The sequence below is a fragment of the Agromyces aurantiacus genome, assembly GCF_016907355.1.
In the GTDB taxonomy this organism is placed as follows: domain Bacteria; phylum Actinomycetota; class Actinomycetes; order Actinomycetales; family Microbacteriaceae; genus Agromyces; species Agromyces aurantiacus.
On the sequence record NZ_JAFBBW010000001.1, the window covers coordinates 1,130,738 to 1,185,352 of the forward strand.

General features: G+C 72.8%; 55 protein-coding genes (2 of these 55 only partly in view). 31 read left to right on the forward strand and 24 right to left on the reverse strand.

From position 1 onward, the window contains the following. The 3 genes from JOD46_RS05305 to JOD46_RS05315 form a co-directional block, all read left to right on the forward strand. Positions 1–604, forward strand: the 3' portion of a protein-coding gene (locus tag JOD46_RS05305) for an RNA polymerase subunit sigma-70 (RefSeq protein ID WP_307834919.1). The gene continues 332 nt to the left of window position 1, outside the view; only the last 604 of its 936 coding nucleotides appear in the window; its start codon lies off the left edge, out of view; the stop codon is at positions 602–604. Between the two features lie 94 nt (positions 605–698). Beyond that, on the forward strand, positions 699–1,265 hold the full coding sequence (locus JOD46_RS05310; RefSeq protein WP_204392201.1) for a dihydrofolate reductase family protein: 567 nt from the start codon (positions 699–701) through the stop codon (positions 1,263–1,265). 106 nt (positions 1,266–1,371) lie between these two features. Further along, positions 1,372–2,904 carry an MFS transporter gene (locus JOD46_RS05315; RefSeq protein WP_204392203.1) on the forward strand — a complete coding sequence of 511 codons (1,533 nt, stop codon included), beginning with the start codon at positions 1,372–1,374 and terminating at the stop codon, positions 2,902–2,904. A 64-nt stretch (positions 2,905–2,968) separates the two neighbouring features. On the opposite strand, the gene JOD46_RS18770 is transcribed toward JOD46_RS05315, so the two are convergent. Further along, on the reverse strand, positions 2,969–5,434 hold the full coding sequence (locus tag JOD46_RS18770; RefSeq protein WP_204392205.1) for a glycoside hydrolase family 10-like protein: 2,466 nt from the start codon (positions 5,432–5,434) through the stop codon (positions 2,969–2,971). Positions 5,435–5,697: 263 nt separating this feature from the next. On the opposite strand from JOD46_RS18770, the gene JOD46_RS05325 reads away from it, so the two are divergent. From JOD46_RS05325 to JOD46_RS05365, 9 genes are read left to right on the forward strand one after another with little or no spacing between them, the layout of a single operon-like run. Next, positions 5,698–7,026: an ABC transporter substrate-binding protein gene (locus tag JOD46_RS05325; RefSeq protein WP_204392207.1), complete on the forward strand. Its 1,329-nt coding sequence runs from the start codon at positions 5,698–5,700 to the stop codon at positions 7,024–7,026. Positions 7,027–7,031: 5 nt separating this feature from the next. After that, positions 7,032–7,910: a carbohydrate ABC transporter permease gene (locus JOD46_RS05330; protein ID WP_204392209.1), complete on the forward strand. Its 879-nt coding sequence runs from the start codon at positions 7,032–7,034 to the stop codon at positions 7,908–7,910. After that, positions 7,907–8,836, forward strand: coding sequence for a carbohydrate ABC transporter permease (locus JOD46_RS05335; RefSeq protein ID WP_204392212.1), 930 nt, complete (start codon positions 7,907–7,909; stop codon positions 8,834–8,836). The genes JOD46_RS05330 and JOD46_RS05335 overlap by 4 nt, the downstream gene beginning before the upstream one ends. Next, entirely contained in the window at positions 8,833–9,651 is an 819-nt protein-coding gene (locus tag JOD46_RS05340) for a GntR family transcriptional regulator (protein ID WP_204392215.1), read from the forward strand. The genes JOD46_RS05335 and JOD46_RS05340 overlap by 4 nt, the downstream gene beginning before the upstream one ends. A 46-nt stretch (positions 9,652–9,697) precedes the next feature. Beyond that, positions 9,698–11,191: a DUF4127 family protein gene (locus JOD46_RS05345; protein WP_204392217.1), complete on the forward strand. Its 1,494-nt coding sequence runs from the start codon at positions 9,698–9,700 to the stop codon at positions 11,189–11,191. Next, complete coding sequence (locus JOD46_RS05350) at positions 11,188–13,008, forward strand: FAD-dependent oxidoreductase (RefSeq protein WP_204392219.1); 1,821 nt, start codon at positions 11,188–11,190, stop codon at positions 13,006–13,008. The genes JOD46_RS05345 and JOD46_RS05350 overlap by 4 nt, the downstream gene beginning before the upstream one ends. Before the next feature lie 5 nt (positions 13,009–13,013). Then, a complete protein-coding gene (locus tag JOD46_RS05355; RefSeq protein ID WP_204392221.1) occupies positions 13,014–13,736 on the forward strand; it encodes an N-acetylmannosamine-6-phosphate 2-epimerase in 723 nt (240 codons plus the stop codon). Continuing rightward, positions 13,729–16,434, forward strand: a complete 2,706-nt coding sequence (locus JOD46_RS05360; RefSeq protein ID WP_204392223.1) for a glycoside hydrolase family 38 N-terminal domain-containing protein — start codon at positions 13,729–13,731, stop codon at positions 16,432–16,434. Before JOD46_RS05355 ends, JOD46_RS05360 begins: the two co-directional genes overlap by 8 nt. Further along, positions 16,431–17,357: a BadF/BadG/BcrA/BcrD ATPase family protein gene (locus JOD46_RS05365; protein WP_204392225.1), complete on the forward strand. Its 927-nt coding sequence runs from the start codon at positions 16,431–16,433 to the stop codon at positions 17,355–17,357. Before JOD46_RS05360 ends, JOD46_RS05365 begins: the two co-directional genes overlap by 4 nt. 16 nt (positions 17,358–17,373) lie before the next feature. Here the strand turns inward: JOD46_RS05365 and JOD46_RS05370 are convergent, their stop codons facing one another. Beyond that, on the reverse strand, positions 17,374–18,045 hold the full coding sequence (locus JOD46_RS05370; RefSeq protein ID WP_204392227.1) for a YdeI/OmpD-associated family protein: 672 nt from the start codon (positions 18,043–18,045) through the stop codon (positions 17,374–17,376). A gap of 105 nt (positions 18,046–18,150) precedes the next feature. Between JOD46_RS05370 and JOD46_RS05375 the strand changes: the two genes are divergently transcribed. Then, on the forward strand, positions 18,151–18,651 hold the full coding sequence (locus JOD46_RS05375; RefSeq protein ID WP_204392229.1) for a bifunctional nuclease family protein: 501 nt from the start codon (positions 18,151–18,153) through the stop codon (positions 18,649–18,651). Between the two features lie 61 nt (positions 18,652–18,712). Beyond that, complete coding sequence (locus tag JOD46_RS18480) at positions 18,713–19,618, forward strand: potassium channel family protein (RefSeq protein WP_204392231.1); 906 nt, start codon at positions 18,713–18,715, stop codon at positions 19,616–19,618. On the opposite strand, the gene JOD46_RS05385 is transcribed toward JOD46_RS18480, so the two are convergent. Next, complete coding sequence (locus tag JOD46_RS05385; RefSeq protein ID WP_204392233.1) at positions 19,615–19,785, reverse strand: hypothetical protein; 171 nt, start codon at positions 19,783–19,785, stop codon at positions 19,615–19,617. The two genes, JOD46_RS18480 and JOD46_RS05385, sit on opposite strands and share 4 nt — an antisense overlap. A 103-nt stretch (positions 19,786–19,888) precedes the next feature. Between JOD46_RS05385 and JOD46_RS05390 the strand changes: the two genes are divergently transcribed. Next, positions 19,889–20,686, forward strand: coding sequence for an alpha/beta fold hydrolase (locus tag JOD46_RS05390; protein WP_204392235.1), 798 nt, complete (start codon positions 19,889–19,891; stop codon positions 20,684–20,686). A gap of 118 nt (positions 20,687–20,804) precedes the next feature. Next, a complete protein-coding gene (locus tag JOD46_RS05395; RefSeq protein ID WP_204392237.1) occupies positions 20,805–21,158 on the forward strand; it encodes a DUF7882 family protein in 354 nt (117 codons plus the stop codon). A gap of 20 nt (positions 21,159–21,178) precedes the next feature. Here the strand turns inward: JOD46_RS05395 and JOD46_RS05400 are convergent, their stop codons facing one another. Both JOD46_RS05400 and JOD46_RS05405 read right to left on the reverse strand, forming a co-directional pair. Further along, positions 21,179–21,895 carry an IclR family transcriptional regulator gene (locus JOD46_RS05400; RefSeq protein ID WP_204392239.1) on the reverse strand — a complete coding sequence of 239 codons (717 nt, stop codon included), beginning with the start codon at positions 21,893–21,895 and terminating at the stop codon, positions 21,179–21,181. A gap of 8 nt (positions 21,896–21,903) precedes the next feature. Continuing rightward, entirely contained in the window at positions 21,904–23,088 is a 1,185-nt protein-coding gene (locus tag JOD46_RS05405; protein WP_204392241.1) for an adenosylhomocysteinase, read from the reverse strand. 84 nt (positions 23,089–23,172) lie between these two features. Between JOD46_RS05405 and JOD46_RS05410 the strand changes: the two genes are divergently transcribed. Further along, a complete protein-coding gene (locus tag JOD46_RS05410) occupies positions 23,173–23,502 on the forward strand; it encodes a nuclear transport factor 2 family protein (RefSeq protein WP_204392243.1) in 330 nt (109 codons plus the stop codon). A gap of 57 nt (positions 23,503–23,559) precedes the next feature. Here JOD46_RS05410 and JOD46_RS05415 read toward each other — a convergent pair whose 3' ends face one another. Continuing rightward, entirely contained in the window at positions 23,560–23,703 is a 144-nt protein-coding gene (locus JOD46_RS05415; RefSeq protein WP_204392245.1) for a hypothetical protein, read from the reverse strand. A 309-nt stretch (positions 23,704–24,012) separates the two neighbouring features. Between JOD46_RS05415 and nhaA the strand changes: the two genes are divergently transcribed. Both nhaA and JOD46_RS05425 read left to right on the forward strand, forming a co-directional pair. Then, a complete protein-coding gene (nhaA, locus tag JOD46_RS05420; RefSeq protein WP_204392247.1) occupies positions 24,013–25,878 on the forward strand; it encodes a Na+/H+ antiporter NhaA in 1,866 nt (621 codons plus the stop codon). A gap of 96 nt (positions 25,879–25,974) precedes the next feature. Next, on the forward strand, positions 25,975–26,175 hold the full coding sequence (locus JOD46_RS05425; protein WP_204392249.1) for a hypothetical protein: 201 nt from the start codon (positions 25,975–25,977) through the stop codon (positions 26,173–26,175). Positions 26,176–26,233: 58 nt separating this feature from the next. Here JOD46_RS05425 and JOD46_RS05430 read toward each other — a convergent pair whose 3' ends face one another. After that, complete coding sequence (locus JOD46_RS05430) at positions 26,234–27,556, reverse strand: MFS transporter (RefSeq protein WP_204392251.1); 1,323 nt, start codon at positions 27,554–27,556, stop codon at positions 26,234–26,236. Positions 27,557–27,737: 181 nt separating this feature from the next. Continuing rightward, positions 27,738–28,685 carry a prenyltransferase/squalene oxidase repeat-containing protein gene (locus JOD46_RS05435; protein WP_204392253.1) on the reverse strand — a complete coding sequence of 316 codons (948 nt, stop codon included), beginning with the start codon at positions 28,683–28,685 and terminating at the stop codon, positions 27,738–27,740. A 69-nt stretch (positions 28,686–28,754) separates the two neighbouring features. Here JOD46_RS05435 and JOD46_RS05440 point away from each other — a divergent pair, with 69 nt between their 5' ends. After that, entirely contained in the window at positions 28,755–29,225 is a 471-nt protein-coding gene (locus tag JOD46_RS05440; protein ID WP_204392255.1) for an NUDIX hydrolase, read from the forward strand. An 18-nt stretch (positions 29,226–29,243) separates the two neighbouring features. Here JOD46_RS05440 and JOD46_RS05445 read toward each other — a convergent pair whose 3' ends face one another. Beyond that, a complete protein-coding gene (locus JOD46_RS05445; RefSeq protein WP_204392258.1) occupies positions 29,244–29,819 on the reverse strand; it encodes a GNAT family N-acetyltransferase in 576 nt (191 codons plus the stop codon). Between the two features lie 75 nt (positions 29,820–29,894). Here JOD46_RS05445 and JOD46_RS05450 point away from each other — a divergent pair, with 75 nt between their 5' ends. Further along, entirely contained in the window at positions 29,895–30,923 is a 1,029-nt protein-coding gene (locus JOD46_RS05450) for an NADPH:quinone reductase (protein WP_204392260.1), read from the forward strand. A gap of 40 nt (positions 30,924–30,963) precedes the next feature. Here the strand turns inward: JOD46_RS05450 and JOD46_RS05455 are convergent, their stop codons facing one another. Both JOD46_RS05455 and JOD46_RS05460 read right to left on the reverse strand, forming a co-directional pair. Next, positions 30,964–32,490 (reverse strand): multicopper oxidase family protein, encoded by a 1,527-nt coding sequence (locus JOD46_RS05455; RefSeq protein WP_204392262.1) that lies wholly within the window; start codon positions 32,488–32,490, stop codon positions 30,964–30,966. Beyond that, positions 32,474–32,962 (reverse strand): hypothetical protein, encoded by a 489-nt coding sequence (locus JOD46_RS05460; protein WP_204392264.1) that lies wholly within the window; start codon positions 32,960–32,962, stop codon positions 32,474–32,476. Before JOD46_RS05460 ends, JOD46_RS05455 begins: the two co-directional genes overlap by 17 nt. Before the next feature lie 195 nt (positions 32,963–33,157). Here JOD46_RS05460 and JOD46_RS18885 point away from each other — a divergent pair, with 195 nt between their 5' ends. From JOD46_RS18885 to JOD46_RS05475, 3 genes are read left to right on the forward strand one after another with little or no spacing between them, the layout of a single operon-like run. After that, positions 33,158–35,200, forward strand: coding sequence for a sensor histidine kinase (locus JOD46_RS18885; RefSeq protein WP_204392266.1), 2,043 nt, complete (start codon positions 33,158–33,160; stop codon positions 35,198–35,200). Further along, entirely contained in the window at positions 35,193–37,295 is a 2,103-nt protein-coding gene (locus JOD46_RS05470) for a sensor histidine kinase (protein ID WP_204392268.1), read from the forward strand. Before JOD46_RS18885 ends, JOD46_RS05470 begins: the two co-directional genes overlap by 8 nt. After that, positions 37,288–37,977 carry a response regulator transcription factor gene (locus tag JOD46_RS05475; protein ID WP_204392270.1) on the forward strand — a complete coding sequence of 230 codons (690 nt, stop codon included), beginning with the start codon at positions 37,288–37,290 and terminating at the stop codon, positions 37,975–37,977. The genes JOD46_RS05470 and JOD46_RS05475 overlap by 8 nt, the downstream gene beginning before the upstream one ends. Before the next feature lie 2 nt (positions 37,978–37,979). On the opposite strand, the gene JOD46_RS05480 is transcribed toward JOD46_RS05475, so the two are convergent. Together JOD46_RS05480 and ectB are read right to left on the reverse strand one after the other, a co-directional pair. Next, a complete protein-coding gene (locus tag JOD46_RS05480) occupies positions 37,980–38,984 on the reverse strand; it encodes an ROK family protein (protein WP_204392272.1) in 1,005 nt (334 codons plus the stop codon). Between the two features lie 261 nt (positions 38,985–39,245). Continuing rightward, the gene (ectB, locus tag JOD46_RS05485) at positions 39,246–40,538 is read right to left on the reverse strand and encodes a diaminobutyrate--2-oxoglutarate transaminase (protein WP_204392274.1); all 1,293 of its coding nucleotides are present in this window, start codon (positions 40,536–40,538) and stop codon (positions 39,246–39,248) included. A gap of 158 nt (positions 40,539–40,696) precedes the next feature. On the opposite strand from ectB, the gene JOD46_RS05490 reads away from it, so the two are divergent. Beyond that, positions 40,697–41,173 (forward strand): cupin domain-containing protein, encoded by a 477-nt coding sequence (locus tag JOD46_RS05490; protein WP_204392276.1) that lies wholly within the window; start codon positions 40,697–40,699, stop codon positions 41,171–41,173. Positions 41,174–41,219: 46 nt separating this feature from the next. Here JOD46_RS05490 and JOD46_RS05495 read toward each other — a convergent pair whose 3' ends face one another. After that, positions 41,220–41,915: a TetR/AcrR family transcriptional regulator gene (locus JOD46_RS05495; protein ID WP_204392279.1), complete on the reverse strand. Its 696-nt coding sequence runs from the start codon at positions 41,913–41,915 to the stop codon at positions 41,220–41,222. Between the two features lie 102 nt (positions 41,916–42,017). Here JOD46_RS05495 and JOD46_RS05500 point away from each other — a divergent pair, with 102 nt between their 5' ends. Together JOD46_RS05500 and JOD46_RS05505 are read left to right on the forward strand one after the other, a co-directional pair. Then, a complete protein-coding gene (locus JOD46_RS05500) occupies positions 42,018–43,046 on the forward strand; it encodes an NAD(P)-dependent alcohol dehydrogenase (RefSeq protein ID WP_204392281.1) in 1,029 nt (342 codons plus the stop codon). A gap of 27 nt (positions 43,047–43,073) precedes the next feature. Then, positions 43,074–43,580 carry a GNAT family N-acetyltransferase gene (locus JOD46_RS05505; RefSeq protein ID WP_204392283.1) on the forward strand — a complete coding sequence of 169 codons (507 nt, stop codon included), beginning with the start codon at positions 43,074–43,076 and terminating at the stop codon, positions 43,578–43,580. On the opposite strand, the gene JOD46_RS05510 is transcribed toward JOD46_RS05505, so the two are convergent. From JOD46_RS05510 to JOD46_RS05540, 7 genes are all read right to left on the reverse strand, one after another. After that, positions 43,571–45,046 (reverse strand): sodium/solute symporter, encoded by a 1,476-nt coding sequence (locus JOD46_RS05510; protein WP_204392285.1) that lies wholly within the window; start codon positions 45,044–45,046, stop codon positions 43,571–43,573. The two genes, JOD46_RS05505 and JOD46_RS05510, sit on opposite strands and share 10 nt — an antisense overlap. Next, on the reverse strand, positions 45,043–45,420 hold the full coding sequence (locus JOD46_RS05515; RefSeq protein WP_204392287.1) for a heavy metal transporter: 378 nt from the start codon (positions 45,418–45,420) through the stop codon (positions 45,043–45,045). Before JOD46_RS05515 ends, JOD46_RS05510 begins: the two co-directional genes overlap by 4 nt. Next, on the reverse strand, positions 45,417–46,160 hold the full coding sequence (locus tag JOD46_RS05520) for a LytR/AlgR family response regulator transcription factor (RefSeq protein ID WP_204392289.1): 744 nt from the start codon (positions 46,158–46,160) through the stop codon (positions 45,417–45,419). Before JOD46_RS05520 ends, JOD46_RS05515 begins: the two co-directional genes overlap by 4 nt. Further along, positions 46,157–47,332 (reverse strand): sensor histidine kinase, encoded by a 1,176-nt coding sequence (locus JOD46_RS05525; protein WP_204392291.1) that lies wholly within the window; start codon positions 47,330–47,332, stop codon positions 46,157–46,159. Before JOD46_RS05525 ends, JOD46_RS05520 begins: the two co-directional genes overlap by 4 nt. A 22-nt stretch (positions 47,333–47,354) precedes the next feature. Beyond that, complete coding sequence (locus JOD46_RS05530; protein WP_204392293.1) at positions 47,355–47,606, reverse strand: YbdD/YjiX family protein; 252 nt, start codon at positions 47,604–47,606, stop codon at positions 47,355–47,357. Next, entirely contained in the window at positions 47,606–49,900 is a 2,295-nt protein-coding gene (locus JOD46_RS05535; protein WP_204392295.1) for a carbon starvation CstA family protein, read from the reverse strand. The genes JOD46_RS05530 and JOD46_RS05535 overlap by 1 nt, the downstream gene beginning before the upstream one ends. Positions 49,901–50,088: 188 nt before the next feature. After that, positions 50,089–50,742 (reverse strand): FMN-dependent NADH-azoreductase, encoded by a 654-nt coding sequence (locus JOD46_RS05540; RefSeq protein WP_204392297.1) that lies wholly within the window; start codon positions 50,740–50,742, stop codon positions 50,089–50,091. A 106-nt stretch (positions 50,743–50,848) separates the two neighbouring features. On the opposite strand from JOD46_RS05540, the gene JOD46_RS05545 reads away from it, so the two are divergent. Continuing rightward, entirely contained in the window at positions 50,849–51,316 is a 468-nt protein-coding gene (locus JOD46_RS05545; protein WP_204392300.1) for a MarR family winged helix-turn-helix transcriptional regulator, read from the forward strand. Here the strand turns inward: JOD46_RS05545 and JOD46_RS05550 are convergent. Then, positions 51,306–51,710 (reverse strand): hypothetical protein, encoded by a 405-nt coding sequence (locus JOD46_RS05550; protein WP_204392302.1) that lies wholly within the window; start codon positions 51,708–51,710, stop codon positions 51,306–51,308. The two genes, JOD46_RS05545 and JOD46_RS05550, sit on opposite strands and share 11 nt — an antisense overlap. Before the next feature lie 148 nt (positions 51,711–51,858). Between JOD46_RS05550 and JOD46_RS05555 the strand changes: the two genes are divergently transcribed. Genes JOD46_RS05555 through JOD46_RS05565 form a run of 3 tightly spaced genes read left to right on the forward strand, consistent with a single transcriptional unit; the run spans position 51,859 to position 53,604 of the window. Further along, a complete protein-coding gene (locus tag JOD46_RS05555) occupies positions 51,859–52,362 on the forward strand; it encodes an SRPBCC family protein (protein WP_204392304.1) in 504 nt (167 codons plus the stop codon). Next, the gene (locus tag JOD46_RS05560; RefSeq protein WP_307834920.1) at positions 52,359–52,676 is read left to right on the forward strand and encodes an ArsR/SmtB family transcription factor; all 318 of its coding nucleotides are present in this window, start codon (positions 52,359–52,361) and stop codon (positions 52,674–52,676) included. The genes JOD46_RS05555 and JOD46_RS05560 overlap by 4 nt, the downstream gene beginning before the upstream one ends. A 16-nt stretch (positions 52,677–52,692) precedes the next feature. After that, positions 52,693–53,604 carry a hypothetical protein gene (locus JOD46_RS05565; protein WP_204392306.1) on the forward strand — a complete coding sequence of 304 codons (912 nt, stop codon included), beginning with the start codon at positions 52,693–52,695 and terminating at the stop codon, positions 53,602–53,604. Between the two features lie 30 nt (positions 53,605–53,634). Here JOD46_RS05565 and JOD46_RS05570 read toward each other — a convergent pair whose 3' ends face one another. Together JOD46_RS05570 and JOD46_RS05575 are read right to left on the reverse strand one after the other, a co-directional pair. Beyond that, a complete protein-coding gene (locus JOD46_RS05570) occupies positions 53,635–54,399 on the reverse strand; it encodes an SDR family oxidoreductase (RefSeq protein ID WP_204392309.1) in 765 nt (254 codons plus the stop codon). Positions 54,400–54,512: 113 nt separating this feature from the next. Further along, positions 54,513–54,615 carry the 3' portion of a cupin domain-containing protein gene (locus tag JOD46_RS05575; RefSeq protein WP_239562594.1) on the reverse strand. Its footprint extends 293 nt past the window's final position, so the window shows 103 of its 396 coding nt (coding positions 294–396); the start codon falls outside the window, past its right edge; it ends in the stop codon at positions 54,513–54,515.

Consider the following 54,615-nt stretch of genomic DNA (forward strand, 5'->3'; position numbering starts at 1 on the left):
CCCCACCGATCCCGACGCGCAGGCGATCGAGCGGAGCCGGCTTCGCATCGCGCTCGTCGCCGCCCTGCAGCTCCTGCCGGCCCGCCAGCGGGCCGCTCTCATCCTGTGCGAGGTCCTCGACGTGCCCGCCGCCGACGTGGCCGAATCGCTCGGGACGACCACGGCAGCGGTCAACAGCGCTCTCCAGCGCGCACGTTCGCGGCTCGCCCGGGCCGGCGTCGACCCCGAGGCCGCGGCCGAGCCGCCCGCCGAGCAGCGCGCGGTCGTCGACCGGTACGTCACCGCGTTCCAGCGAGCGGATGTCGCGGCGATCACCGCCCTGCTCGCCGCCGACGTCGTGCTCGAGATGCCGCCCATGCGGAACTGGTACCGCGGGCGCGAGGACTATGCCGGGTTCATGCGCCGCGTGTATCGCGAGCGCGGCGCTCGCTGGCGAACCGAGCCGATCTGGGCGAACGGCGAGGCGGGCTTCGTGGCGTACCTCGACGGGATGATCCACACGGTGCAGGTCCTGACCGTCGAACGGGGCCTCGTGACGAGGACGACCGTCTTCGCCTCCGCGGAGGTGTTCGCGCTCTTCGGCGCCCCGGCTGAGCTGGGATGAAACCTTGTCCGCGCTGCGATGAATCCGTGTCCGCCCGGCGGTACGTACGGGTGAGACCGGCAGGGTGTCGGTCCCTCGAGAACGGGAGCCCCGCATGGCCAAGGTCATCGTCATCCAATTCATCACCCTCGACGGCGTGGTCGAGGATCCCGACGGCCGGGGTGGAACCGCCTTCGGCGGCTGGGCGTTCCGATTCGGACCCGAGGCGATCGCCGGCGACAAGTTCCGTCTCGGACCGACCCTCGACGACGGCGTACTGCTGTTCGGTCGCCGCACGTGGGAGCACTTCGCCCGCCTGTGGCCGTCGCGCACGGATCCCTTCGCCGCGGCGATGAACCGAGCCCGGAAGCAGGTCGTGTCGAGCAGTTCGCTCGACCTCGAGGCGTGGTCGAACTCGGGCCGGTTGGACGAACCGCTCCTCGACGGCGTGGCCGGGATGGCCGCCGATCGCGACGTGGTCGTGATCGGCAGCACGAGCGTGGTCCGGGAACTGCAGGCGGCCGGCGCCGTCGACGAGTACCGTCTGCTGACCTTCCCGATCGTGATCGCGCAACCGCGAGCCAGACGGCTCTTCGATGCACCCGAGCGACTGCAGCTGGTCTCGGTCGACATGGCGGGACCCGCGGTCCTGTCGGTGCTGGCGCGTGCGACCGGCACGTGATCGCACGGTCGACCGCCACGATCCACCGCCACGATCCACCGCCACAGGACCTTCGTCCTGCCAAGGACCCTGTCGCGGCGTCGGACCGGGTGCTAAGAACGTGCCCATGGGGGACACGACTGCGACTACGACGACGGCGTCGCGCTCTGCGCGCGGTGCACTCATCGCCACCTCGGTCTCGGCGCTGGTGGTGAATGCGAACACCTCGGCGGTGTCGATCCTGATCCCCGCCATCTCCGAGGACACGGGCACGCCGACCGACACCCTCCAGTGGGCGGTGACCGGCTACTCCCTCGTGGGGGCGGCCGTCATCGTCACCTCGGGCGCGCTCGGCGACGTGTTCGGCCGCCGGAGGATCTTCCTCGGCGGTCTCTTCCTGTTCATCGCCTCGTGCGTGCTGATCGCGCTCTCGCAGGAGGGTCTCGGCGTGATCGCCGGCCGGTGCATCCAAGGTGCGGCGGGCGCCACGATCCTCGCATGCGGCATGAGCCTGCTGTCGGCGTCGAACACGGGCAAGGCGCAGCTGCGCGCCGTCACGCTCTGGGGTGCGGCCTCGGCGATCGGCGCCGCCGCCGGACCGCTGGTCGGCGGCCTGCTCGCCTCGACGCTCGGCTGGCAGGGCCTGTTCTGGATCGACGCCGCGATCGCGGCGGCCTGCGTGCCCATCACGCTCCTCTCGGTGCAGGAATCGAGCGACCCGAACCGACCGCGTTCGATCGACTGGACCGGCACCGTGCTCATCGCCGCGATCCTCGCCCCGCTCATCTTCGGGCTGACGAACGGCAGCGCGTGGGGCTGGGTCTCGCTGCCCACGCTCTCGTGCTTCGCGATCTCGATCCTCGCGGCCGTGGGGTTCATCCTGGTCGAGCGTCGCGTGAAGGCCCCGCTGCTCGATCTGGCCCTACTGCGCAACAAGATCCTCGTCGGCGCCACGCTGTCGATCCTGCTCGGCTCGGGCACCGTGAACGCGATCATGTACGTCGTCAGCCTGTACTTCCAGGATCCCGCGACGCTCGACATGAACGCCTTCCAGGCCGGTCTCGCGACGCTGCCCGTCGCGGCCGCCGCGGTGGTGATCGCGCCGCTCATCACGCCGATCGTCGGCAAGATCGGGGCCCGCACGACCATCGCGGTCGGATTCATCATCATGACCGTCTCGTTCGCGGCCCTCGCGTTCGTGACGGAGAACTGGACCTACGCGCTGTTCGTCCTGCCGCTCATCGGCGTCGCGGCCGGGATGAGCCTGCAGAACGGCCCGTGCTCATCGATCTCGACGGCATGCGTCGATCCCGCCGAGGTCGGTGCCGCATCCGGCATCTCGAACATGGCGCGCTACGTCGGCGCCGCCGTGATGACCGCGATCGTCGCGTCCGTCTACAGCGGGGTCGGCTCGCGTCAGGTGGCAGCGGGCGAGTCGGATGCCGTCGCCCTCGCCCATGCCTTCTCGTGGTCGTCGATCGCGATGGGCATCTGGTGCGCGCTCGGCATCGCGCTCGCGCTGCTCGTCGCTCGCAAGGTCACTCGCCGGCCCGCCGAGTTCGAGGCGGCCGCCGCCGCGGCGTCGACGTCGCACACGCTCACACCGCCCGACGACGTGCGTCGGGCCGACGCACTCGCCGGCAGCGCCACGACGGATTGAGCCGCGCCGGATCCGCGACGGCGAGCGGATGCCGGAGCACCCGCCCGCCGTCGAGGCATGCGGCTCAGTCGGACGACGCGGCGGTTCCGATCCAGCGGGCGTACATCGCGAGATCACGATGGGCACGGTCCGCCCAGGCCGCGGCGCCCGTCGCCTCGGGCGAGCCGATCCGCTCCTCCGCACGGGCGAGTTCGCGCGAGGCCTTGTCGAGGTCGCCGTCTGCGAGCGCCTCGAGTGCCTTGTCGAGGCGATGCCCGACCTTGTCGGCGCCGTCGTCCGACAGGCAGTCGCCGTCGACCGCCGCCCCGAGCGACTCGCGCATCACCGCGATGCCCGTCGAGGCGGCTCCCGCCGGATCGCGGTGCGGCGCGACGGCGTCCACGCGATGTGCGCCCTCGGACAGCGCGGCCGCCTGCTCGTCCGAGAGCTGGTTGTAGGCGAAGAGTCCCGTGCCGTCCGACCCCGCCGCGTTCACGGAACGGATCTGCTCCAGCACGGTGCCGGGGGTCGAGCCGCGGAACGGCCCGTAGGTGGCGGTGTAGAGGTACTCGGACTCGCCGACGCGCTCGCGCATCACGGCCGTGTCGCGCGCCACCGAGGTGCCCGAGGTGCCGAACGACATGCCGGTGAGGACGTCGACGTACCCGCGGTCCACCCAGTCGCCCCAGTTCTGGAACTTCTTGTCGAGCCCGTCGACCGGGTCGGCGAAGACGGCGGCCGAGAGCGCCAGATCGGGAGCGATGCGCTGCTGCAGCTCGCGGACCTCGCCCACGAACGAGGTGACGTTGGCGATGCGCCAGTCGGTCCACAGCTTCCACTCGGGCGACGAGGGCGTGAGCGTGTACGGATCGACGCCGTGCTCCTGCGCGAACGCCGCTCTCGAGAAGTCGCTGTACGAATAGCCGGCGGTCTCCCATGGGAGCGACACGGGGTAGCGGATGTAGTCGAGGTGCACGCCCTCGATGTCGTACTCCGTCATCAGCTCCGTGAGGAGCGACTGGACGTACGCCCGGGCCTCGGGAACGGCCGCATCGAGGAAGTAGTAGCCGGGTTCGGCGATCGAGGGATGCAGGCCCGCCTTCCCCACGTCCCTGCGCTGGATCGCCGCCCACTCCGGGTGCACCGAGAGGATGGGGCCGACGCCGCCGGTCTGGTCCGAGCCGACGAAGAAGGTGTGGATCCAGGGGTGCACCTCGATGCCCCGCTCGTGTGCGCCCTCGATCCAGACCTCGAGCGGATCGAAGCCGACCATGCTCGGACGCTGGGGGGCTATGCCCGCGGCGGCCGCGGCGTCCGACGGGAAGATCGTGTAGCCCTGGTAGATCGTCTCGAGGAAGATCATGTTGAACCCGGCCGCGTCGATGCGGTCCAGGGACGCCTCGATGGCCTGCGGGGTCGTCTCCTCGGGTCGGACCCACGTCGCCCGGCCCTCGGCGACGCGCGATTCCGCGGTGCGGTACGCGGCCAGTTCGGCGGCAGCGCGCGCCGACCCCGCGAGTTCGACGGCGGATGCCGCGTCGCCGGCCTCCGCCGCGGCGCGGGCCTCGGCCAGCAGCGCGGCCGACTCGTCGGCGGCCTCGCCGGCCGCGTCGACCGGGAAGGCGAGGCAGGAGTCGACGGCGGCGCCGATGCGGCCGGCCGCGTCGGCGAGGGCGCGGTCGGCGCCGAAGATGGCGGTGCGTTCGTCGACGGTCGCGCTCAGCGTCGAGCCTTCGATGCCGATCGTCGCGCCGACGACCGCGTTCGCCTGCAGCCAGGTGCCGCGGCTGCCGTGACCGGAGAGCACGAAGCCATCGGCCGGGATCTCGCGGTCGTTGCCGCCCGCGCCGGTGACGACGCCGCCCTGCACCGTGACCTCGAAGCCGAAGTCGTTGGTGCCGGTCGTGGCCCGGCCGGATGCCGGGGTGTATTGCACGAGCTGCTCTGCCCCGCGGCATCCGGGGTAGCAGACGCCCGTGCCGTCGACGCCGGGGGGATTGGTCTCAGCGGTGGGGTCGACCGCATCGAGGGTCGTGGTCGCGGTGCGCGAGATGACCGGGCCGATGCTGAGGGCGTCTCCCGGCCGAACGTGGTCGCGGAGCCACGCGCGCACGTCGGGGGTGCCGCCGGGGGAGACCGACAGCACGATCCCGTCGGCGGGGATCGCGTTGTCGCCCGGCTTCCAGGACGGGTCGGCGCACGTGGCGAGCACGGTGCACACGCGCTCGACGAGCCACGTGCCGTCGGTGCCCGGGCGGAGCACGGCTTCGCCGCCGTACTGGTTCGTCTTGGTGGTCGCGCCGAAGGCGGGTGTGTAGACCGCGACCATGCCGGCCAGCCGGCTCGGGGGGTTCACCGCCGCGACCGGTAGGCGGGCGCCGTCCGGGGCGGTGACCTCGTCACCTGCGACCGGCGTGGCGGGGGCGGCGACGGCCGCGGCGGCGGGTGCCGCGCCCAGGGCCGGCGCGGCAATCACGCCGCCGACGGCCAGGGCGGCGGCGGCGCAGGCGGCGAGCATCGCCAGGCGCCTCGTACGTCTCGAATGATTCACGATCGATCCTTCGTTCGGGTCGTCTGCCGGCCCGGCGTCGGCGTCGGTGCCGGATCGGTCCGATTGGTTCGGACCAATGGTTGGTCAGGCTAACCATGCGCGTGGCGCGCCGCAAGAGCCGATCAGTCGGATTCATCGAGAATTCCGGATGCTGCGCCGGGGGTGTGTGGAGTCGATGGTCTTCCCGTGTTGCAGTGGTACGAACCATTTGCTACCGTGCCCGTCGGACGCACCCTTCCGCTCCCGAATCGAAAGGTCCCACAATGACGTTGAACCGAACGCGACGCGCGCTCGGCGCCGCCGCGGCCGCCTCAGGACTCGCGCTCGCGCTCGCCGGCTGCAGCCTCGAGGGAGTCGACACCGGCTCCGAGGCATCCGCCGACGAGCTGTCGACCGTCGAAGGCGAGATCAGCTTCGCCACGCTCGAGCTGAGCTCGAACCCCGACCTCGCGAAGTACATCGAGGACACCATCGCCGCCTTCGAGGACGAGTACCCCGGCACCGAGGTCGAGTGGATCGACGTGCCCTTCGCGGGCGCCCAGGAGAAGTTCGCCGCCGACGCCGCGGCCGGGAACCTCCCCGACGTCGTCAACATGAACCCGAACTTCGCGCAGCCGCTCGAACGGGAGGGCGTCTTCATGGACATCGACCAGGCCGACCCCGAGCTGGCGTCCGAGTACGTCGAGGGCGCGTGGAAGGGCTTCCAGGTGCCGGGCACCGAGGGGACCTTCGGGGTGCCGTGGTACCTGACCAGTGAGGTCACCATGTACAACGCCGACCTGTACGAAAAGGCCGGTCTCGACCCCGACGACGCCCCCGAGACCTTCGAGGAGCTCTACGAGGACGCCGCCGCGATCTCGAAGGCGGGCGCGGGAGCGTACTACGGGCTGCACCCCGCCTTGGAGAACCGATTCCTCACCGACCTCGCCAAGATCGGCGTGCCGCTGATCGACGAGGACCTCGTGTGGACGTTCAACACGCCCGAGGCCGTCGAGCACGTCGAGATGCTCGCCGAGATGTACCAGTCGGGCGTCTTCCCGGCCGACTCGGTCACCCAGACGCTCAACGACGCCAAGGAGGGCTACCAGGCAGGCACCGTCGCGGTCTTCCCGTCCGGCCCGAACTTCCTCAACGGCATCGAGCAGAACGCGCCGCAGGTCTTCGAGAACACCCGCGTCGCCCCGCAGATCGCCGCCGAGGGCGAGCCGATCAACATGTCGGTCATGGGCCTGCTGATCCCGAAGACGAGCGAGAACAAGGGCACCGCGCTCGCGTTCACGAAGTTCATCACCAACGCCGAGAACCAGCTCGCCTTCTCGAAGGTCGCCCCCGTGCTGCCCTCGGTCACCGAGGCGCTGGAGGACCCGTTCTTCCAGGACGACTCCGACGGCACGGAGCTGTCGAAGGCGATCAAGCTTTCGGCCAACGGCCTTGAGCGCGCGGAGAACCTCACGCCCGTGCAGTACGACGACCAGGTCAAGAACGCGGTGCTCGCGAAGATCCAGCTCGCGCTCACCGGTGAGCTCTCCGCGACGGACGCGCTCGACCAGGCGGTCGAGGCGGCCAACGAGATCACCGGCGGCGGGGAGTAGTCGCGATGCGGCCCCGAAGGATCCTCACCCCGTGGGTGCTCATGGCTCCGGCGCTCGCCGTTGCGCTGATCTTCCACGTCGTGCCGTTCTTCCGAACCGTCCAGCTGTCGTTCACCGACTTCCGGCTGGCGTCCGGCGGGCAGTACGTGGGTCTGGAGAACTTCGGGGCCCTCGCCACCTCCGACGTGTTCTGGCTCTCCGCCGGCAACACGTTGCTCTACGTGGTCGTCGTGGTGCCGCTCCTCGTCGTCCTGCCGCTGCTGCTGGCGATGCTGGTCCAGCCGAAGATCCCCGGCATGTCCTTCTTCCGGGCGTCGTTCTACACGCCGGTCATCGCCTCGATGGTCGTCGTCGGCCTGATCTGGGTCTTCCTGCTCAAGGAGCGCGGCCCGGTCAACTGGCTGTTCCAGACGCTCAGCATCGTGCAGGAGCCGCTGCCGTTCCTCACCGATGGCACGCTGCTGCTCTTCAGCTGCATGCTCGTCACCGTCTGGAAAGGTCTCGGCTTCTACATGGTGATCTACCTCACCGCGCTCGCGAACGTGCCGGGCGAGCTGCACGAGGCGGCGCAGGTCGACGGCGCCGGCGGCATCCGCCGCTTCTGGTCGGTGACCGTGCCCTCGGTGCGGCCGACCATGCTGCTCGTGGGCGTGCTGTCGGCGATCGCCGCCATGAAGGTGTACGCCGAGATCTTCGTCATCGCCGGTCCGACGGCCGGCCCCGGTGGCACCGTCCGGTCACTGGTCTTCACGATCCGCGAGGTCGGATCCGGGTTCGACGGGCAGGTCGGCTACGCGGCGGCGATGAGCCTGGTGCTGTTCGTCTTCACGATCGGCCTGACCGTCGCGCTGCAGAAGCTCAGCAGGGAGAACGTGGAAGCATGAGCGTCATCGAATCCACGGACGCCGCGCGCGACGCGGCACCCGCCATGCCCTCCGCCGGCGCCGAGACCGAGCCCCGGTTCCGGCGGCGCCGCCGGCTTGGCGCGGCCGGGGTCGCCACGCGCGCGCTCCACTACGTCGTGCTGCTCCTCGTGCTCGCGCTGCTCGTCGGTCCGTTCCTCTACACGCTCGGCACCGCCCTCAAGGGCGACGCCGACAGCGTGTTCTCGTACCCGCCGTACCTGATCCCGCGCGACCCGACGCTCGAGAACTTCGCGAAGGTCGCCGACGTGATCCCGGTGTGGACCTTCATCGGCAACTCGTTCATCGTCGCGAGCGCCTCGACCGTGACGAACATCCTGTTCGGCTCGATGGCCGGCTTCGCCCTCGCTCGGCTGCGCTTCCGCGGCAACACCGCCGCCTACCTCACGTTCCTCGCGACGCTCGTGATCCCGTTCGAGGTGATCTTCATCTCCGTCTTCCTCACCGCCCGGCAACTCGGCCTCGTCGACACGCTGCTCGGCGTCATCCTGCCGTCGGCGGTCACGGGGTTCTCGATCCTGCTGTTCCGCTCGGCGTTCCTGTCGCTGCCCAGGGCCATCGACGAGGCGGCCGTGCTCGACGGGGCCACCGAGTTCCAGCGCTACTGGCGCGTGTCGATGCCCTCGGTCACGGGCACGATGGCCGTCGTCGGCATCTTCAGCTTCATGTTCGCGTGGGACGACTTCCTGTGGCCGCAGATCGTGCTCACGAGCCAGGAGAACTACACGCTCACGGTGGGCCTGCAGTTCCTCGCGGGCGCGTTCGCCGATGATCAGAAGGTCGTCGCCGCCGGCACGATGATCGCGGTGATCCCGCTCATCATCGCGTTCTTCCTCGCACAGAAGTGGTTCTTCCGCGGCGCCGGAGAAGGGGCGGTGAAGGGATGAGCATCGAATTCGACCAGACTGCGGCGGGGGCGCCCGCAGGGGAGGCCGGCGTGCCCGCCACGGTGACCTCGGCCGCTCCGGCCGCCCCCGCTGCCGCCGTGCGCTCCGACCCCGGCTCGAAGGCCGACGCGATCCGTGCTCGGCTGCGCGACGAGGTCATCGCGAACCTCTCGCCGCACGACCCGCTGCCGCCCGAGCGCGAACTCGTCAACCGCTTCGGCGTGAGCCGGGCGACCATCCGGCAGGCGCTGGCCCGCCTCGCCGACCACGGCTGGGTGTACCGAGTGCAGGGATCGGGCACATTCGTTGCCGACAAGGACCTCGTGACGAAGTCCCCATACCTGACCTCGTTCTCGGAGGACATCTCCGAGCGCGGCATGACGCCGGGATCGCGGGTGCTGCGGCTCGAGCACGGCCGCGCCGACGAGCGCGTCGCCCGGGAGCTGCTCATCCCCACGGGCGCTCGTGCCGTGCACATCGAGCGGCTCCGTACAGCCGACGGCGCCCCGATGTGCATCGAGAGCCTCTGGCTTCCCGAGTGGCTGACGGGCGACAACCTCGGCCCCGAGCTCCTCGGGTCGCTGTACGAGTACTTCGACCACGCCGGCGCGACGCCCGCACGTGCACACCAGACGATCCGGGCCGTCGGCCTCGACGCCCAGCAGGCCGAACTGCTCGAATCCGAGCCGGGCGCTCCGGCGCTGCTCGTCGCCCGCATCGTGTTCGACACCCACGGCCGTCGCATCGAGTCGTCCACGGGCGTGTACCGCGGCGACTCGTACGACTTCCAGATCAACGTGAAGCGTCGAAGCTGATGCGCCGCCCCGCTCCACCCTCCACGCGAACGCCGCAGGGCCGCGCATGAGGATCGTGTTGGTGCCGCTCGACGAGCGGCCGGTCTCCGCGCGCCTCCCCGGCCTCGTCGCGGCCATCGCCGGCGCCGCGGTCGACGGGCCGCCGGCGGAGGCGCTGCCCTCGGTCCGGCGCCCCGGCGACGTCGACCTGCTCTCGTCGTGGTTCGCGGAGGCCGCGGCGAACGCCGACGGTGCGGTGGTCTCGCTCGACGCGCTCGGATTCGGGGGCCTCATCCCCTCGCGCATCGGCGACGAGCCGCTCGAGCAGGTGCTCACGCGGTGGTCGGTGCTGCGCGGGCTCGACGTGCCCGTCCACGCCGCGGTGGTGGTGCCGCGGTCGCCCGACGCTCTCGACGCCTTCGAGGAGCCGGAGTACTGGGCCCAGTGGGGACCGTCGCTGCATGCCCTCTCGGCGCGCCTGGCCGACGGCGATCGCGCGGGCCGCGCGGACCGCGCGGAGGGCGCGGAGCCGGTGCCGGGCGAGGTCCGCGCCGACTGGCTGCGCCGACGGCTCCGGCAGCATGCCCTCGGTCTGGCGGCGGTCGGGCTCGCGGCCGACGGCACGATCTCGCGGCTCTTCGTGGGCGTGGACGACGCGGCGACCCGGTCGCTCTCGGCCGTGGCGCAGGCGGAGCTCGATGCGTGGACGGCCCGACTCGAGCTGCGCGATCGGGTCGTGGTCGGGCCGGGCGCCGACGAGACGGGCGCCGTGCTCACCGCACGCCTGCTCGTCGACCGGCTCGCCGGCGACACCCGCCCCCGTGTCGCCCTCGCGTGCGCCGAACCCGACGGCCTCCGCCGGGTCGCGCCGTACGAGACCGGACCGGTCGGCACGACCGCCCGCGCGCAGGTCGAGGCCGCAGGCGGCGTGCTCGTCGACGAGCCGGCCGCCGCCGACGCCGTGCTCGTCGTGCACGCCCCCGACGGCTCCCGTGGCGACTGGGCGGTCGCCGCGCCCGCGACCACCGACGACGTGGCCGCGTGTCGCACGGCCGAGCTCGTCGCCCGCCTGCTCGACGGCGGCGCGGCGGTCGCCGTGGGCGACGTCGCCCAGCCGAACGGCGCCGACCCCAAGCTGGTGCGCGAACTGGCCGCCACCGGTGCCGTCGCACGGCTCGACGGGTACGCGGCGTGGAACACCGCCGGCAACACCCTCGGCACCGCGGCGGCGCACCTCGTCACGGCCGTCGTCGCCCGCCGCGCCGGCGTGTTCGACGAGGCGGCGGCGTCGCGGCTGGTCCGCCTCCGGCTCATCGAGGACTTCGGCTACATGAGCGTCGCCCGCGCGGCCCTGCGGCGCGAGCTCGGCTCGCCTGTCGACCGTCACGATCGCATCGACGACCCGGATGCCGCATCCGCCTTCGTCGCCGGTCGACTCGGCGATGCACTCGTCTCGATCCCGGGCCTCGGGATCGGACCCGTCCGCCCGGAGCACGTCCGCTTCCCGTGGGGGCGGAGCTTCGAGATCGCGCTCGCGGATGACTCGGGGGGGCTCCCGTGACCGCGCGCGCCGTCGAGCTGCGGGCGGACGTCGCGATCGCGGGCCTCGGCCTGGGCGCGATCGCGGCCGCGATGGCGGTGGTGCGCGCGGGGCGCACCGCCGTCATGGCGGGCCCGGAGTCCCGGCTCGGCGGACAGGTGACGGCGCAGCTCACCGCTCCGCTGGACGAGCATCCCCACATCGAGACCGCCGGGTGCTCGACGTCCTATCGTGCCTTCCGTGATGGGCTGCGAGCCGAGTACGGCGGGGTGGTGAATCCCGGCGGCGGCTGGGTGAGCCGGATCTGCTTCGAGCCGCTGGTGGGCGAGCGCGTGCTCGCCGCGATGCTCGCTCCGGCCGTCGAGGCGGGTCGCCTCACCGTCGTGACGGGGGCGACGCCGATCGTGGTCGAGCAGTTGGGCGCACGCATCGCGGCCGTCAGGTTCCGTACCCCGGAGGGCGAGCTCCGCCTTGCGGGCGACGTCGTGATCGACGCGACCGAGACCGGCGACCTGCTGCCGCTGGCCGGGGTCGACTGGATCGTCGGCTCCGAGGGACGGGACGCGTTCGGCGAGCCGCACGCGCTGCCGGGCGGGCCCGACTCGCGCGCCGAGCAGTCGTGCACGATCGTCGCGGCCCTCGTACGCGACGATGGACCGCACGAGGTCGGCGCGCCGCCGGAGGGCTACGCCGAGTTGCGCGATGCACAGCCCTTCAGCCTCACACTCGCGAACGACGCCGATCACGAGCACACCTTCCCGTTCTTCGACGACGGGGTCCCGCCGGGTTCCTTCTGGTCGTACCGTCGGGTCCGCGATCCGCGGCAGGTGGGTGGGCCGGATGCCGCGATCATCAACTGGCACGGCAACGACTGGTACGGCAGCCCGCTCACCGCAGAGCCGGAGCGCACCCGTGCCGACGCCCGGCGGCTCGCCGTCGCGTTCGTGCACTGGTTGCGGACCGAGGCGCCCCGCGACGACGAGGCCGGCACGGGGTATCCGGAGCTGCGGCTCGCACCGGAGGTCTCGGGCACGCCCGACGGGCTCGCCGAGACGCCCTACGTGCGGGAGTCGCGTCGGCTCGCGTCGGCCCGGCCCGTCACCGAGCTCGACCTGGCCCCCAGGGCGGGCCTCGCGAGGGCCGCGGCATTCGACGACGCCGTGGGCATCGCGTGGTACCACGCCGACCTGCACCCGCGCGTCGGCGGGCACTCGAGCGTGTACGCGCCGACGGCACCCTTCCAGGTGCCGCTCCGGGCGCTCGTCTCCGAACGGGACGGTGCGCCGGTGAACCTCGTGGCGGGCGCGAAGAACCTCGCCGCCACCCAGGTGGCGGCGGCGGCCTACCGGGTGCACCACGGCGAGTGGGCCGTGGGGGAGGCGGCGGGAGCGCTCGGCGCCGTCGCCGTCGACCGCCGCACGAGTCCGGCGGACATCGCCGGCGACCCGAGCGCGCAGGTCGCACTGCAGGTCGCGCTGCTGCGCGCGGGCGTTCCCATCGTGTGGGCGACCGACCTCGGTCCGCGCCACGCGGCGTTCGTCGCGGGCTCGCTGCTCGCCGCGCACGGCGGCCTCGACGACGACCGACTCCGCCGGCTCGAGGTCCGGCCCGACGAACCGGCCGACACCGAGGCCCTCGCCGCCCTGTCCCGCGCCGCCGCCACGCTGGCGGCGCGCTTCGACCTCGAGGCGCCGGCGCCGCCCGAACGCGCCGGCGCCTCCTGGGCTGATCTCGCCCGCACCCTGGCCGACCCGATCCTGACGGCTGCGGATGCCCTCGGGCACCCGGAAGCACGCCACGGCGTGACGGCGCGGCCGTCCCGCCACGACCCCGAATGAGGACCATGCACCACATCCCGTCCCTCCTCGACCGGCTCCGCGGCCGCCTCGTCGTCTCCTGCCAGGCGCGCGTCGGCGAGCCCCTGCACGGTTCCGCGCACATGACCGCGATGGCGCTGTCGGCCATCGCCGGCGGCGCGGGCGGCATCCGCTGCGAAGGACCCGAGGACGTGCGCGCCATCCGGAACGCCACCGACCTGCCCCTCATCGGGCTGTGGAAGGTCGGGCACGAGGGCGTGTACATCACGCCGACGCTCGAGCACGCGGTGCAGGTCGCCGAGGCCGGAGCCGACCTCGTCGCGATCGACGCGACCGCCCGGCAACGGCCCGACGGGCGCACGCTCGACGAGACCATCGCCGCACTCACCGAGCGCGGCATCGGCGTCATGGCCGACGTGTCGACGCTCGACGAGGGCATCGCCGCGGCCCGCGCGGGCGCGACCGTCGTGGGCACCACCCTGTCGGGATACACGCCGGACACGACCGGCGCCAGCGGACCCGACGTGGCGCTCGTGGCGGCGCTCGCCGCCGCCGTCGACGTGCCGGTCATCGCCGAGGGCCGCATCCAGAGGCCCGGCCAGCTCGCCGCGGCCTTCGACGCCGGCGCGTGGGCCGTGGTCGTCGGCGGCGCCATCACCCGCCCCGCCTCGATCACCGCGGGGTTCGTGGAGGCCATCCCCGCCGATGCCGGGCGCCGCGCCGCCGAACGGGGGCGACTCCATGTCTGAGCTCCGCGAACGCACGGCGACGCCCGTGTGCCACGTGGTCACGCACGTGCACTGGGACCGCGAGTGGTACCGGCCGTTCGAGTCGTACCGCGCTCGGCTCGTGGAACTCGTCGAGCAGGTCTGCCGCCAGCTCGACTCCGGGTCGCTCGAGGCCTTCCACCTCGACGGCCAGACGATCACGGTGCGGGATGTCGGCGACCTCCGCCCCGACCTCGTCGACGAGGTGCGACGGCACGTCCGCGCCGGTCGGTTGACCATCGGTCCCTGGCACGTGCTCGCCGACAACCAGCTCGTGTCGGGCGAGAACCTCGTGCGCAACCTCCTCGCGGCACGTCGGCACGGCGCCGAGATCGGCGACCTGACGGGCATCGGCTACTCGCCGGATGCCTTCGGCCACCCCGCGGACCTGCCCCGCATCCTCCAGGGGTTCGGCATCGGCACCGCGCTCGTCTGGCGCGGTGCCCCGCCCGAACTCGCCGAGTTCCGCTGGCGTTCGCCCGACGGCTCCGAGGTCCACGCCGTGTCCCAGCGGTATCACGAGGCCGAGGTGCTCTGGACGCCCGAGGGTCGCGACGGTCGACTCGCGGCCTTCCTCGCGGGCGAGGCGGAGCGGCGCCCGGCGGGACCCTGGCTGCTCATGAACGGCGGCGATCACCTGGCCCCGCGCGACACGACCGGCGTGCTCGCGGAGGTCGCCTCCGCGGTCGGCAGCCGTGTCGAGCTCCCGCAGTCCTCGCTCGAGGCGTTCTTCGCCGCGGTGCGCGACTCGCGTCCCGCGCCCTCGGTCGTCGACGGCGAACTCCGCCGGCTCGGCGGTCCCGGCTCCTTCCTGCTCCCGGGCACGCTCTCCGCGCGGGTGCACCTCAAGCAGGAGAACGCCCGCGCCGAGCGCCTGCTCGAGCGGATCGTCGAACCGCTGCTGGCACTCGAGCAGCTCACTCCCGCCACCCCGTCCGCGGCGCCGGTCCCCGACGCCACGCCGCTCGACGGATCGAGCGTCGGCCACCTCCGGCACGCGTGGGAGCTCGTGCTCGAGAACGCACCGCACGACTCCATCTGCGGCTGCAGCGTCGACGAGGTGCACCGCGAGAACTCCGTCCGCACCGACCGGGTCGTGCAGCTCGCCGACCAGCTCGTGCGCCGGGCACTGCTGCGCCGGGGCTTCGATACTCGCGTCCACGGCGCGCCGGCGACGGAGGCCGCGCGCGTCGTCGTGTTCGTGCCGCCGGCGGCGGCCGGGCGCGAGGTGCCGGTCGAGGTCGAGGTCGTCGTCGCCCCCGACCGCGCGGTCGTGCGCGCGAACGCGCCGGACGGCACCGAGGTGCCGATCGAGGTCGAGGACCTCGGCGTGCGGCGCTCGTTCGAGGCCGACCTCGACCTGCTGCCCGACTCCGTGGTCGCGCGGGTCCAGCGGCTGCGGTTCGTCGCGACCGGCGTCGCACCGGGCGGACTCGCCGTCTACGACCTGCGACTCGGCGCGTTCGACGACGCGGGCTCCGCCACCGCCGCCGCGCCCGCCGGGATCGACGAGGAGGTCGACCTGGGCGATGGGCTGCAGGCCCGCATCGCCGCCGACGGCTCGTTCTCGGTGACGGATGCCGCCGGCATCCGGCACGACGGACTCGCCCGGCTCGTCGACGGCGGCGACCGCGGCGACACCTACAACTACGACCCACCCGCCGACGACCGCATCGTCACCGCCGTCGCCGGCGACGTGCGCGTGCGACGGACGCCGGTGCGAACGGTCGTCTCGTGGACAGCGACCCTCGACCTCCCGCTCCGCCTCGATGAGGGGCGCGACGCCCGCACGGCCGAGTCCGTGGCGACGCCCGTGGCCGTCGAGCTTGCGCACTGGCACGGACGCCCGGGCCTCGAGTGGTCGGCGCGGTTCGTCAACTCGGCACTCGACCACCGCCTGCGGGTCCACTCCCGGGTGCGCGGCACGCCGTCGGCGTGGACGAGCGGCCAGCACTTCTCGAACCTGGCGCGGCCGTTCGGACCCGAGCTCGGACCGCTGCCCGACGCGGCCAACCGCGAGGCGGAGATCGGCACGCATCCCGCTCACGGCTACGTCGTCGCGGGCGAGGGCGACCGCGCCCTCGCACTGCTCCTGGACCACGTCTCGGAGGTCCAGGGACTCGAGGCCCGGCCCGACGGCGACGCCGAGCTCGCCGTCACGATGCTCCGCAGCGTCGGCTGGCTCTCGCGCTTCGACCTGCGAACCCGAACGACGGGGGCCGGGCCGGAGCTTCCTGCCCCGGAGGCGCAGCTGCTCCGCCCGATCGAGGCGAGGCTGGGCTTCCTCCTCGGCTCCGACGCGCTCGATGCATTCGCGCTCGCCGACGCGGCGGATGCGCGTCGCGCCGGCGCGATCGCGCTCCAGTTGCGCGAGGGCACCCCGGTGTCGGCCCCGGCGGTCGGCTCGGCGATCGAGGTCGAGGGTGCGATCGTGAGTGCGCTCAAGCCGGCGGAGGACGGGAACGGCGTCATCCTCCGCGTCGCGAATCCGTCGCCCGCGGCACGGGACGCCGCTATCACGATCGCCCCGGGCATCGACGCGCGTCCGGTGCGGCTCGACGAGTCCCCCGCACCCGGCGAGCTGGTCGACTCCAGCGTGGCTGCCACGGGATCGCGCCGGGTCTCGCTGCGGCTGGCGCCCCACGCGACCGTGAGCCTGCGCCTGGAGGTCGCTCGATGACCGCGGGGGTGCTCCTCTCGATCGATGCAGGGCAGACATCGGTTCGCGTCCGGGTCCGCGACGCATCGGGCGTCCGCGTCCTCGCTCACCCCGGCGTGCTGCCCGACCGGTCCGCGGTCGAGCAGGTGGCCGACCTCCTCGACACGCACCGCGGCCTGGAGCCGACGGCCGTCGCGGTGGGGCTCTCGGGTTTCGGTGCCGACCGCGATGCCGCGGCCCGGCTCCTCGATCGCGCGCCGACCGCTCGCCGGGCGATCCTCGCGCACGACTCCGTCACGGGCTACCTCGGCGCGAACGGCGACGCGGACGGTGCCGTGGCGGCCGTGGGCACCGGCGTCGTCGTCCTCGGGGTGGGTCCGTCGGGCGTCGCGCGCGTCGACGGCTGGGGCGCCATACTCGGAGATGACGGAAGCGCCTACTGGCTCGGCCGCGCCGGCCTCGCCGCGGCGCTCCGCGCGACCGACGGGCGCGGCCCGCGCACCTCGCTCATTCCGGCGGCGCTCAGCGCATTCGGTCCGATCGAGCACATCTACCTTGCGGTGCAGGCCGATCCGCACCGGGTCGCCAACGTGGCGGGCTTCGCGCCCGCCGTGACCGCCGCGGCCGAGCAGGGCGACGCGGTCGCCGGAGCGATCGTCGAGCGCGCCGCACAGGAGCTCGTGCACTCGCTGTCGACCGCGCTGGCGCGTGTCGGCGCCGACCCGGCGACCGCGCGCGTCAGCGCGGTCGGCCGGGTGACCGGATCCGCATCGATGCGCCGGGCGCTCCGAGCCGAGCTCGTTCGTCGCTTCGGTCCGGACGGCAGCGCGCGTGCGGCGTCGCTCGCGGAACCGGTCGGTCAGCCGATCGACGGTGTCGAGCGGCTGCATGAGCTGCCCTCGACGCACGCGCTCGCCTCGGTGGTCGTGACCGCGGAGCGATGACCGCGCCGAGGAGCCCTCACTCTTCGCCCGTCGCGGCCCGCGCGGCCGCGGCCGCCCGCTCGACCCACCTCGGGGTGTCGCCGTAGCGCTGGAACGGCACCAGCCGCCCCGCCGCGCAGTCGGCGATCAGCAGCTCGAGCCGCCGCTCGCGCGTCGCCTCCTGCTTGGCCGACAGCAGCCAGTGGACCACGACCCTGCGGTAGCTCGGGGTCGAGGCGCCCCAGAAGGCGGCGGCCGCGGGGTTCGCCTCGAGCAGGGCGGCCGCCTCGGGCGGCAGCTCGCGCGGCGCGGTCTCGAACGAGTACACCCGGGATCGGTCGTCGCGGCGTCGCTCGAAGGCCGCCAGGCCCGCGGGGTGCATGCGACCCTCGGTGGTCAGCCGCTCGACGAGCGCGATGTTCACCGCCGACCAGTTGCCCGCGGGCTTGCGCGGGCTCCAGCGCTGGCGCCGCGCATCGTCGTCGATGCGCTGCGACACCGAGTCGATCCATCCGAAGCACAGCGCCTCGGGCACCGCCTGCTCCCAGGTGAGCCCGCGGTCGGGCACGTGCCGCTTGTACAGGCCCATCCACAGCTCGGTCGCGCTGTCGTGGTTCGCCTCGAGCCACGCGCGGAACTCATCGGGCCCCGAGAAGAAGATCGCGGGGCGCTCCGGCGTGCCGCCCGGGGTTCCGATCTGCTCGGCCATGGCACGAGTCTGCCAGCCACCGCGGACATGCCGGCGACCGGGTCGCGTGAACGTCGGCGGGCGTACGCTGGCAGGGACACGCCACATCGTCCGACGGGAGGCGTCATGGTCCAGGTCCGCGTCCTCGGGGTCGCGCTCGACGCGTCGGGGCAGCACATCATCCTGCTGAAGCCGCTCGGCGACGAGCCCGGCGAGGGGCGGGTCCTGCCGATCTGGATCGGCGCACAGGAGGCCACCTCCATCCTCATCGCCATCCAGGGCGAGGAGGCGCCGCGGCCGCTGTCGCACGACCTCATGAAGATGCTGCTCGATGCCGTCGAGTCGCAGATCGAGCGGGTCGAGGTGACGCGCATCGAGGACGGCACGTTCTACGCCGAGCTCTCGATCAGCGGGCCGACCGGCACGTACACGATCGACGCGCGGCCATCCGACTCCGTCGCGCTGGCCTCGCGGACAGGGGCGCCGCTGTTCGTGGCCGATGAGGTGCTCGAGGAGGCCGGCATCCCGGCCGAGATGGTCGAGACCCACGAGGAATCCGAGGAGGAGAAGCTCGAGGAGTTCAAGAAGTTCCTCGAGGAGGTCGATCCCGAGGACTTCCAGGGCTGAGCGACGGACACGGCGCCGTGCCGAGCGAGCGCGTGACGCGGCATCCGGGAGGATCGAGGGCGTGAGCTGGATCTGGATCGTCGCGGGCGTCGCGCTCATCGCGCTCGGGCTGAACGAGGTGTTCCACACGGTGCTGCACCCCACCGGCCGCGGGCGATTCTCGCACTACGCCGCGAGCGCGACGTGGGCGCTGTCGTCGCGGCTCGGGCGGCGGGGCCGAACCGTCGCCGGCCCCCTCGCCGCGGTGGCGATCGTCACCGTGTGGGCCGCGCTGCAGATCGTCGGATGGGCGCTCGTCTACCTGCCGTTCGTGCCCGACGGCTTCGCGTACAACCCCGAGATCGATCCGGCCTTGTACCCGCCGATCGTCGAGGCCCTCTACTTCTCCGTCGTGAGCATGTCCACGCTCGGCCTCGGCGACGTCTATCCGGTCGATCCCTGGCTGCGTGTCGTCGCGCCGTTCCAGGGGCTGATCGGATTCGCGCTGCTCACGGCCGCGGTCGCGTGGTTCCTCGAACTGCAACCCGGGCTGGGCCGCCGCCGCGCGCTCGCGCTGCGGATCGCCCTGGTCCGCGAGGCCGACACGGCGGGGCACCTGCTCAACATGGAGTCGGGGACCTCGAGCGGCCTGCTCGACTCGCTCACCGCCGATCTCGCGCAGGTTCGGGTCGACCTGTGGCAGAACGCCGAGTCGTACTACTTCACCGAGCAGGAGCCCGAGGCGTCGCTGGCGGCGCAGCTGCCCTATGCGCGTCACCTCGGGCGACTCGCACGACGTTCGGAGGACCGGACGGTGCGCAACAGCGGGCAGATGCTCGAGGAAGCCATCGACGACTTCGCCGGCTTGGTGCGCGACCGATTCCTGGGCCGCGCACGAGACACCGACGAGGTCCTGCGGCAGTACGCGCAGCAGCACCGGCAGCAGCCGTGGGTCGAACCGTCCGACGACGCCGGCTCGGGGGCCTAGGGCAGGTCGAACGCCGTGTCGCCGAGGAGGATCGCGGCGCCGATCAGCACGAGGCCGCTCGCGATGACGATGGCGCCGATGCCGAGCATGAGCGCCGCCCCGAACAGCGAGGCGCGCGATTCGCGCCGGATGGCGGTGGGGGCGGGGTTCGATCGGTCGAGCGTCATGCGCGTTCCTTCGGCTCGTGGGGGAGGTGGCGTGATGACTCGATCATCGCAGACGCGTCGCCCCCGGGAGAAGCGTGCCGCCGACCGGCGGCAGAATGGCCGCATGGATGCCGCGTTCCCCGCCCTGACCGACATGCCCGCGCCGCAGTTCGTCATGTCGGCCGAGGGCTTGCGCATTGCGACCTACTCGTGGGGCGACCCCGAGGCGCCGACCGTCCTGTGCGTGCACGGATTCGCCTCGAGCTGCCGCGACAACTGGGTGATGACGGGGTGGGTGCGCGACCTCACGCGCGCCGGCTTCCGCGTGCTCGGTGTCGACCAGCGCGGGCACGGCGCGAGCGACAAGCCCCACGACCCGTCCGCCTACGCCATGGACTCGCTGGTCGGCGATCTCGTGACGGTCCTCGACACGTACCTCCTCGGCTCGGTCTCCTACCTCGGCTACTCGCTCGGTGCGCGAGTGGGGTGGCAGGTCGCGGTGCAGGTGCCCGATCACGTCGATCGCGCGGTCCTCGGAGGCATTCCGGACGGCCGGCCCCTGGCGCGCCTGCAGATCGAGCAGGCGAGGGCCTACGCCGAGCACGGCACGCCCGTCGAGGATCGGGTCACCTGGAACTACTGCACGCTCGCCGAGCGCGTGCCGGGCAACGACCTGCGCGCGCTCGTCGCGCTCGCCGAGGGCATGCGGCTCGGGGATGTCGACCCCGACCCATCGAATCCGCCGCAGCAGGAGATCCTGTTCGCGACCGGGTCGGAGGACGCGATCCTCGAGCAGTCGCGCCAGCTGGCGGGTGCGACGCCCCACGGCTCGTTCGTGGAGATCCCGGCCCGACACCACTTCAACGCACCCGGTTCGCGCGTCTTCCGCCAGGCGGCCGTCGAGTTCCTGCGGGCCGTGTGAGGCGCGATGGCTGGTGCGCCTCGAACGGGGACTGGCCTTCCTGTGAATCGTGTGATTCTGATTGCCGACTGGCGAGCATGCTGCAACCGTGGGCCCGATGCGACAACACAGAGAGAACATGCCCGAGACGGCGCATCCCGCGCTCGAGATCGATGGCTGGATGCGCATCGAACTCGACGACGACGTGCTGGCGCACGTCGCGCTCGTCGTCTTCTCCAAGCTCCGGCGCAATGAACCGCTGCTCGTCTCGTGGACCGATCCCGAGGGCAGCGCGATGCAGGCCTGGGTCCACCCGAACTCGACGATCGTCGCGCGGCACACCCCGGGCGTCGAGTCCTCGATCGACCGGGTCCGCGCCGAACGCATGATGGTGGCGGCGAACAGCACCCCGGGCCTGCGGCTGGCACGGTTCGCTCCCGACGACCGCGCGGGAGCCATCCCGGCCGCGCAGCCCATGGCCCCGGCGGCCTGAACGCCGCCGCCGCGCTGGGATCAGACGCCGAGGCCGGCGCGGATCGCCTCGGCGGCCGCCGCGGTCTCGGCGAGCACCGCGTCGAGGTCGGTTCCGCTGTAGCTCGTCGCGACGTACGGGACGGTGAGGGCGGCGACCGCCTCGGCACGATCGGCGCGAAGCACGGGGAACACCACGTCGGTGATGCCGGGCTGCGCGGCATCCGGCTGCACGAGATGCCCGGCGGCCCGGATGGCGCGCGCATCCGCCGACACGTCGTCACCGCGGTCGGCGGGCCGCGGCCCGAACGCCGCGAGCACGCGCCCCGTCGGCGTGCCCTCGACGTCGAACAGCGCGCCGACCCGCACGCGGAAGCCGAAGTCGGCGGGGCTCTCGACCTGGGCGATCACCCGTACCCGTCCGGAGTCCAGCACGCTGAGGTTGCACGACTGCCGGGTCGAGGTCGCCAGCTCCCGCATCGGGATCGCCGACGCCGACACCAGCGACCGGAGCGGCTCGGCCCGGTGCGCGAGGTCGAAGAGGCGCATCGACAGCTCGTAGAGCCCGGTCTGCCGGTCGCGCCGCAGGTAGCCGCGACGTTCGAGCCGCATGAGCGGGCGGAAGACCTGCCCCGATGAGAGCCCGATCGCGCGGGCGATGTCGAGCTGGGTCATGCCGCCGGGCCGGTCGGCGAGCAGCTCGAGGATGTCGAGCGCCTTGTCGACGGCCGGCGCGGCGTACTCGGGGGTCTCGGCCACGGCGAGGCCTACGCCGCCGAGTGCAGGGTGGCCAGCATCCGGCGCGCGATCGTGCGATCGAGGTCGTCGGGCACCGGCTGCGGACCGGGTGCGAGCTCGGCCGCCCGCGTCGCGACGCGCTCGAGGGAGAGCGACTGCAGCAGGAAGCCGAGGTCCATCGCCTCGAGCGAGTTGCCCTTCGGCTCGGCTCCGGCGAGGTTGAACATGCGGCCCTCCGCGAGGAGTACGACGTGGCGCCCGCCGGGCAGGTCGAAGCGGTCGAGCGCATCGACGATCCGCGAGTGCCCGACCGCCGACGCGCGCAACGCCGGCACGTCGATCTCCCACGGGACGTGGCCGATGTTGCCGAGGATCGCGCCGTCGTGCATGCGCTCGATCAGGTCGACGCCGAGCACGCCGGGACGGCCCGTCGCGGTGATGAACACGTCGCCCCACTCGGCGAAGTCGTCGCCGGTGCCGACCCGGAACCCGTCGAGGGCGGCCTCGAACGCCTTCAGCTCGTCGACGTCGACCACGGCGACCTTCGCGCCGAGCGCGCGCAGGTAGTGCGCGACGCCGCGGCCGCACCATCCGTAGCCGAAGACGACGAACCGACGGCCGGTCACCATGGCGTTCGTCAGGCGCATGAAGCTCTCGACGGCGGATTGGCCCACGGCGTGCTTGTTCTCGCCGATCGCCTTCAGCAGGCTGTCGTTGATCACGATCACGGGGAACGGCACGAGGCCGTGCAGCTCGCCGCGCAGCCGGTCGCCCCCGCTCGTGGTCTCCTCGGTGCCGCCCACGATGCCGTCGGCGTGGCCGCGCGCCACGATGCCCGCGACGAGGTCGCCGCCGTTGTCGAGGAGGATGTCGGGGTCGGCGTCGAGCACGGCGGCGACGTTGCGCTCGTGCTGGTCGAGCGGGTCGGCGCGCCGCCCGATGATGCGGATGCCGGGACGGGTGTTGAGGTAGGCGACCACGTCGTCCTGGGTGGACCCGAAGTTGCCGGTGCCGACGAGTTCCGCCCCGCCGGCTGCGAGCGTCTCGACCAGCACGGCCGTCTTCGGTTCGACGTGCAGCGACATGCCGATGCGGTGCCCGGCGAAGGGCTGCGATGCGGCGAACTCGCGGCGGACGTCGGCGAGCAGCGCCATGCGGGAGCGGATCCAGTCGACGCGCGCGGCGCCGCTGCTGATGAGGTCTCGATCCTCCATGCGCACACTTTACCGATATGAAAGCGCGATTCATATATGCAAAGCCTGCTGACAGTGACGCGGCGCCCGCGTAGGGTGACCGGCATGACGGACACGCGCATCCCACCCGCCATCCAGCAGTTCGTCGACGCCACCAACCGAGGCGATTCCGCGGCGTTCGTCGAGGCCTTCGCCGACGACGCCTACCTCAACGACTGGGGCCGCGAGTTCCACGGGCGCGACGGCGTGGCGAGCTGGAACGACACCGACAACATCGGCCGGAACGCGCACTTCGACGTGCACGGCATCGTGGCGGGGCGCAAGCCCGACCAGTACCTGCTGACGGTCACCGTCTCGGGGGAGGGCTACAACGGCCCCGGCACGTTCACCTTCGACCTGCGCGACGGGCTCATCGCGCGATTCCTGATCGCATAGGCGCGCGCCGCCGCGGTCACCCGGAGGTGCCGCGACGGCGCGCGATGCGAGTGCCGGTCAGGCCGCGTCAGTCGTGACGAAGCCGTCGCAGTCGCACTTGGCCCAAGCGCCGCCGGCGAAGACGTCGGTCCGGCAGGCACCGAGGTGCTCGGTGTCGTCGTGTCCGCAGTGCCGGCATTCGGCGATCTCGAGCAGGTTCATCTCGATCTCCGATCGTGAGGGTCGGGGCGGGTGTTCGGGACCGCGTCCGACGGCCGCGCGCTCGCGCGTCGCGGCGGGGATTTCCGGGGGTGGGTGGCCATCGGGGATGGTCGGGTTCGCTCCGTGGGTCGCGGAGCGGGGGGCATGCCGGGTCGGGTGATCCCGGCATCGAGGAAGGCTAACCGGCGCGGGGCGCTGGGGTCAACGCGTTCTTCGACACGTGAAGAATACTCGAAGTTTTCGCGAGGGCACGCCATCCGGGCGTGACGTCGTCGCGCGTGCCGTGCCATCCGCCCCTAGCATTGGCCCATGAGCGCCGCAGCCCCGGCACCAGCGCCCGACACGACGACCACCTCCAGGTCGTGGCACGCGCGCCTGCGGTTCGGCACCGGCGACCGCGCGGCCGCCGCGCTGCTGCTCGTCTTCACGATCCTCGCGATCCTCTGGGCGAACTCGCCGTGGGGCGACACGTACGAGCAGTTCTGGGAGACGCCCGTCGAGATCGGTGTCGGCGACCTGGTGCTCTCCACGACGCTGCACCACGTCGTCAACGACGCCGTCATGACCTTGTTCTTCTTCGTGGTCGGGCTCGAGGTCAAGCGCGAGTTCACCCTCGGCGAGCTCACCGAGCGGGCCCGCGCGGTCGTGCCGGTCATCGCCGCGGTCGCCGGCCTGATCGTGCCCGCGCTCATCTTCGTCGCGATCGCCTGGCCGAGCGGCGAGGCGCATGCCTGGGGCGTGGTCATCTCGACCGACACGGCGTTCCTGCTCGGCGCGCTCGCGATCATCGGCCCGAAGTTCCCCGCGCGACTGCGCGCGTTCCTGCTCACGCTCGCCGTCGTCGACGACATCGGTGCACTGCTGGCCATCGCGATGTTCTACAACACGGGCATCCAGGTCGTGCCGCTCGTGGTCGCCGCCGTGCTCATGATCGTCATCGCGCTCATCCGGTTCCTGCCGGCCTGGCGCGGCCTCGCGTACGCGGTGTTCGGGATCGCGCTGTGGTTCGCGATCGCCGCCGCCGGGGTGCATCCCACGCTCGCGGGCGTGGCCGTCGCACTGCTCATCCCCGTGTTCCCCCCGCGGCGCACCGACGTCGAGCGCTCGGCCGAGTTGTCGCAAGCGTTCCGCGAGTCGCCCAACGCCGCCTACGCGGCCGCGCTCACCCGCAGCCTCCGGGACTCGCTCTCGATCAACGACCGGCTGCAGGCCGCGTGGGGTCCCTACATCTCGTTCCTCGTGCTGCCCCTGTTCGCCCTCGCGAACGCCGGCGTGCACCTCGACGCCGAGACCCTCGGCGCGGCGCTCGCGTCGCCGCTCACGTGGGGCATCGTCGCGGGCCTGGTGGTCGGCAAGTTCGTGGGCATCGCTGGCTCGACCCTGCTGATCCGGATGACGGGACTCGGCCGCCTCGCGCCGGGGCTCGGCATGCCCCGCATCGCCGGCGGCGCCGCGCTCTCGGGGATCGGCTTCACGATCTCGCTGTTCATCGTGACGCTCGCGATCGCCGACCCCGAGACGCAGGACCTCGCGCGCGTCGGGGTGCTCGCGGCATCCGTCATCGCATTCGCGCTCGGCTGGGCGATCTTCACCATCGCCGACCGCATCACGCCCCCTCAGGCCGTCGGCAAGGTGCTCGCGCGCCCCTTCGACCCGTCGCGCGACCACTTCCGCGGGCGTCCGGATGCGCCGCACCAGATCGTCGAGTACGGCGACTTCGAGTGCCCGTTCTGCAGCCGCGCGACCGGCTCGATCGACGCGGTGATCGAGCATTTCGGCGACGACGTCTGCTGGGTGTGGCGGCACCTGCCCCTCGAGGCCGTGCATTCGCACGCCAAGGAGGCCGCGCTGGCGTACGAGGCCGCGGCGATGCAGGGCCGCTTCCTCGACATGTCGCACATCATGTTCGCGAACCAGGACGCCCTCACGGCCGACGACCTGTGCCGCTACGCGCGCGAGATCGGCCTCGACGTGGATCGCTTCATCGAGGACTTCCGCTCGCCTCGGGCCCTGCACCGCGTCGAGGAGGACCAGGTCGACGCCGAGATGATGGATCTGCACTCGACGCCCACCTTCTTCGTCGGCGGTCGCCGGCACGTCGGGCCGTGGGACTCCCGGACGCTGATCCGGGCGCTCGAGGCCTCCGCGCAGCCGCGCGTCGAGCCGTCGCCGTAGCCCTGAAGGCCCGGGCCGCGTCGCCGTGGGCATTCGGTCCCACGCACCTCCATCGCGCGGGTGCAGCATGGACGCGACTCGTGAAGGGAGACGGTCATGGCCGGAGCGGAGATCGAGAGCTACCTGTCGCAGGCGCGTGCGGCGGCGAGCGGCGCGAGCTACGACGCGCAGAAGCTCTCGGAGGACTCGGTGGAGCGCCAGGCGATCCACAACCTCGTGACGGCGGTCGAGGCGCTCATCGCCGCGATCGACGCGGGTTCCTCCGGCGAGGTCGACGAGACCGAGCCGAGCATCTGACGGGGGAACGACGAGGGGGCGGATGTCGCGACATCCGCCCCCTCGCCCGACCCGGCGACTAGTCGCGCAGGTCGACCCCCTTGGTCTCCTTCACGAGCGAGACGCCGACGAGCGACACGATCGCGGCGATCGCGATGTAGACGCCGATGGTCCACGACTGGCCCGTCGACCGCATGAGCGCCTCGGCGATCATCGGGGCGAACGCGCCGCCGAGGATCGCGCCGAGCGCGTACCCGATCGAGACGCCCGAGTAGCGCACGCCCGCCGGGAACATCTCGGCGTACAGCGCCGCCTGCGGGCCGTAGGAGAGGCCGAGGCCGATCGTCATGACGAACAGCGCGACGAAGTACCAGACGATGTCGCCGGTGTCGATGAGGAACCACATCGGCACGGCCCACAGGGCGAGGAACGCGTACCCGATCTGGAACGTCCGGACGCGCCCGAGGCGGTCGGAGATGCGGCCGCCGAAGAGCGTGAAGACGAGCCAGCCGAACGAGGCCAGCGTGGTCGCGAGCAGCACCGTGGGTCGGTCCATGCCGAGCACCGTGACCGCGTAGGTCGCGAAGAACGCGATGAGCAGGTAGCCCGCGGCGTTGTTGCCGATGAAGATGATCGCGGTCAGCAGCACGTTCTTCTTGTGGCTGCGGAAGAGCTGGCCCAGCGGCGCCGACGACTCCGCCTTGCGGCGCTGGAGGTCCTGGAAGACCGGGCTCTCCTCGACCGAGCGACGGATCACGTAGCCCACCACGATGAGCACGATCGACAGGATGAACGGGATGCGCCAGCCCCACTCGAGGAAGGCCTCCTGCGACATGTTGGACGTGATCACCCAGAGCGTGAAGGTCGCGAGGATCATGCCCACGGGCACGCCGATCTGCGGGAACGCGCCGAAGAAGCCGCGCTTGCCGTTCGGTGCGTGCTCGACGGCCATGAGCGCCGCGCCGCCCCACTCGCCGCCGGCCGAGAAGCCCTGCAGGATCCGGAGGGTGATCAGCAGGATCGGCGCGGCGACCCCGATCGCGGCGTACGTGGGCAGGAAGCCGATGAGCGAGGTCGACAGGCCCATCAGGATGAGCGTGAAGACCAGCATCTTCTTGCGGCCGAGCTTGTCGCCGAGCCATCCGGCGACGATCGCGCCGAGCGGGCGGAACAGGAACGAGATGCCGATCGTCGCGAAGGAGAGCACCTGCGCGAGGCCGGGATTCACCTCGGCGAGCGGGGCGAAGAAGAGCGGCGCCAGGACGAGCCCGGCGGCCTGGGCGTAGATGAAGAAGTCGTACCACTCGATGGAGGTGCCCACGAGCGTGCCGGCGAGGACCTTGCGCTCCTCCTTGGGCATGCGCCCGGTGCGCTCGGCTTCATCATGGATGGTTGAGGTCATGCGAACTCCGTTGTTCATGCGGGGACTCGGGTGATCCAGCGCGGGGGTGGTGCGCTGCGGGGTATTGCCGACCGATCGTTCGGTTGGAAATCAGACCATAGCGCACGACAAGCGACCGGCGGTAGTCGCCGTGCGACGAGCGGTGCCGCGCGTGCGACGAACGGTTCGCGTGTTCGTCGGCTCAGCCGACCTGACCGGGGGACGAATCGGCCCACCGCAGGACGCGCATCGCGCGCAGCGTGTTCCAGCGGCTCGGTTCGCCGTCAGGCGCGTCGAGCGCGAAGTAGACCTCGCGCGGCCACGGCCGTCCTGCGACCCAGCGTCCGTCGTCGCCGCGGCGCGAGCGCAGCAGCTCGAGCGGCTCGGCCAGGCGCGCGTCGGGCGCGCCGCCGGCCTCGCGGAAGTACTCGAGCGCCCGGAGCACGTCGTAGAACCAGTAGGGCGGGAACGCGAAGTTGAGGTAGCGCTTCTTCACGACCTCGCCCGTCGAGCGGCGACGGAAGAGGCGCCGCTCGAGCAGGTACTCCTCGCCACGGCGGCGCGCCTCGGCGATCTCGCCGGCCGCCACCGCGGAGGTGCCGGCGCGCTCGACCGCGAGGAGCCCCTCGAGCACGCACAGCGTCGAGTCGAACGACGAACGGTCGGATTCCTCGCGCGGCTCGCAGTTCCAGCCGCCGTCGGGCAGCTGCTCGCCGAGCAGGCGCCGCACGAGTGCGTCCGTGCCCTCGCCGAGCCGGCCGAAGTACGCCGCGAGCGCGAGCACGCCGCCGTTGACGCACTCCTCGGTCTCACCGTCGAAGAACGGGCGATCGTCGAGCCACGGCCACACCACCCCCTCGCGCACCCGGTCGACCGCCACGCGCACCCGGGGGTCGTCGGGCGGAGCGCCGAGTCGGCGCAGCGACGAGAGCGACCACATCACGCTCCGCCGATCGCCGTCCTCGCCGTACACCTCGCCGTTCCAGTACCCGTCGTCGGCCTGCAGGGCGAGGAGCTCGGCACCCCAGCCCTCGGTCGCGACGCGGGCGCGGTCGGCTCCGACGACCTCCTCCGGCTCGTCGAGCAGGTCGCGGCGCACCTGCCAGCGGATCGCGGGATCGGCGTCGAGCATCCAGTCGATGACATCCATGCCGCCATGCTGGCCCGAGCCACCGACGCTCGGGCACCCGTTGACACCGCGGTGCCCTAGGGTGGCCGCATGCCCACGCCCGAGTTCGTGCTCGACCTGCGCCGCCGCGTCGGCACGGCCCCGCTGCCGCTCATCGGCGTGACCGCCGTGATCCTCCGGGGCGACGAGGTGCTGCTCGGCCGGCGAGCCGACACCGGCGCCCTCACGCCGGTCACGGGCATCGTCGACCCCGGTGAGGAGCCCGCCTTCACCGCGCGCCGCGAGGCCGAGGAGGAGGCCGGCGTCGAGATCCGCGTCGACGCGCTCGCGTGGGTGCACCAGGTGCCGCGGGTGACGTACCCGAACGGCGACCAGGCCGACTACCTCGACCTGACGTTCCGATGCACCTGGCTCTCGGGCGAGCCGCACTCGGCCGACGGCGAGATGACCGACCTCGCGTGGCATCCGATCGACGCGCTCGAGGGGATGGCCGAGGAGCACCGCGAACGCGTGCGTGCGGCCGTCGACGCCGATGGAGCGACCCGGTTCGAGAACGCCTGATCGCGCCGTCGGGGCCGGTCAGCGCAGGTCGAGCCGCATGACCACGCGCGGGAAGCCGGCGAGGACCGAGGTCGTGTCGGCCGCCTTCGCGAAACCGGCCCGCTCGAAGAGCGAACGCGTGCCGACGTAGGCCATGGTCAGGTCGACCTTCTCGCCGCGGTTGTCGACCGGGTAGCCCTCGATCGCGGGCGCGCCGTTCGCGCGCGCGAACTCGACGGCGCCCGCCAGCAGGTGGTGCGCGATGCCCTGCTTCCGATGCCCGGGGCGCACGCGGATGCACCACGCCGACCACACGTCGAGGTCGTCGACGTGCGGGATCCTCCGGCTCGTCGCGAAGCTCGTGTCGGCGCGCGGGTGCACGGCGGCCCATCCCACGACCTCGTCGCCGTCGTAGGCGAGCACGCCGGGCGGCGGCGTCTCGCGCACGAGCTGCGCGACGCGCTCGCCGCGCGCCGGCCCGTGGAGCGAGAGGTTCTCCTTCGAGGACGTGAGCCGGTAGCTCAGGCACCAGCACACGCTCGCGTCGGGCCGCTTGGGGCCGACGACGGCCGCGACATCCTCGAAGACGGACGCCGGGCGCACCTCGATCGACATGCCGCCCAGTCTGCCCGCCGCGTCCGACACCGCACCGCTCGGAATCGCCGGACGCCGCGGCGGGTTGCACTCGGCATGAGAGCGATCGTGTACCGCCGTCCGGGCGACTCGTCGGTGCTGGAAGCGTCCGAGCGCGAGGTCGCCGAGCCGGGACCCTGCGAGATCCGCGTGCGGGTCGTGGTGTCGGGCGTGAACCCCACCGACTGGAAGGCCCGTCGCGGCACGGGCACCTCCGCCGGCTCGGCCGCCGAGACGGTGCCGAACCAGGACGGCGCCGGGGTCGTCGAGGCCGTCGGGCCCGACGTGACCGAGTTCGCCGTGGGGGATCGCGTGTGGCTCGCCGTCTCCGCGTGGCGCCGACCCGGGTCGGGCACCGCGCAGGAGCAGACGGTCACGCTCGTCGACCGCGCCTTCCCGCTGCCCGACGGCGTCTCGTTCGACGTCGGTGCAAGCCTCGGCGTGCCCGCGGTGACCGCGCACCGCGCGCTCACCGTCGCAGAGGGCGGCCCCGACCGCCTGCGTCCCGGGGCTCTCGAGGGCGTGAACGTGCTCGTGCAGGGCGGTGCCGGCGCGGTCGGGCACGCGGCGATCCAGCTCGCCCGCTGGGCGGGCGCCAACGTCATCGCGACCGTCAGCAGTCCGCGGAAGGCAGCGCTCGCCGAGGCCGCCGGCGCCCATCACGTCGTGAACCGGCACGATCCGGACGCCGCGGAGCAGGTGCGTGCGATCGTGCCCGAGGGCGTCGACGTGGTCGTCGAGGTCGCGGCGGGCGCGAACGCCGAGTTCGACCAGGCGGTGACCCACGAGCGGTCGACGATCGCGGCCTACGGCAACGACGGCGGGATGCCGCTCGCCATCGACTTCGGTCGGGCCCTCTCGCTGAACCTCCGCTACCAGTTCGTGCTGATCTACACGATGGGCACGGCGGCGTGGGAGGCCGCCGGCGCGGCCGTCACCGAGGCCGCGCGGGACGGCGTGCTCGCGGTCGGCGAGGCCGCGGGCCTGCCGCTGCACCGGTTCCCGCTCGCCGAGACCGCGGCCGCGCACGACGCGGTCGAGGCCGGCGCGGTCGGGAAGGTGCTCATCGACGTCGCGGGGGCCTGACCGGGCCCAGACGGCCGGACGGCCGGACGGCGGGCCGCGCTCACTCCGGCTGGTTGCCGGCCGCCCCGTGGATCGTGAACGGCGTCGTCACGCCCTCGTACATGAGGTGGGCGACGAGGCCGTCGACCGCGTGCGGCAGCGTGTGGCAGTGGTCGGCCCAGATGCCGAGGTTGTCGGCGACGAACGCGATGTCGTACGTCTCGCCGGGATGCACGTCGAGCGAGTCGACGATCCAGGGGCTGCCGGATGCCGCGACGCCGTCGCGCGCGAGCACCACGACGTGGTGGCCGTGCAGGTGCATGGGATGCACGTCGCCCGAGTCGTTCACGATGCGCATCGCCACGACGTCGCCCTCGCGCACCTCGAACATCGGCACGTCGGGGAACATGCGGCCGTTGATCGTCCAGAAGTTGCCCGGGCGGCCGTCGATGATCCCGAACCGGCGCGCGATCACGTAGTCGTAGCTGCGGTCGGGCCGCGTCGGGTCGAAGCCGAGCGGCGCCGGGCGTCCGTAGGCCAGGAGGTCGAGCGTCCGCGTCGGCTGCGCGGCGTCATCGGCGGATGCCTCGTCGGCGCCGGTCGCGCCGACCAGCACGCTGCGCGCTCCGCCGACGTGCAGTCGCGCGAGCGAGCCGTCGGCCGGTGCCTGCACCGCGACATCCGCCCGCCCGCCCGCGGGGATGAGCAGCCGTTGCCCGTCGACGTCGGCGGGCTCGTGCACGTCGCGGCCGTCGATCGCGAGCACCCGGTACGGCGCGGCCGACCACACGGCCGCGGTGCCCTGGTCGGTGTTGATCACGCGCACGCGCACGGTCACGCCGGGGGCGGCGTCGACGCGCTCGTCGGCGGCGCGGCCGTTCAGCGTGTGCTCGCCGCCGTACACGTGCAGGAGCGCGGTGGTCTCGGCGTCGGCCGCGGTGCCGGGGGCCGGCGGTTCCGCCGGCTCGATCACGATCGCCCCGAGCATGCCGCGCACGACCTGGTCGTGCGAGAGCTGGTGCGAGTGGTACCAGTAGGTGCCCGCGTCGCGCGCGACGAACCGGTACGTGTACGTCCCGCCGACCGGCACGGCGTCCTGCGTGACGCCCGCGACGCCGTCGGCCGCGTTCGGCACGTCGATGCCGTGCCAGTGGAGCGTCGCGCCATCCGACACCGACTCGTTGACGAGGGTCACCTCGACGAGGTCGCCCTGTCGCGCGCGGATCTCGGGCCCGGGCGACGTGCCGTTGAGCGTGAACCCGTCGATGCGGCCGGCTCCGGGAACCTCGAACGACTCCTGACGTGCGACGAGCTCGACCCGCACGTCGGCGGGCCGGTCGGGATCCTCGGTCAGCGAGGTGACCTCGACCGCTGCGCCCGCGGCGCCGGCGCCGGATGCCGCGGCGGCGCCGGTCCCGCTCGCGCCGTGCTGCGCGTGTCCCGCGTGCCCGCCCGCCCCGGCGCCCATGTCCATGACCGAGTACTCGCCGAGTAGCGTCGAGCTCCACGCGAGCGCGCCCGCACCGAGCCCGGTCGCGACCGCGACGGCGACCGCGAGCCGGCGCACGAGCTCACGCCGTGACGGCATCGGAGCTCGCCTCCTCGGCCGGCCGGGACGGCGCGGCCGACGTGGTCGGGCGACCCCGCCGCACGCGCAGCGCCGCGATCGCCGCCGATGCGACGATGGCGAGCGCGTTGGCGCCGTGGATCAGGCCGAGGTAGGGCAGGTCGGTGATCGAGAAGCCGATCGTGGCCTGCAGGGCGACGAGCCCGAAGGTGACCGCGGCCCAGAGCCGCGCACCGCGCACCCGCACGAAGAACGAGACGACGAGCAGCACGATCGCGACGATCGGGATGATCACGCCGCCCACGAGCCCGTGGATGAGGAACCCGGTCTCGCCGACGCCCGCGGCCTGGAAGGACTCGAGCAGGGCCTTGTCGACGACGCCGCCCTCGGCGATGAGGTTCAGCATGCCGCCGAACGCGAAGGCGATCGCGGCGGCCTGCACGACGACGCCTCCCGCGATGGCCCAGGCGAGGCCGCTGTAGAGCTTGCGCATGATTCCGTCTCCTTCGTGCGGCGCCTCCACGCGGCATCCGCTCGCCCTTCACCATCCCGGTCGGCGCGCGGCGCCGGAACGAAGCGGACCGGATGCCGCGTGGCGGTGCGCCGCACGGCCGATGGGGGACAGCCGCTAAGGGACGTCGGGGGAATCCCTCTCCCGCGGGGCCGCGAGCGGGAGGACGATGGGAGGGTGTTCCGAAGGTGGGCGTGGTTCGCCGCCCTGGCACCGCTCGGGGCGGTGTCGGTGGCGTACGTCGTGCTCGCTCGCGGGTTCGCGTCCGACGACATCCCGCGGGGCGTGCTCTGGCCGCTGCTCGGCATCCTCCCGCTCGTCGCGTTCGGCCTCTGGCTGCTCACCGTGTCGACGTCGCGCGCGGCGCTGTACATCGCGTGGACGGGCACGGCGATCGCCGTCGGCGCGGCGCTCGAGACGTTCGCGAACGCGACGCCCGAGCTCGAGTCGTCACCCTGGTTCCCGCTGCTCAGCGCCGCCCGCCTGACGGTCGACGCGGTCTCGGGCGCGGCGTTCATCACCATGTTCGCGACGTTCCCCACGGGCGTGCCCGAGCGTCGATGGCAGCGGATCGCGCTCTGGTTCGTGTGGCTGCCCGTGGTCGTGGCTCCGCTGTCGGTGCTCGTCACGCCGACCCTGCTCCTCCCGCAGTTCCACGAGCCGAACGCCGAGACGATCGCGAATCCGTTCGCGCTGCCCGCGCTGTCGTGGGCGGCGCCCGCCGTCGAGTGGATCGTGCACTCCTTCCCCTCGGTCGCGTTCGGCATGGCGGTGCTGGTCGCGAGGGCCTTCTTCGGTGCGCCCGAGGTGAGGGCACGGATGCGCCTCATGACGTGGGTGGTGCTCGGGCTCGTCGTCAGCTGGTCGCTGTGGCTGTTCGTGCCGAGCCCGCCCGTCGAGGCGGCCGTGTTCGTGACCCTGGCCGCGATCCCGATCGCGGCGGTGCACGGCATCCTGCGCTACGGCGCGTTCGACATCGCCCCGGGCGCACGCGCGCAGTTCGTGGCGCGGTCCTCGACCGTGCTCATCACCGCGCTCTACGGCATCGCGGTCGCCGCGCCCGCGTTGCTGTTCGTGGACTCGCTCACGGTCGTCGGCGCGGTGCTGCTCACCACGCTCATGGCGGTCGGTCTGCTGCCGGTGCGGGGCTGGACGCAACGACGCATCCAGCGCCTGGTCTTCGGCGACCGGGACCGCCAGTTCGGCATGCTGAGCGAGCTCGGCGAGCGACTCGAGCGATCGGGCGACCCGCGCGAGCTGCTGACCCACCTGGCCGCGGCCGTGCGCGACGGGCTCGACGCGTCGTGGGTGCGCATCCGACCGGTGACGACGGATGACGCGTCCGCATGGCCTGCCGGCGTGGCCGGCGTCGTGGCCGGCGATCCGGTCGAGTCGGTCGACCTGGTGCACGCCGACGAGACCCTCGGCCGCATCGAGGTCGGACCGCGCCGGCGCGGCGAGTACAGCGACGCCGAGCGCACGGTCCTGCGCACGGTCGCCGGGCAGGCGGCGGCGTCGGTGGCGAACGTGCGCCTGACGGCACAACTGGCCGCCCGGCTCGACGAGCTCACGGCGTCGCGCGAGCGGATCGTGGCGGCACAGGACGACGAGCGGCGCCGACTGGAGCGCGACCTGCACGACGGCATCCAGCAGGACGTGGTCGCCCAGATCGCAGGGCTCCGGCTGGCCCGCAACCGTCTCGCGCGCGGTGACCTCGAGCCGGGCGAGCTGACGGCGCTGCAGGATCAGGCGCGCGCGACGCTGACCGACCTGCGCGAGCTGGCCCGCGGCATCCACCCGCCCGTGCTCAGCGACAACGGCCTCGTCGCCGCCGTGGAGTCGGGCGTCGCGCGGTTCCCCATCCCGCTGACGGTCGAGGCGGATGCCGCGGTGCGGGCCGAGCGGTATCCCGAGGAGGTCGAGACGACGGCGTACTACGTCGTGCGCGAGGCCCTGGCGAACACCGCGAAGCACGCCGGGGCGACGCACGCCTCCGTCGAAATCGCGCGCAGCGACGGGCGCCTCCGCGTCACGATCTCCGACGACGGGTGCGGCATCGATCCGTCGCTCGGGCGCGAGGCCTCGCGCGGCGGCCTCGCGAACATCCGCGACCGGGTCGCCGCCCTGCGGGGCACGGTGTCCGTGGGCGCCGACGCGCCGTCGGGTACACGCGTGCTGGTCGACCTGCCCATCGCGCGGGAGGGGAGCGTCGTTGGCTGAGGCGCCCGACCGGACGACGACGGCCACCCTGGACCGCCGGTGGGTGTGCCTGGCGACGCTCGGGCCGATCGGCCTCGCGTCACTCGCCTACATCGTCGTCGTGCGGGGGTTCGTCGACGCCGGGGTCACCGACGAGCACGGCCTCGCGTGGCCGCTGCTCGGCGCCCTGCCGCTCTTCGTGTTCGGGATGTGGCTGCTCACGGTGTCGGCGTCGCGGATCGCGCTCCTCATCGCGCTCGGGGCGACCGCGATGCTCGTCGGCTCGGCCTACGAGACGTTCGTCAACCACAACCTCGCGATCCTCACGCAGCCGTGGTTCCCGCTCTTCAACGTCGTCGGGCTCACGGCCGACGCCATGGCGACGTCGGCGCTGCTGATCGTGTTCGCCACGTTCCCCGACGGCGTGCCCGAGCGCCGATGGGAGCGGATCGCCGTCGTGTTCATGTGGACCCCGGTGCTCGTGGGCCCGCTCACCCTCCTCACGACGCCCCACGTCGTGACGCCGATGTACCTGGGCTTCACCGGGGAGGCCTTCCCGAACCCGTTCGCCGTGCCCTGGCTGGAGTGGGCCGCGCCCGCGGTGGCGTCCCTCGTCGTGCAGCCGTGGCCGGCGGTCGTGCTCGGGTTCGCCGTGCTCGTCTCGCGGGCGGTGTTCGGCACGCCCGACGTGCGGGCCCGCACGCGGGTCATGGCGCTGACCGTCGCCGCGGCGATGCTGGTCTTCGCGGCGTGGTCGTTCCTGCCCGACCTGCCGGTCGTCGAGGTCGCCGTGTACGCATCGATGATCGCGATCCCGGTCGCGGCGATCCACGGCATCCTCCGCTACGGCGCGTTCGACATCGGACCGGGGGAGCGGGGCGCCCGGGTCGAGCGCTCGTCGAACCTCCTCATCACCGTCGTGTACGCCGCGGGGGTCGCGACGCCCGCGGTGCTGCTCGTGCCGCCGCTCCAGGCCGTGCCCGCGATCCTGCTCACGACGCTGCTCGCCGTCGCGCTGCTGCCGGTGCGGGGATGGATGCAGCGGCGCCTGCACCGCGCCCTGTTCGGCGACCGCGAGCGCCAGTTCGGCGTGCTCAGCGAGCTCGGCGCGCGCCTCGAGCAGGCGGGGGATCCGGGAGACCTGCTCGCGCACCTCGCCTCGGCGGTGCGCGACGGACTGGACGCCTCGTGGGTGCGCATCCGGCTGGCCGGCGCCGACGGCGCGTTCGCCGACTCGCCCGTCGGCGTCGCAGGGGCCGCCGACGGACCCGGCTCCGGTCCGGCCGGCGAGCCCGCGCTGTCGTGCGACCTGGTGCGGGGCGACGAGCGGCTCGGCCGCATCGACGTCGGCCCGAGGCGCCGGGGCGAGTACGGCGACGCGGAGCGGACGCTGCTGCGGACGGTCGCGGGCCAGGCCGCGGCATCCGTCGCGAACGTGGGCCTCACCGCGCAGCTGGCCGAGCAGCTCGACGAGCTGACCGCCTCGCGTGAGCGGCTCGTGGCCGCGCAGGACGACGAGCGCCGCCGCCTCGAGCGCGACCTGCACGACGGGATCCAGCAGGACATCGTCGCGCAGATCGCGGGCCTGCGCCTGGCGCGGAACCGGCTCGAACGAGGCGAGCTCGCACCGGACGAGCTCGCCGAGCTGCAGGACCACGCCCGCGAGACGCTGACCGAGCTGCGCGAGCTCGCGCGCGGCATCCACCCGCCCGTGCTCAGCGACAACGGGCTCGTCGCGGCCGTCGAGTCGGGCGTCGCCCGGTACCCCATCCCGCTCGACGTCGAGGCGGATGCCGCGGTGCGGGCCGAACGCTACCCCGAGGAGGTCGAGACCACGGCGTACTACGTGGTGCGCGAGGCCCTCGCGAACACCGCGAAGCACGCGCATGCGACGCACGCGTCGGTCGGGCTCGCGCGTGACGACGGGCACCTGCGCATCGCGATCAGCGACGACGGGTGCGGCATCGAGCCGGGCGTCGCAGGCGTCTCCCACGGCGGCCTCGCGAACATCCGCGACCGGGTCGCCGCGCTGCGCGGCACGATCTCGATCGCGCCGAACCGCCCATCGGGCACGATGGTGCTCGTGGAACTGCCGGTGGGGGAACGCGATGGATGATCAGCGCACGCTCCGCGTCGTCATCGCGGAGGACAACTACCTCGTGCGCGAGGGCGTGCGGCGCCTGCTCGAGGACTCCGGCGAGATCGACGTGGTCGCGGGCACCGGCGACGCCGCCGAACTGCTCGACGCGGTGCGGCGGTTCTCGCCCGACGCGGTGCTCACCGACATCCGGATGCCGCCCGGCCACCACATGGAGGGCATCGAAGCCGCCCGGGAGATCCGCGCCGCGCACCCCGACACGGGCGTCGTCGTGCTGTCGCAGCACGCCGACGAGAGCTACGCGCTCGCGCTGTTCGCCGACGGCTCGGCGGGGCTCGGCTACCTGCTGAAGGACCGGATCGGCGACCTCGAGGACCTCGTCCACGCCCTGCGCGAGGTGCGCGCCGGCGGCTCGGTCATCGACCCGCAGATCGTCGACACGCTCGTGCGGCGACGGAGCGCGGCCGCGTCGAGCCCGCTCGCGGCGCTGTCGCCGCGCGAGCTCGAGGTGCTGCGTGAGATGGCCCGCGGCCGCACGAACGCGGGCATCGAGCAGTCGCTGTTCCTGTCGTCGTCGACCGTCGAGAAGCACGTCAACGCGATCTTCACGAAGCTGCGCCTGCCCGAGAGCGGCGTGCACCGTCGGGTCGCCGCGGTGCTGGCGTTCCTCCAGGACGGCGGCGCGAACGCGCCCGAGTGAGCTCAGCGCCCGGCCGGCTCGTGCACCTGCACGGCTGCGCCGACGAGCGGGGCGTCGTCGCCGAGCGCGGCGCGCACGACGCGCAGGTCGCGCGCCGCCGGGAGCACGGCCACCGCGTGCGCCGCCGCCTCGACGAGCTGCACGTAGTCGTCGGCCACGCGCGAGAACCCGCCGCCGATCGCGACGACCTCGAGGTCGAGCAGCGCGGCGCACGCGGCGATCGCGTGCCCGACGGCCTCGGCCGAGCGCCGCACGGCCCGGAGCGCGACGGGGTGGCCGGCACGGTAGTCGGCGGCGAGCGCGCGGCCGTCGAGGCCGGGCGTGCCCTCACCGGGCGTGTCCTGGCCGGGCGCGCCGAACGCGCGAGCGTCGGGCCCGCGCCATCCGTGCTCGAGCGCCCACCGCACGGTCGCCGGCCCGGCGGCGACCGCCTCGACGGTCGCGCCGACCGGGTCGCCGGCACCCGGCCGCCGCACCCAGACCTGGCCGACATGGCCGGCGTTGGCGCTCGCGCCGTGCACGACCCGGCCGTCGAGCACGATCCCGCCGCCGATGCCGGTGGAGACGACCATCGCGATGCCGTTCCGGACGCCGCGCAGCGCGCCGAACCGATGTTCGGCCATCGCGATGCAGCGGCCGTCGAGCGCGATCCGCACCGGTCCGCCGTTCGCGAAGGGCTCGACCACGGGGGCGAGCGGGAAGTCGCGGATGCCGGGCATGTTGAGCGGTGAGATGCGCGTGCCGCCGCCGAGGAGGGGGCCGGCGCTGCCGACCCCGACGCCGACGATGCGGTATTCCGGCGACCCCGCTCCGGCGGCGCGCTCAGCGTGCGAGGCCGAGCGCCCGCAGGCCGTCGCGATCGCGTCGGCGAACGTGTCGGGGGTCTGGCCGGGGCCGCTCGCGGTGCGGTGCCGGCTGCCCGGGACGATCCGTCCGGTGGCGTCGACGAGCGCGGCGTCGACCTTCGTGCCGCCGATGTCGACGGCGAGGGCCACGTCGATGGGCATGCGGCCTCCCTCGTCTCGGGGTCATCATCCCGCGTGGGAGCGCTCTCGGCGAGCACCCGCGCGTGGACGCGCCAGCGAGGCGTTCGGACACGAGCGGATAACGATCTCCGCTTCAGGCGGCCGGCGTCTTTCCTCGTGCGCGGCCGCGACCTACGATCGCTGCATTCGTCATCGCCCCTACCGCGACGCGAAGCGGGCTCACGACCCGACCCGACGTCCTGGTCGTGAGCCCTTCCTCGTGTCCGGAGGCGGAAACGCGGTTCAGGCCGCGAGGGCCGCCGCGAGGCTCTCGCGCACGATCGCGAGACCGCGCTCGAGCTCGTCCTCGGTGATGGTGAGCGCCGGCAGGAACTTCAGCACCTCGTCGAAGGCGCCCGAGGTCTCGATGACGAGCCCGCGCTGGAACGCCTCCTTCGAGACGCGGCCCGCGAGCGTGCGGTCGGCGTCGCACGCGAGCCCCTGCATCAGGCCGCGGCCACGCGGGACGAAGCCGAGCTCGGGGTGCTCGGCGGCGATCCGCTCGAGGTGGCCGCGCAGGAGCTCGCCCTTGGCGGCGACGCCCTCGGTGAACGCCGAGTCGACCCAGTACGTCTCGAGCGCGACGCGCGCCGAGACGAACGCGAGGTTGTTGCCGCGGAACGTGCCCGTGTGGGCACCGGGCTTCCAGACATCGACGTCGGGGCGCAGCAGCACGAGCGACATCGGCAGGCCCGAGCCCGAGATCGACTTCGACACGGTCACGATGTCGGGCACGATGCCGGCGTGCTCGAAGGCGAAGAACGTGCCCGTGCGGCCGACGCCGGCCTGGATCTCGTCGAGGATGAGGAGGATGCCGCGTTCCGCGGTGATCGCGCGCAGGCGCTGCAGCCACGGCGCGCTCGCCACGTTGATGCCGCCCTCGCCCTGCACGGCCTCGACGATGACCGCGGCGGGCAGGTCGAGACCCGAGCCCGGGTCGTCGAGCATCTTCTCGAAGAGGTCGAGCGTGTCGACGCCGGCGCCGAGGTAGCCGTCGTAGGGCAGGCGGGCGATGTCGTCGAGTCCGACGCCGGCCGCCGAGCGGTAGTGGCTGTTGCCGGTCGCGGCGAGCGCGCCCATGCTCAGGCCGTGGAACGCGTTGGTGAACGCGACGACGGTCGAGCGGCCGGTCGCCTGACGGGCGACCTTGAGCGCCGCCTCGACGGCGTTCGCGCCGGTCGGACCGGTGAACTGGAGCTTGTGGTCGAGACCGCGCGGCTCGAGCACGAGCCGCTCGAACGCCTCGATGAACGCCTTCTTGGCCGAGGTGGCCATGTCGAGGCCGTGGATGATGCCGTCGCGCTCGAGGTACTCGATGAGCGCGCGCGTGAAGGCGGGGTTGTTGTGGCCGTAGTTCAGCACGCCCGCTCCGGCGAAGAAGTCGAGGTACTCGCGCCCGTCGGCGTCGACGAGCGTGGAGCCGGTCGCGCGGTCGAACACGGTCGGGAAGGCGCGGATGTACCCGCGCACCTCGGACTCGCGACGGTCGAAGACGTCGAGTGCGGTGGAGGTGTCCAATGCGGTGGCGCCGCTCATGGCAGGCGGGCTCCTCTCGGTGAAGGGGGCGGTGCTTCGAGACTACGTCCTCCGGCCGAGTGTCGCGTGTGCGCGCCATCCGGTCGCCCGGACGGGACCTGGGTCCTCGATCGAGGGGTGCGGCGCGACTAGCGTGGCGGCAGGGGAAGGGGGCCCGCATGGATGTCACCGACAACGGACCCGAGCCGAACGCGTTCGACATCGAGGCCGCGACGAAGGACAACGAGAACTACCGCACCGTCGCGTGGACCGGCAGGTACCTGCAGGTCACGCTCATGTCGATCCCGGTCGGCGAGTCGATCGGCCTCGAGGCGCATCCAGAGACCGACCAGTTCCTGCGGCTCGACGCCGGCCGGGGCCGGGTGAAGATGGGACCCACGAAGGACGACCTCTCGTTCCAGCGGGATGTCTCGGACGGCTGGAGCATCCAGGTGCCCGCCGGCACGTGGCACGACGTCGAGAACACGGGCGACGAGCCGCTCCAGCTGTACACCGTCTACGCCCCGGTGCACCATGCGGCCGGCGCGGTGCAGGTGACGGCCGACGACGCCGAGCGCGACGAGGAGGCCGGCGCGGACGAGCCGCCGGACTGGGCGGTCGAGCCCGAGGGCGGGGAGCCCGACCGGCACGCCTGAACGGGCGACCGCGGTGCGGCCGTGCGCCGCGGCCGCACCGGCCCGGTCAGGGCGCGGACGCGGCGCGACGCCGGCGCTCGATGCCCTCGAGCAGGAGGTCGAGCCCGAACTCGAACTCCTCCTGGTCGTCGCACCAGCCGAGCGTCGAGTCGGGGTCGACGTGCGCGACCTCGGCGAGCATGGCGGCCAGATGGGGTGCCAGCGCCGACATGGCCTCGAGCTCGGCGGGACCGGGCGTCGAGGCGTTGTCGTCGGGGCCGAGCTCCTGCACGAACCCGTACATGCGGCTGCCGAGGGCGTGCAGCGAGTGGTGGATGAGGTCGTGCGAGAGGCCGCCCGAGCGCATCAGGCCGACCACGCCGTCGACGTACCGGGCCTGCGCGGGCCCGAAGCTGCCGCGCGACTCCATCACGACCGGCACCCACGGATGGCGCAGCAGCACGCGCCGTGCCCCGAGGATGCGGGCGCGCAGGGCGGTCGCCCAGCCGGCGGGTGCCGGGGCGGCCGCGGAATCGCCGACCTCGCGCGCGATCTCCTCGAACGCGACCTCGACGACGCCGTCGAGGATCGCGCTCTTGTTGGGGAGATGGTGGTAGAGCGACATCGCCTCCACGCCGAGCTCGTCGGCGAGCGCGCGCATGGTGAGTGCGTCGAGGCCCCGGCGGTCGGCGAGGTCCATCGCGGTCTGCAGCACGCGATCGCGCGTGAGCGGCGAGCGCTGGGCGGTGCGGCTCGTCGGCATGTCCTCCACGGTACTCCCTCGCCTTCCCCGCTTTGCCTCTGGACGGCGCCGGGCGATGCAGGTATCTTACGACGTAAGGCTTACAACGTAAGGGAGTTCGTCATGACCGATTCCGAGACCGCGACCGCGGCATCCGCACCCACCCGCGCGACCACCATGCGGGCCGCCGTCGTCGACCGCTTCGGCGGCCCTGAGCACGTCCGCGTCGACCGGGTGCCGAAGCCCGAACCCGCGGCCGACGAGGTGCTCGTGCGCGTGCGCGCCGCCACGGTGAGCGTGGCCGACCACCGGCTCCGCGCCCGCGACATCCCGCGCGGCCTGTCGCTGCTGGTCGCGCCGACGATCGGCCTGTTCCGTCCGCGCGTGCACGTGCTCGGCATGGACGTCGCGGGCGTCGTCGAGTCGGTCGGCTCCGCCGTCACGCGGTTCGCGCCCGGCGACGAGGTGATCGCGATGCTGGGCTCGCGCATGGGCGGCCACGCCGAGTACGTCGCCGTCCCGCAGGGCGGCGACATCCCACGGAAGCCGGCGACCCTGTCGTTCGAGGAGGCCGCGGCGATCGTGTTCGGCGGCCACACGGCCATGCGGTACCTGGCGCGCGTCGAGCTCCGGCCCGGCGCGGAGGTGCTCGTCAACGGCGCGTCGGGCGCGGTCGGCATCGCGGCGGTGCAGCTCGCCGCCCGACGTGGTGCGCGCGTCACGGCCGTCACGAGCGCACGGAACGCCGCGCTCGTTCGCGCCAACGGCGCGAGCCGGGTCGTCGATCACGAGCGGGAGGACTTCGCCGCAGGCGCTTCGGGCGCCTACGACGTCATCGTCGAGTGCGCGGGCACGGCGCCGTTCCCGCGCGTGCGGCACCTGATCCGGCCGGGTGGAGCGCTGCTGCAGGTGATCGCCGACCTCGGCGACATGCTCGCCGCGCCCTGGCGGTCACGCCGCAGCGGCATCCTCGTGACCTCGACCGGCGATCGGGTCGGGCCCGACGGGATGCAGCGGCTCGCCGAACTCGCGGAGGCGGGCGACATCCGGCCGGTCATCGATCGCGTGGTCGAGCTCGACGGCATCGTCGACGCGCACCGCTACGTCGACACCGGGCGCAAGCGCGGGAGCGTCGTGGTGCGGCTCGGGTGAGCCGCCGCGCGTGAGACAGTGTCGGACGTGACCTCCGACCCGCTCCCGATCTCCGACACCCTCCACGCATCCGGCGACGCCTTCACGCTCCGGCGCGCCCGGCCCGACGACGTCGAGGCGCTCGTGCGGCTGATCGCGGCCGACTCGCTGCGCGCCGCCGAGTTCGGCTTCACCGACGCCGACCTCGCGAGCTATGCCCGCGCGTTCCAGGCGATCGACGCCGACCCCGCCCAGCTCCTCGTGATCGTCGAACGCGACGGCGGCGAGCCGGCCGGAACGATGCAGCTCACGTTCATCCCCGGCCTCTCGCGCGGGGGAGCGACGCGCCTGCAGATCGAGGCCGTGCGGGTCGCCGACGACCTCCGCGGTCGCGGCGTCGGCTCCGCGATGATCCGGTGGGCCCTCGACCACGCCCGCGAGCGCGGCGCGCGCCTCGTGCAGCTCACGTCCGACGCCCGCCGCGACGACGCGCATCGCTTCTACGAGCGCCTGGGCTTCGAGGCCTCGCACGTCGGGTTCAAGCTTTACGTCTGAGGCCCGGCCGGCGGCAGCTCGGGACGGTGCAGGCGGCCGAGCATGCGCTCGGCGCCCGCCGGCGTGCGGCGGTCGAGCAGCGAGACGACGATGCCGGCGAGTGCCGCCGCCGGGATCGTCCACGCGCCGGGTTGGGCGAGCAGCGCCGCCCAGGCATCGCTGCGCGGGCCGAGCGCCGCCGTGGCGATGAGCGCCGCAGCGCACAGCGTGGATCCCACGACCATCGACGCGATCGCGCCGCGCGCCGTGAGCCGCGGCCACCAGATGCCGAGCACGATGACGGAGGTCAGCGCCGACGCGGCGAAGACGAACACGTTGCCGACCGAGCTGACCAGCCCCTGCGGCACGGTCGCGAGTGCGACCACGAGCGGCACGGCGGTGGTGAACAGGGCCGCCCAGCGGAACGAGCGCACGGTGCCGTGGAACAGGTCCTGGCTGACCGCGCTCGAGAGCGAGACGACCAGGCCCGACGAGGTGCCGAGGAACGCCGCGAGCGCCCCCGCGACGACCAGCGCCGTCAGCAGGTCGCCGACGATGCCCGGGAACAGGCGCGACGGGAGCAGCAGTGCCACGGTGTCGGCGACGCCCGGCCGGGCGAGGTCGGGCGCGACCGCGCGGGCGATCAGGCCGATGGTGCCCGACACCATGTAGAACGCGCTGATGAGGCCGATCACGATCACCGTCGTCCACCGCGCCGACCCGCCCGTCGGGCTGGTGTAGAACCGCACGAGCACGTGCGGCAGCCCGATCGTGCCGCACAGGAGCGCGATCAGCAGCGACGCGGTCGTGTAGAGGTCGAGTCCGCCCGGCCCGCTCTCGTGCGGGAACACGAGCGCCGGGTCGATCGCGGGTTCGCGTCCGCCGGACGCGATCGCGAAGAAGACGACGGGCACGGCGAGCGCGCCGAACTTCAGCCAGAACAGGAACGCCTGCACGAACGTGATCGAGCGCATGCCGCCCGCGGCGACCGAGCCCCCGACGACGATCGCGACGCCGACCGCGCCCATCCACGGCGGGACGTCGGCGACGACGTTCACCGCGAGCGCGGCGCCGTGCAGCTGCGGCACGATGTACAGCCACCCGATGACGAGCACGAGCACGCTCGTGATGCGTCGCGCCGCGAGGGAGTCGAGCCGGGCGTGCACGAAGTCGGGGATCGTGTATGCGCCGCTCCGGCGCAGCGGCGCCGCGACGAACACGAGCACGAGCAGGTACCCGGCCGCGTAGCCGATCGGGAACCAGAACGCCTCGGCGCCCGAGAGGAGCACGAGCCCCGACAGGCCGAGGAACGTGCCCGCCGAGAGGTACTCGCCGCTGATCGCCGACGCGTTCCACCACGGCCGGACCGTGCGCGAGGCCACGAAGAAGTCGCTCGTCGTGCGCGAGACGCGCACCCCGTACACGCCGATGCCGGCCGTCACAGCCAGCACGAGTGCGACCGCCGCGCCGGTGAGGAACGCGTTCATTCGTGCTCCACGAGCGCGTTGAACCGGCGTTCGGCGCGCCGCGCGAGCACCGCGTAGATGAGCGCGTGCACGAGGATGATCGGGAAGAAGCCGTACGCCTGGATGAGCCACGGCACGGGCACCCCGGCGACCACGACGTCGTCGAGCGCCGGCACCCGCGTGATCAGCACGATCACGCAGGCCACGACCACGACGAACGAGAGCACGGTCGCGAGCGCGAGCCGCGCCTGCGCGCGCATGAGGCTGCGGGTGAACATCGTCTCGGCCTCGCCGACCGGCACGGCTCCCGCACGCACCGGCGGGCGGTGCCGCGCCGCCGCGGCCGGGTCGACCGACGTCACGCGCTCGCGCGCCGGGCGATCGCCTTCGCTCACCGTCGGTCCTCGCGCGCGTGCAGGATCGCGTCGCGCACCGATCCGACCGAACGGCGGCTCACGGGGATCTCCTCGCCCGCGACGACGACGGCCGGGTGCGCGCCGCTGAGGCGTGCGGTGGTGATCGCGGCGCGGTCGACGAGGTACGAGCGGTGCACGCGGATGAAGCCCGCGCTCGCCCAGCGCTCCTCGAGGTCGGAGATGGACTCGCGGACGAGGTGGCTGTCGGTCTCGGTGTGCAGCCGCGCGTAGTCGCCCTGCGATTGGACCCAGCGGACGTCGCTGCGGTGCACCACGCGCATCACGTCGCCGACCTTGACCGGGATGTGCTCGTCGGCGACCGTTCCCGGATCGCCGGACGCGTCGCGGCCGGTGAGGATCCGCGCGACCGCGCGCTCGAGCCGCTCCCGGCGGATCGGCTTCAGGATGAAGTCGACCGCGGCGACGTCGAAGGCCTCGACCGCGCCCGCCTCGTCGGCCGTCACGAACACGATCGCCGGCGGGCGGGCGAACCGCGTCATCGCCCGCGCCAGGTCGAACCCCGAGAGGCCGGGCATGTGGATGTCCAGGAACGCGGCATCAACGGGCTGCTCCGCGAGCAGGCGCACGGCCTCCGACCCCGACGACGCGCGCAGGATGCGGCCCACCCGCGGGTCGCGCCGGAGCAGCAGCTCGAGCTCGTCGAGCACGGGGCGCTCGTCGTCGGCGATGAGGACGTCGATGGTCGCGGGAGCCGTCATCCGCTCGGCCTCTCGGTCTCGTGGAAGGGCTGGGACTTGGGGATGCGCATGCGCACGAGGGTGCCCGCACCGGGGTTCGTCTCGACCACGAGCGCGTGGTCGTCGCCGTAGATTCGCCGCAGGCGCGAGTCGACGTTGCGCAGGCCGACGTGGTCGGCGCGGCCCGGCGCGGTGAGCAGCCCGCGGAGCTCGTCGGGCGACATGCCGACGCCGTCGTCGTCGACCGTGATCTCGGTGTGCGTTCCGTCGTCGTGCGCGCCGATCACGATGGTGCCCCCGCGCTCGCGCGGTTCGAGCCCGTGGCGCACCGCGTTCTCGACGAGCGGCTGCACGCTGAGGAATGGGATGACCGTCGCCAGCGTCTCGGGTTCGACCTGCAGGGTCACCGTCAGCCGCTCCTCGAAGCGCGCCCGCTCGAGCTCGACGTAGGAGTGCACGCTGCGCAGCTCCTCCGCGAGCGTCGTGAACTCGCCCTGCCGGCGGAACGAGTACCGGGTGAAGTCGGCGAAGTCGAGCACGAGGTCCTTCGCGCGCTCGGGGTCGGTGCTGATGTACGACGCGATCGCTCCGAGCGAGTTGTAGATGAAGTGGGGGCTGATCTGCGCGCGCAATGCCCGCAGTTCGGCCTCCGCGAGCGCCGCCCGCGAGGTCTCGAGCTCGCCGAGCTCGAGCTGCCGCCCGCACCACCTCGCCACCTCGGCCGTCGCGCGCACCAGCGGGGGCCGCACGCGATCGGCGAACGCGACGATCGCGCCGACCGTGCGGCCGTGTACGACGACCGGTGCGCCGACCGCGGGCGCCGACGGCGCGCCGGACACCTGGCGGCGGCCGGACTCGACGACGCTCGACGCGACCTGCCACGCGGCATCCGAGAGCCCCGGCCGACCGTCGACCGAGAGGATGCGCTCGGTGTCGGCGATCGCGATCGCGTCGCTGCCGAGCAGCGAGCGCAGCGCGCGCGCCGCGCGCTGGGGGTCGCCCGAACCGAGCCCGCCGCGCAGGTGCACGGCCGCGCGCGACGCGAGCGAGAGCGTGCGGAACGTCGCCCGCTCGACGTCGCTGCCGAGGTCGCGCGAGCCGCGCGCGAGCCGCCACACGACCTGCAGGAGCAGGGTCAGCGCGATGCCGATGCCGACCCCGACGAGGATCGGCAGCCATGCATCGTCGATCATGCGCCCTCCTGTCACGGCGGCGTCAGCAGCAGCGGGCCCCCGGGTTGCGGTCCTGATCGTCCATTCTCGCGCGCCAGAAGGCGCGTTCGGTGAGGGGCGGATGCTCCGGGCCGTGGTGTGCGCGGTGGTGCTCGAGATAGCGGCGATACGCCGTGTCGCCCATGAGCTCCTGCAGGTACCATCCGACCGCCCCGACGAGGCGGCGGACGGCGGGCAGGGCCGCGCCCGCCCGGACCTGGATCCGGGCGGGGCGGCCGTGGCTGCCGGCGGTCATCAGTGCCGCACCGACTCGGGACGCCGATCGGCGGGGAGCGCGGCCCACTCCTTCTCGAGCGCGGACTCGGCCTTGGTGGGGATCAACCCGGCCGGCGCGAACCGGCGGGAGGCCACCGCGGCATCCTCGTGATTCTCGCCGCCGCCGTTGCGGATGGCGACGATGGTCGTGCGCACCGAGGCGATGAGCACGACGATCGCGAGGGTGACGAAGACGATCGACAGCGTGCCCTGCACCGCGGTGTTGCGGACCACCGCCTCCATCGCCTCGACGCTGGGCGCCGTGCCGAACGAGGTCTCGCCGGCCTCGAGGGCGTTGCGGAACGCGATGTGGTTGGCCCAGTAGCCCACCTGCGGCACCGGCGAGAAGATCTTGAACATCGACGCGGTGATCGTCACGACGGCGGCGAACGCGAGCGGCAGCGCCACGATCCAGAGCCAGCGGACGTAGCTCCGCCCGCGCTTGGCGACGATCGCGAGCACGACCGAGAGCGCGATGACCGCGAGCAGCTGGTTCGCGATGCCGAACAGCGGGAAGAAGGTGTTGATGCCGCCGAGCGGGTCGGTGACGCCGAGGATCAGGATGTAGCCCCATCCGGCGACCATGATCGCGGTCGTGATCCAGACGCCGGGCCGCCAGGCGGTGTCCTTGAACTTCGGGATCACGTTGCCGATCGAGTCCTGCAGCATGAAGCGCGCGACGCGGGTGCCGGCGTCGACCGCGGTCAGGATGAAGAGCGCCTCGAACATGATCGCGAAGTGGTACCAGAAGCCCGCCATCGCGGCCCCGCCGAAGGCCTGCTGCATGATGTGCGCGAGGCCGAGCGCGAGCGTCGGTGCGCCGCCGGTGCGCGAGACGATCGACTCCTCGCCGACGGCGGCGGCCGTCGAGGTCAGCATGTCGGGCGTGAGGTTCACGCCGGTCAAGCCGAGCGAGTTGACGAACGCGACCGCGCCCTCGACGGTGCCGCCGGTCGCGGCCGCCGAGGAGTTCATGGCGAAGTAGATCCCGCGGTCGAGCGAGATGGCCGCGACGAGCGCCATGATCGCCACGAACGACTCCATGAGCATGCCGCCGTAGCCGATGAACCGGGACTGGCGCTCCTTCTCGAGGAGCTTCGGCGTCGTGCCCGAGGCGATCAGGGCGTGGAATCCGGAGAGGGCGCCGCACGCGATGGTCACGAACAGGAACGGGAAGAGCGAGCCCGAGAAGACCGGGCCGATCTCGCCGCCCGCGAACTCGCTGAACGCGGGGACCGTGATCTCGGGGCGCACGAGCACGATCGCGCCGGCCAGCATGACGATGACGCCGATCTTCATGAACGTCGACAGGTAGTCGCGCGGGGCGAGCAGCAGCCACACCGGCAGGACCGCGGCGATGAAGCCGTAGACGATGATGCCCCACGCGATCGCCGTGCGGTCGAGGTGGAACACCTCGGCGCCCCACGGGGTGCCCGCGACCCATCCGCCCGCGACGATCGCGGCGATGAGCAGGACGAAGCCGATGATCGACACCTCGGTGATGCGACCGGGGCGGATGTACCGGAGGTAGACGCCCATGAACAGCGCGATCGGGATCGTCATGGCGACGCTGAAGACGCCCCACGGGCTCTCGCCGAGCGCGTTCACGACGACGAGCGCGAGGATCGCGATGATGATCAGCATGATCAGCAGCGAGGCGACGATCGCGGCGGTGCCGCCGATCCTCCCGAGCTCGTCGCGGGCCATCTGGCCGATGCTGCGGCCGCCGCGGCGCATCGAGAAGAACAGCACGAGGTAGTCCTGCACGGCGCCGGCCAGGATGACGCCGACGATGATCCAGAGCGTGCCGGGGAGGTAGCCCATCTGCGCGGCCAGCACCGGGCCGACGAGCGGACCCGCGCCGGCGATCGCGGCGAAGTGATGGCCGAACAGCACGCGACGGTCGGTCGGGACGAAGTCCTTCCCGTCGGCCCGTACCTCGGCGGGCGTGGCGCGACGGTCGTCGGGTCGCGCGATGTAGCGCTGGATGACCTTGGAGTAGAAGCGGTAGCCGATGAGGTAGCTGCACACGGCCGCGAACACGAACCAGATCGCGTTCACGGTCTCGCCGCGCACGAGCGCGAGCATGACCCACGCCACGCCGCCGAGCAGCGCGATCGCGGACCAGAGCAGGATCTTGGGCACCGTCCACTTGGACTCCCGCTCGAGCTCCGCCTCGGGGACGGCGGTGTGCGGCAGGGACGGATCTGATGCGAGCGTGCCGTCGTCGCCGGATCCGGCGTCGAGGGTCGGCTGCGGGGGTTGCGACGTCATTGTCTCCTCCTGGGGGTCGCGTCGTTGCGCGGGACGCGCTCACGCTACGGAGGAGGCCGGCCGCGCCGCCCGCCGCCCGCGGTCGACGGCCGTTCGGCGCGGCGAACGGTCGATTCCCGCGACGAACGGCGCGACGGCGGGCAGCGCAGCGGCGGGTGTCGCGCGTCGGCACCGCGGCGGATGCGGCGTCAGGACGCGCGTCGCAGCGCGCTCCTCCCGAACTCGGCCCCGAGGCGGCGCGCCTCGTCGTGGGCGGCGCGGCGGCCGGGCTCGGCGTCGGCGACGGCGAGGTTCGGCCGGAACGCGACGGAGTCGACGTCGGTGACGCCGGCCCAGTTCAGCCAGTCCTCGAAGTACGGCCGCTGGAAGTCGCTGCCGAACGCCGGCGGGCGGTCGTCGCCGTAGACCGCGCTGGTGTAGACGACTGCGGCGCGTCGGCCGCGGAGCAGTCCGGTGTACCCGGCCTCGGGGTCGAAGCCGAACACCATGCCCGGCTGGCTGACCACGTCGATGAACTGCTTCGCGATGTAGGGGATCCCGGCGTTCCACATCGGCAGGCTGAAGAGGTACAGGTCGGCGGCGGCGAAGCGTTCGAAGGCGAGGCGGGCGCGGTGCCACGCGACCTGCTGGGTGCCGACGGGCTGCTCGCCCGCGAAGATCCGCATCTTCGCCCCGGCGCCGTCGGGCCCGAACGAGGGGAGCGAGCCGTCCCACAGGTCCCATTCGTCGACGGATGCCGTGGGCTGGGCGGCGCGGAACGCGTCGAGGAAGGTGCGGGCGATGGCGAGCGATTCCGAGTCCTCGCCGCGGGGCGAGGCGGAGATGTGCAGGAGCGTGGTCATGGTCGGCCTTTCCGTGCTGATGTAGATGTGTGCGGACGCACATAAATCAGAACGAGGGCATCGTAACAGATATGTGCGCACGCACATAATCGGGTAGGATCGCCCCATGACGACCGACGCCGAACGCACCTGGGCCGCGGTGCTGCGGCTGCACGCGGCGCTGCTCCCGAGGCTCGACCGCGCGGTGGCGCGCGACGGCGGCATGCCGCTCGCGTGGTACGACGTGCTGCTCGAGCTGCGCGAGGGCGGCGGCCGGCTGACCATGGGACAGCTCGCCGAGCGGGTCGTGCTCAGCCGCACGCGCGTGAGCCGGCTGGTCGACGAGCTCGTGGCCGCCGGCCTCGTCGAGCGCGAACGCCATCCCGACGACGGCCGCTCCGCCTACGCCGTGCTCACGCGCGAGGGCACGCGGCGGTTCCTCGCGGCCGCACGCGTCTACCTGCCCGCGATCGAGCGCGAACTCGCCGGGGTCGATCCCGCGCGCCTGGCGGCGCTCGCCGACGGGCTCGAGGCTGTGCTCGACGACGTCACCGGCCGAGCCTCCGAGGTCGGTTCGCGGCCGGTCAGAACTTGAAGCGGACGCTGCGCACCCGGAGTGCGCCGTCCTCCTCCGCCACCACGCAGCGCACGAGTCCGCTCTGCGTGGCCCCGTCCTCGTCCTCGTAGGTCGCGGTGCCCTGCACGCGGTACCCGCCGTCGGTCTCGATCACCTCGAAGTCCTGCGACACGTCGCCGGCCGTCCGGTCGGGGGAGTCGAGCTCCTCCAGCGCCGCCTCTCGGCACATGGCCGACGCGACCTCCTCGGGGTCGTCGGACTCGGAGGCGTCGACGAGCCCCACGACCAGCGCGACGGCGAGGCCGCCGAGCACCAGCACGGGCACGAGGATGCGCACCCACAGCGGGATGCGCGAGAGCCAGCCGCCTCGTTCGGCGGCCGGGGCGGCGGACCGTCCGGGTTCCGGTTCCATGGCCGAACTCTAGTCCCGCTCGACGGTCGCGACACCCCTTCGAGCGGTGTCAGTATGCAACTGAAGGGTTGCAGAGGCGCGCGATCCCTGCGACCATCGACACATCGCAACCGAGGGGTTGCGATGTCGCCCGAGAGGATGGATCATCATGACCATGACCGACAACCAGCCCGCCGTCGTCGACGACGCGGCGTTCACGGTGCGACGCACCATCCGCATCGAAGCGCCGGTCGAGCGGGTCTGGGCCGCCGTCACCGAACCCGAGCACATCTCCGCGTGGTTCGGCCGCACCGAGCTCGACGCCCGCGGCCCGGGGGCCGAGGGCACGATGACCTTCGCCGGCTACGGCGCCGTGCCGATCCGCGTCGAGGCGATGGACGCCCCGCGGTCGGTGACGTACCGCTGGGGCAACGACGACGCGCTCGGCCGCCTGCCTGACACGCTCGACGAGTCGACCTCGACCGTGTTCACCTTCACGCTCGAACCGCTGGCCGACGGCACGCAGCTCACGGTCGTCGAGACCGGCTTCGAGCGCACCTCCGATCCCGCCGCCAACATGGCCTCGCACGCCGAGGGCTGGGGCTCCGAGCTCGACAAGCTCGTCGACCTGCTCGAGGGCGTCGGCGTCGGGGCGGCCGAGGGCCACTCGTGACCACCGCGACGCTCGTGCCGATGTTCGCCGCGCTCGGCGACGAGACCCGGTGGAGCATCCTGGCCGCCCTCGGCGAGGGCGACGCCTCCGCATCGGCCCTCGCCGGGCGCCTGCCCGTCACGCGGCAGGCGATCGCGAAGCACCTCGCCGTCCTGCAGCAGGTGGGCCTCGTCGAGCCGTTCCGCGTCGGCCGCGAGGTGCGCTACCGGGTGGTCGGATCGCAGCTCAGCGAGACGGCGCGCCGCCTCGACGCGATCGGCGCCGAGTGGGACCGCCGCCTCGCCGTGATCAAGGAGATCGCCGAGGGGCGCTAGGCCGCACGATCGGGACATGGTCATCGAACCTCCGCCTCCCTCCCAGCCGGATCCGCCGGTCGCGCACGATCGTCGTGGCGCCCTCCTGGCCGACGCGCGGGTGCGTGCGGCCGGGCGTCGGCCCGCGGAGCTGCTCGCGCAGTGGCGTCAGGACGACACGGTGGCTCCGTCGGGGGTGGATCAGCGCACCTCCGTCGCTCTCGACGCGTTGGCGCTCGAGGCGGCGCCGGACTACGACGCCCTCCTGCTCTCACCCGTCGCACCGCTCGGGACCGCGTCGCGCCTTGCCCCGACCTCGCAGGACCGGACGCTCTCGACCATCCGTCCGACCGAGGTCGTCTCCGATCCCACCAACGTCCTCGCCCTCGAGGCGGCGCGCCGGCTGCAGGAGGCACCGGGCCGCGATGCACGACTCTGCACCGTGCACCAGGTCCTCCGCATGCAGGCAGCACCCGCGGGCGAGGGGCATACCCGGCACTTCCGGCTGTTCGCGATCGCCGACGCGGGTCGAGCGCGCCCAGAACATGCCTTCGAGGTCGAGGCCGTGATCGCGCAACTCCGCGTCCACCGGCGGGTGCTCGAGCTGGCCGTCGAGCGGCATGGCGCGCGATGCTCGGCACCGCGCGCCGTGGTCCGGTCGGATCGGGCGCATGACGCGCTCGGCGAGCGGACCGCCGTCGCGATCGCCCGGGCGTTCTCCGATGTCGACGTGGTCCGCGCGGCCACCGAGTCTGCATACTACGGCGGCTTCCGGGTCGAGTACGGCGTCCACGATGCCGACGGCTCCTTCGTCGGCCTCGTGGACGCCGGCCGCTTCGACTGGGTCGCCCTGCTCACCAGCGATCGACGCCACCGTTTCGTCGCGTCGGCGATCGGGGTGCAGCTGCTGGCGCTGCTGCTGCCGGGCGCCGGCGCAGGGTCGCGATGAGCCGGTCGGCGTGCCCCAGGCGGCAGACGGCTACCTGCCGGCGGCCGCCTCGGCGTGCGCCGCGAGCCACGCGTCGAACGTCGTCTCCGACAGCTCCGCGCCCGCGCCCGGGGCGAGCTCGTCGCCGTGCAGGAGCGTGCCGAAGTACGGCGCCGCCGGGTCGGCGACGACTTCGCGGCGGTCGCCGCGCGCGTCGAGGCTGCGACGGACGAGGTCCGACATGGCGATCCGCTCGGGTCCGCCGATCTCGACGACGGCGTTGCGCGGAGCGTCCTCGGCGAAGCGGGCGACGGCGGCCGAGACGTCCACGGCGGCCATCGGCTGCATGATGCCGGTCGAGACGCGGGCGACGCCGTCGGTGGTGGCCTCGTCGGCGATGCGCGCGGCGAACTCGTAGAACTGGGTCGCGCGCACGATCGTGTACGGCTGGCCCGACTCTCGGATGAGTCGTTCCTGCGCGACCTTGGCCCGCAGGTAGCCGCTGTCGGGCAGTTCGTCGGTGCCCACGATCGAGAGCGCGACGTGGTGCCCGACGCCGGCTTCGCGTTCGGCCGCAAGCAGCGTGCGCGTCGAGGTCGTGAAGAACGCGAGCACGTCGTCGTCGGCGAACGAGGGCGAGTTCGAGACATCCACGACGACGTCGGCGCCCGCGAGCGCCTCGGCGACGCCGGCGCCCGTGATGGTGTCGACGCCCGAGTTCGGCGAGGCGGCGACCGCCTCGTGCCCGTGCTCGGCGAGCAGCGAGACGACCTTCGAGCCGATGAGGCCGGTGCCTCCGATGACGACGATCTTCATGATCCGGTGCCTTCCGTTGGGGCGGTCGCGGCGATTCCGCGTCCCGTCACCCAGCTCCGACCGGATGGCACGGCGATCCGTGACATCCGGCCGGACCTTGGGTTCCCGGGGGCTCAGTCCTCCTCATCGGCCCAGGTCTGGACGATGACCGCGGACGCGTGGATGCACAGCATCCGCAGCGGGCCGTCGCCGACGTTCTCGAAGCGGTGCCAGACG

What these genes read in the sequence shown, in the direction of transcription:
- JOD46_RS05375 (WP_204392229.1), top strand. Translation starts at nt 18,151, where the DNA reads ATGGTCCAGGTCCGCGTCCTCGGGGTCGCGCTCGACGCGTCGGGGCAG.
- JOD46_RS05520 (WP_204392289.1), bottom strand. Translation starts at nt 46,160, where the DNA reads ATGACGGCTCCCGCGACCATCGACGTCCTCATCGCCGACGACGAGCGC.
- JOD46_RS05565 (WP_204392306.1), top strand. Translation starts at nt 52,693, where the DNA reads ATGGTCATCGAACCTCCGCCTCCCTCCCAGCCGGATCCGCCGGTCGCG.
- JOD46_RS05445 (WP_204392258.1), bottom strand. Translation starts at nt 29,819, where the DNA reads ATGTCGATCGAGGTGCGCCCGGCGTCCGTCTTCGAGGATGTCGCGGCC.
- JOD46_RS05370 (WP_204392227.1), bottom strand. Translation starts at nt 18,045, where the DNA reads ATGGCCGAGCAGATCGGAACCCCGGGCGGCACGCCGGAGCGCCCCGCG.
- JOD46_RS05440 (WP_204392255.1), top strand. Translation starts at nt 28,755, where the DNA reads ATGCCCACGCCCGAGTTCGTGCTCGACCTGCGCCGCCGCGTCGGCACG.
- JOD46_RS05430 (WP_204392251.1), bottom strand. Translation starts at nt 27,556, where the DNA reads ATGACCTCAACCATCCATGATGAAGCCGAGCGCACCGGGCGCATGCCC.
- JOD46_RS05415 (WP_204392245.1), bottom strand. Translation starts at nt 23,703, where the DNA reads ATGAACCTGCTCGAGATCGCCGAATGCCGGCACTGCGGACACGACGAC.
- JOD46_RS05490 (WP_204392276.1), top strand. Translation starts at nt 40,697, where the DNA reads ATGGATGTCACCGACAACGGACCCGAGCCGAACGCGTTCGACATCGAG.
- JOD46_RS05310 (WP_204392201.1), top strand. Translation starts at nt 699, where the DNA reads ATGGCCAAGGTCATCGTCATCCAATTCATCACCCTCGACGGCGTGGTC.
- JOD46_RS05460 (WP_204392264.1), bottom strand. Translation starts at nt 32,962, where the DNA reads ATGCGCAAGCTCTACAGCGGCCTCGCCTGGGCCATCGCGGGAGGCGTC.
- JOD46_RS05475 (WP_204392270.1), top strand. Translation starts at nt 37,288, where the DNA reads ATGGATGATCAGCGCACGCTCCGCGTCGTCATCGCGGAGGACAACTAC.
- JOD46_RS05510 (WP_204392285.1), bottom strand. Translation starts at nt 45,046, where the DNA reads ATGAACGCGTTCCTCACCGGCGCGGCGGTCGCACTCGTGCTGGCTGTG.
- JOD46_RS05390 (WP_204392235.1), top strand. Translation starts at nt 19,889, where the DNA reads ATGGATGCCGCGTTCCCCGCCCTGACCGACATGCCCGCGCCGCAGTTC.
- JOD46_RS05335 (WP_204392212.1), top strand. Translation starts at nt 7,907, where the DNA reads ATGAGCGTCATCGAATCCACGGACGCCGCGCGCGACGCGGCACCCGCC.
- JOD46_RS05435 (WP_204392253.1), bottom strand. Translation starts at nt 28,685, where the DNA reads ATGGATGTCATCGACTGGATGCTCGACGCCGATCCCGCGATCCGCTGG.
- JOD46_RS05360 (WP_204392223.1), top strand. Translation starts at nt 13,729, where the DNA reads ATGTCTGAGCTCCGCGAACGCACGGCGACGCCCGTGTGCCACGTGGTC.
- nhaA (WP_204392247.1), top strand. Translation starts at nt 24,013, where the DNA reads ATGAGCGCCGCAGCCCCGGCACCAGCGCCCGACACGACGACCACCTCC.
- JOD46_RS05480 (WP_204392272.1), bottom strand. Translation starts at nt 38,984, where the DNA reads ATGCCCATCGACGTGGCCCTCGCCGTCGACATCGGCGGCACGAAGGTC.
- JOD46_RS05540 (WP_204392297.1), bottom strand. Translation starts at nt 50,742, where the DNA reads ATGACCACGCTCCTGCACATCTCCGCCTCGCCCCGCGGCGAGGACTCG.
- JOD46_RS05385 (WP_204392233.1), bottom strand. Translation starts at nt 19,785, where the DNA reads ATGACGCTCGACCGATCGAACCCCGCCCCCACCGCCATCCGGCGCGAA.
- JOD46_RS05495 (WP_204392279.1), bottom strand. Translation starts at nt 41,915, where the DNA reads ATGCCGACGAGCCGCACCGCCCAGCGCTCGCCGCTCACGCGCGATCGC.
- JOD46_RS05355 (WP_204392221.1), top strand. Translation starts at nt 13,014, where the DNA reads ATGCACCACATCCCGTCCCTCCTCGACCGGCTCCGCGGCCGCCTCGTC.
- JOD46_RS05410 (WP_204392243.1), top strand. Translation starts at nt 23,173, where the DNA reads ATGACGGACACGCGCATCCCACCCGCCATCCAGCAGTTCGTCGACGCC.
- JOD46_RS05455 (WP_204392262.1), bottom strand. Translation starts at nt 32,490, where the DNA reads ATGCCGTCACGGCGTGAGCTCGTGCGCCGGCTCGCGGTCGCCGTCGCG.
- JOD46_RS05450 (WP_204392260.1), top strand. Translation starts at nt 29,895, where the DNA reads ATGAGAGCGATCGTGTACCGCCGTCCGGGCGACTCGTCGGTGCTGGAA.
- JOD46_RS05425 (WP_204392249.1), top strand. Translation starts at nt 25,975, where the DNA reads ATGGCCGGAGCGGAGATCGAGAGCTACCTGTCGCAGGCGCGTGCGGCG.
- JOD46_RS05315 (WP_204392203.1), top strand. Translation starts at nt 1,372, where the DNA reads ATGGGGGACACGACTGCGACTACGACGACGGCGTCGCGCTCTGCGCGC.
- JOD46_RS05405 (WP_204392241.1), bottom strand. Translation starts at nt 23,088, where the DNA reads ATGGAGGATCGAGACCTCATCAGCAGCGGCGCCGCGCGCGTCGACTGG.
- JOD46_RS05395 (WP_204392237.1), top strand. Translation starts at nt 20,805, where the DNA reads ATGCCCGAGACGGCGCATCCCGCGCTCGAGATCGATGGCTGGATGCGC.
- JOD46_RS05365 (WP_204392225.1), top strand. Translation starts at nt 16,431, where the DNA reads ATGACCGCGGGGGTGCTCCTCTCGATCGATGCAGGGCAGACATCGGTT.
- JOD46_RS05550 (WP_204392302.1), bottom strand. Translation starts at nt 51,710, where the DNA reads ATGGAACCGGAACCCGGACGGTCCGCCGCCCCGGCCGCCGAACGAGGC.
- JOD46_RS05545 (WP_204392300.1), top strand. Translation starts at nt 50,849, where the DNA reads ATGACGACCGACGCCGAACGCACCTGGGCCGCGGTGCTGCGGCTGCAC.
- JOD46_RS05525 (WP_204392291.1), bottom strand. Translation starts at nt 47,332, where the DNA reads ATGATCGACGATGCATGGCTGCCGATCCTCGTCGGGGTCGGCATCGGC.
- JOD46_RS05330 (WP_204392209.1), top strand. Translation starts at nt 7,032, where the DNA reads ATGCGGCCCCGAAGGATCCTCACCCCGTGGGTGCTCATGGCTCCGGCG.
- JOD46_RS05555 (WP_204392304.1), top strand. Translation starts at nt 51,859, where the DNA reads ATGACCATGACCGACAACCAGCCCGCCGTCGTCGACGACGCGGCGTTC.
- JOD46_RS05500 (WP_204392281.1), top strand. Translation starts at nt 42,018, where the DNA reads ATGACCGATTCCGAGACCGCGACCGCGGCATCCGCACCCACCCGCGCG.
- JOD46_RS05325 (WP_204392207.1), top strand. Translation starts at nt 5,698, where the DNA reads ATGACGTTGAACCGAACGCGACGCGCGCTCGGCGCCGCCGCGGCCGCC.
- ectB (WP_204392274.1), bottom strand. Translation starts at nt 40,538, where the DNA reads ATGAGCGGCGCCACCGCATTGGACACCTCCACCGCACTCGACGTCTTC.
- JOD46_RS05345 (WP_204392217.1), top strand. Translation starts at nt 9,698, where the DNA reads ATGAGGATCGTGTTGGTGCCGCTCGACGAGCGGCCGGTCTCCGCGCGC.
- JOD46_RS05530 (WP_204392293.1), bottom strand. Translation starts at nt 47,606, where the DNA reads ATGACCGCCGGCAGCCACGGCCGCCCCGCCCGGATCCAGGTCCGGGCG.
- JOD46_RS05570 (WP_204392309.1), bottom strand. Translation starts at nt 54,399, where the DNA reads ATGAAGATCGTCGTCATCGGAGGCACCGGCCTCATCGGCTCGAAGGTC.
- JOD46_RS05340 (WP_204392215.1), top strand. Translation starts at nt 8,833, where the DNA reads ATGAGCATCGAATTCGACCAGACTGCGGCGGGGGCGCCCGCAGGGGAG.
- JOD46_RS05535 (WP_204392295.1), bottom strand. Translation starts at nt 49,900, where the DNA reads ATGACGTCGCAACCCCCGCAGCCGACCCTCGACGCCGGATCCGGCGAC.